The 49,412-nt window shown below is 62.9% G+C and carries 53 protein-coding genes (1 of these 53 running past the window's edge); 16 read left to right on the top strand and 37 right to left on the bottom strand.

All coding sequences use genetic code 11. The features are described from left to right. Positions 1 to 243: 243 nt before the first annotated feature. Positions 244 to 750, bottom strand: coding sequence for an OsmC family protein (locus NKH01_RS21980; protein ID WP_023719841.1), 507 nt, complete (start codon positions 748 to 750; stop codon positions 244 to 246). A gap of 343 nt (positions 751 to 1,093) precedes the next feature. Here NKH01_RS21980 and NKH01_RS21975 point away from each other — a divergent pair, with 343 nt between their 5' ends. Further along, complete coding sequence (locus tag NKH01_RS21975) at positions 1,094 to 1,984, top strand: DMT family transporter (RefSeq protein ID WP_353022348.1); 891 nt, start codon at positions 1,094 to 1,096, stop codon at positions 1,982 to 1,984. A 199-nt stretch (positions 1,985 to 2,183) separates the two neighbouring features. Here the strand turns inward: NKH01_RS21975 and NKH01_RS21970 are convergent, their stop codons facing one another. Continuing rightward, entirely contained in the window at positions 2,184 to 3,038 is an 855-nt protein-coding gene (locus tag NKH01_RS21970) for a LysR substrate-binding domain-containing protein (RefSeq protein WP_353022346.1), read from the bottom strand. A gap of 114 nt (positions 3,039 to 3,152) precedes the next feature. Between NKH01_RS21970 and NKH01_RS21965 the strand changes: the two genes are divergently transcribed. Together NKH01_RS21965 and NKH01_RS21960 are read left to right on the top strand one after the other, a co-directional pair. Then, positions 3,153 to 3,560, top strand: a complete 408-nt coding sequence (locus tag NKH01_RS21965) for a tautomerase family protein (RefSeq protein WP_352481829.1) — start codon at positions 3,153 to 3,155, stop codon at positions 3,558 to 3,560. 149 nt (positions 3,561 to 3,709) lie between these two features. Beyond that, positions 3,710 to 5,932, top strand: a complete 2,223-nt coding sequence (locus NKH01_RS21960; RefSeq protein WP_353022344.1) for an AMP-binding protein — start codon at positions 3,710 to 3,712, stop codon at positions 5,930 to 5,932. A 24-nt stretch (positions 5,933 to 5,956) separates the two neighbouring features. On the opposite strand, the gene NKH01_RS21955 is transcribed toward NKH01_RS21960, so the two are convergent. The 3 genes from NKH01_RS21955 to NKH01_RS21945 all read right to left on the bottom strand — a co-directional run bounded on the left by NKH01_RS21955 (position 5,957) and on the right by NKH01_RS21945 (position 7,912). Next, the gene (locus NKH01_RS21955) at positions 5,957 to 6,220 is read right to left on the bottom strand and encodes a hypothetical protein (protein ID WP_023719845.1); all 264 of its coding nucleotides are present in this window, start codon (positions 6,218 to 6,220) and stop codon (positions 5,957 to 5,959) included. Positions 6,221 to 6,394: 174 nt separating this feature from the next. Beyond that, complete coding sequence (locus NKH01_RS21950) at positions 6,395 to 7,210, bottom strand: CDP-alcohol phosphatidyltransferase family protein (protein ID WP_023719846.1); 816 nt, start codon at positions 7,208 to 7,210, stop codon at positions 6,395 to 6,397. A 3-nt stretch (positions 7,211 to 7,213) separates the two neighbouring features. Continuing rightward, positions 7,214 to 7,912: a phosphatidylserine decarboxylase gene (locus NKH01_RS21945; RefSeq protein WP_023719847.1), complete on the bottom strand. Its 699-nt coding sequence runs from the start codon at positions 7,910 to 7,912 to the stop codon at positions 7,214 to 7,216. A 265-nt stretch (positions 7,913 to 8,177) separates the two neighbouring features. Between NKH01_RS21945 and NKH01_RS21940 the strand changes: the two genes are divergently transcribed. Beyond that, on the top strand, positions 8,178 to 9,044 hold the full coding sequence (locus NKH01_RS21940) for an SMP-30/gluconolactonase/LRE family protein (protein WP_352481832.1): 867 nt from the start codon (positions 8,178 to 8,180) through the stop codon (positions 9,042 to 9,044). A gap of 5 nt (positions 9,045 to 9,049) precedes the next feature. Here the strand turns inward: NKH01_RS21940 and NKH01_RS21935 are convergent, their stop codons facing one another. From NKH01_RS21935 to NKH01_RS21920, 4 genes are all read right to left on the bottom strand, one after another. Beyond that, a complete protein-coding gene (locus tag NKH01_RS21935) occupies positions 9,050 to 9,397 on the bottom strand; it encodes a hypothetical protein (protein WP_023719849.1) in 348 nt (115 codons plus the stop codon). Positions 9,398 to 9,485: 88 nt separating this feature from the next. Beyond that, on the bottom strand, positions 9,486 to 11,372 hold the full coding sequence (locus NKH01_RS21930) for an ABCB family ABC transporter ATP-binding protein/permease (RefSeq protein ID WP_353022340.1): 1,887 nt from the start codon (positions 11,370 to 11,372) through the stop codon (positions 9,486 to 9,488). 21 nt (positions 11,373 to 11,393) lie between these two features. Beyond that, the gene (locus tag NKH01_RS21925) at positions 11,394 to 11,783 is read right to left on the bottom strand and encodes an ArsR/SmtB family transcription factor (protein ID WP_353022338.1); all 390 of its coding nucleotides are present in this window, start codon (positions 11,781 to 11,783) and stop codon (positions 11,394 to 11,396) included. Positions 11,784 to 11,843: 60 nt separating this feature from the next. Next, on the bottom strand, positions 11,844 to 13,322 hold the full coding sequence (locus tag NKH01_RS21920; protein ID WP_353022336.1) for a LysM peptidoglycan-binding domain-containing protein: 1,479 nt from the start codon (positions 13,320 to 13,322) through the stop codon (positions 11,844 to 11,846). Between the two features lie 114 nt (positions 13,323 to 13,436). On the opposite strand from NKH01_RS21920, the gene NKH01_RS21915 reads away from it, so the two are divergent. After that, positions 13,437 to 14,048: an LOG family protein gene (locus NKH01_RS21915; protein WP_023719853.1), complete on the top strand. Its 612-nt coding sequence runs from the start codon at positions 13,437 to 13,439 to the stop codon at positions 14,046 to 14,048. Positions 14,049 to 14,111: 63 nt separating this feature from the next. Here the strand turns inward: NKH01_RS21915 and NKH01_RS21910 are convergent, their stop codons facing one another. Next, positions 14,112 to 15,029: a LysR family transcriptional regulator gene (locus NKH01_RS21910; RefSeq protein ID WP_352481839.1), complete on the bottom strand. Its 918-nt coding sequence runs from the start codon at positions 15,027 to 15,029 to the stop codon at positions 14,112 to 14,114. A gap of 118 nt (positions 15,030 to 15,147) precedes the next feature. Between NKH01_RS21910 and NKH01_RS21905 the strand changes: the two genes are divergently transcribed. Continuing rightward, positions 15,148 to 15,438 carry a muconolactone Delta-isomerase family protein gene (locus NKH01_RS21905; protein ID WP_023719855.1) on the top strand — a complete coding sequence of 97 codons (291 nt, stop codon included), beginning with the start codon at positions 15,148 to 15,150 and terminating at the stop codon, positions 15,436 to 15,438. A gap of 54 nt (positions 15,439 to 15,492) precedes the next feature. On the opposite strand, the gene rarD is transcribed toward NKH01_RS21905, so the two are convergent. The 8 genes from rarD to cysS form a co-directional block, all read right to left on the bottom strand. Next, positions 15,493 to 16,425 (bottom strand): EamA family transporter RarD, encoded by a 933-nt coding sequence (gene rarD, locus NKH01_RS21900; RefSeq protein ID WP_353022334.1) that lies wholly within the window; start codon positions 16,423 to 16,425, stop codon positions 15,493 to 15,495. A 127-nt stretch (positions 16,426 to 16,552) separates the two neighbouring features. Further along, positions 16,553 to 17,092, bottom strand: a complete 540-nt coding sequence (locus NKH01_RS21895) for a hypothetical protein (RefSeq protein WP_353022332.1) — start codon at positions 17,090 to 17,092, stop codon at positions 16,553 to 16,555. A 4-nt stretch (positions 17,093 to 17,096) separates the two neighbouring features. Continuing rightward, positions 17,097 to 18,719, bottom strand: coding sequence for a citramalate synthase (cimA, locus tag NKH01_RS21890; protein ID WP_353022330.1), 1,623 nt, complete (start codon positions 18,717 to 18,719; stop codon positions 17,097 to 17,099). Continuing rightward, positions 18,716 to 19,672, bottom strand: coding sequence for a prolyl aminopeptidase (gene pip, locus NKH01_RS21885; protein ID WP_353022328.1), 957 nt, complete (start codon positions 19,670 to 19,672; stop codon positions 18,716 to 18,718). The genes cimA and pip overlap by 4 nt, the downstream gene beginning before the upstream one ends. After that, complete coding sequence (locus tag NKH01_RS21880) at positions 19,669 to 20,145, bottom strand: GFA family protein (RefSeq protein WP_023719860.1); 477 nt, start codon at positions 20,143 to 20,145, stop codon at positions 19,669 to 19,671. The genes pip and NKH01_RS21880 overlap by 4 nt, the downstream gene beginning before the upstream one ends. Continuing rightward, entirely contained in the window at positions 20,142 to 20,633 is a 492-nt protein-coding gene (locus tag NKH01_RS21875; RefSeq protein WP_353022326.1) for a GFA family protein, read from the bottom strand. The genes NKH01_RS21880 and NKH01_RS21875 overlap by 4 nt, the downstream gene beginning before the upstream one ends. A gap of 6 nt (positions 20,634 to 20,639) precedes the next feature. Next, the gene (locus NKH01_RS21870; protein ID WP_352856679.1) at positions 20,640 to 21,026 is read right to left on the bottom strand and encodes a VOC family protein; all 387 of its coding nucleotides are present in this window, start codon (positions 21,024 to 21,026) and stop codon (positions 20,640 to 20,642) included. Beyond that, positions 21,023 to 22,492 (bottom strand): cysteine--tRNA ligase, encoded by a 1,470-nt coding sequence (cysS, locus tag NKH01_RS21865; RefSeq protein ID WP_023719862.1) that lies wholly within the window; start codon positions 22,490 to 22,492, stop codon positions 21,023 to 21,025. The genes NKH01_RS21870 and cysS overlap by 4 nt, the downstream gene beginning before the upstream one ends. A gap of 419 nt (positions 22,493 to 22,911) precedes the next feature. Here cysS and NKH01_RS21860 point away from each other — a divergent pair, with 419 nt between their 5' ends. After that, positions 22,912 to 23,061 (top strand): hypothetical protein, encoded by a 150-nt coding sequence (locus tag NKH01_RS21860; protein WP_023677745.1) that lies wholly within the window; start codon positions 22,912 to 22,914, stop codon positions 23,059 to 23,061. 57 nt (positions 23,062 to 23,118) lie between these two features. Here the strand turns inward: NKH01_RS21860 and NKH01_RS21855 are convergent, their stop codons facing one another. Continuing rightward, positions 23,119 to 23,880: an SOS response-associated peptidase gene (locus tag NKH01_RS21855; protein ID WP_353022323.1), complete on the bottom strand. Its 762-nt coding sequence runs from the start codon at positions 23,878 to 23,880 to the stop codon at positions 23,119 to 23,121. A gap of 123 nt (positions 23,881 to 24,003) precedes the next feature. Here NKH01_RS21855 and NKH01_RS21850 point away from each other — a divergent pair, with 123 nt between their 5' ends. The 4 genes from NKH01_RS21850 (at position 24,004) to NKH01_RS21835 (ending at position 26,385) form a co-directional block, all read left to right on the top strand. Continuing rightward, the gene (locus tag NKH01_RS21850) at positions 24,004 to 24,429 is read left to right on the top strand and encodes an NUDIX hydrolase (RefSeq protein WP_352481843.1); all 426 of its coding nucleotides are present in this window, start codon (positions 24,004 to 24,006) and stop codon (positions 24,427 to 24,429) included. A 48-nt stretch (positions 24,430 to 24,477) separates the two neighbouring features. Next, positions 24,478 to 24,855, top strand: a complete 378-nt coding sequence (locus tag NKH01_RS21845) for a TIGR02301 family protein (RefSeq protein ID WP_023719865.1) — start codon at positions 24,478 to 24,480, stop codon at positions 24,853 to 24,855. 374 nt (positions 24,856 to 25,229) lie between these two features. Further along, positions 25,230 to 25,487: a hypothetical protein gene (locus NKH01_RS21840; protein ID WP_023677749.1), complete on the top strand. Its 258-nt coding sequence runs from the start codon at positions 25,230 to 25,232 to the stop codon at positions 25,485 to 25,487. Positions 25,488 to 25,581: 94 nt separating this feature from the next. Continuing rightward, the gene (locus tag NKH01_RS21835; protein ID WP_023719867.1) at positions 25,582 to 26,385 is read left to right on the top strand and encodes a hypothetical protein; all 804 of its coding nucleotides are present in this window, start codon (positions 25,582 to 25,584) and stop codon (positions 26,383 to 26,385) included. A gap of 34 nt (positions 26,386 to 26,419) precedes the next feature. Here the strand turns inward: NKH01_RS21835 and NKH01_RS21830 are convergent, their stop codons facing one another. After that, on the bottom strand, positions 26,420 to 27,751 hold the full coding sequence (locus tag NKH01_RS21830) for a dihydroorotase (protein ID WP_353022320.1): 1,332 nt from the start codon (positions 27,749 to 27,751) through the stop codon (positions 26,420 to 26,422). Between the two features lie 83 nt (positions 27,752 to 27,834). Between NKH01_RS21830 and ygfZ the strand changes: the two genes are divergently transcribed. The 3 genes from ygfZ (at position 27,835) to NKH01_RS21815 (ending at position 31,530) form a co-directional block, all read left to right on the top strand. Then, positions 27,835 to 28,695 (top strand): CAF17-like 4Fe-4S cluster assembly/insertion protein YgfZ, encoded by an 861-nt coding sequence (gene ygfZ / locus NKH01_RS21825; RefSeq protein ID WP_352856238.1) that lies wholly within the window; start codon positions 27,835 to 27,837, stop codon positions 28,693 to 28,695. Further along, entirely contained in the window at positions 28,695 to 29,327 is a 633-nt protein-coding gene (locus NKH01_RS21820; RefSeq protein ID WP_023719870.1) for a YfbR-like 5'-deoxynucleotidase, read from the top strand. Before ygfZ ends, NKH01_RS21820 begins: the two co-directional genes overlap by 1 nt. A gap of 64 nt (positions 29,328 to 29,391) precedes the next feature. Then, on the top strand, positions 29,392 to 31,530 hold the full coding sequence (locus NKH01_RS21815; protein ID WP_353022318.1) for a putative bifunctional diguanylate cyclase/phosphodiesterase: 2,139 nt from the start codon (positions 29,392 to 29,394) through the stop codon (positions 31,528 to 31,530). Between the two features lie 91 nt (positions 31,531 to 31,621). Here the strand turns inward: NKH01_RS21815 and NKH01_RS21810 are convergent, their stop codons facing one another. From NKH01_RS21810 to NKH01_RS21765, 10 genes are all read right to left on the bottom strand, one after another. Further along, complete coding sequence (locus NKH01_RS21810) at positions 31,622 to 31,846, bottom strand: DUF3303 domain-containing protein (protein ID WP_502912670.1); 225 nt, start codon at positions 31,844 to 31,846, stop codon at positions 31,622 to 31,624. A 69-nt stretch (positions 31,847 to 31,915) separates the two neighbouring features. After that, on the bottom strand, positions 31,916 to 33,379 hold the full coding sequence (locus NKH01_RS21805; protein ID WP_023719872.1) for a RimK family ATP-grasp domain-containing protein: 1,464 nt from the start codon (positions 33,377 to 33,379) through the stop codon (positions 31,916 to 31,918). Next, on the bottom strand, positions 33,376 to 34,482 hold the full coding sequence (locus tag NKH01_RS21800; RefSeq protein WP_352856232.1) for a peptidase C39 family protein: 1,107 nt from the start codon (positions 34,480 to 34,482) through the stop codon (positions 33,376 to 33,378). Before NKH01_RS21800 ends, NKH01_RS21805 begins: the two co-directional genes overlap by 4 nt. A gap of 208 nt (positions 34,483 to 34,690) precedes the next feature. Continuing rightward, positions 34,691 to 35,485 (bottom strand): anti-sigma factor family protein, encoded by a 795-nt coding sequence (locus tag NKH01_RS21795; RefSeq protein ID WP_353022316.1) that lies wholly within the window; start codon positions 35,483 to 35,485, stop codon positions 34,691 to 34,693. Continuing rightward, positions 35,482 to 36,000 carry a sigma-70 family RNA polymerase sigma factor gene (locus NKH01_RS21790; protein ID WP_352856230.1) on the bottom strand — a complete coding sequence of 173 codons (519 nt, stop codon included), beginning with the start codon at positions 35,998 to 36,000 and terminating at the stop codon, positions 35,482 to 35,484. The genes NKH01_RS21795 and NKH01_RS21790 overlap by 4 nt, the downstream gene beginning before the upstream one ends. A gap of 153 nt (positions 36,001 to 36,153) precedes the next feature. Beyond that, positions 36,154 to 38,877: a DUF2339 domain-containing protein gene (locus NKH01_RS21785; RefSeq protein WP_353022314.1), complete on the bottom strand. Its 2,724-nt coding sequence runs from the start codon at positions 38,875 to 38,877 to the stop codon at positions 36,154 to 36,156. An 84-nt stretch (positions 38,878 to 38,961) separates the two neighbouring features. Then, complete coding sequence (locus NKH01_RS21780) at positions 38,962 to 39,138, bottom strand: PaaI family thioesterase (RefSeq protein WP_023719877.1); 177 nt, start codon at positions 39,136 to 39,138, stop codon at positions 38,962 to 38,964. Between the two features lie 52 nt (positions 39,139 to 39,190). After that, the gene (gene recO, locus NKH01_RS21775; protein ID WP_023719878.1) at positions 39,191 to 39,967 is read right to left on the bottom strand and encodes a DNA repair protein RecO; all 777 of its coding nucleotides are present in this window, start codon (positions 39,965 to 39,967) and stop codon (positions 39,191 to 39,193) included. A gap of 117 nt (positions 39,968 to 40,084) precedes the next feature. Continuing rightward, positions 40,085 to 41,173, bottom strand: coding sequence for a porin (locus NKH01_RS21770; protein WP_353022311.1), 1,089 nt, complete (start codon positions 41,171 to 41,173; stop codon positions 40,085 to 40,087). A gap of 362 nt (positions 41,174 to 41,535) precedes the next feature. Further along, the gene (locus NKH01_RS21765; RefSeq protein ID WP_352494848.1) at positions 41,536 to 42,240 is read right to left on the bottom strand and encodes an antitoxin Xre/MbcA/ParS-like domain-containing protein; all 705 of its coding nucleotides are present in this window, start codon (positions 42,238 to 42,240) and stop codon (positions 41,536 to 41,538) included. 349 nt (positions 42,241 to 42,589) lie between these two features. Here NKH01_RS21765 and NKH01_RS21760 point away from each other — a divergent pair, with 349 nt between their 5' ends. Together NKH01_RS21760 and NKH01_RS21755 are read left to right on the top strand one after the other, a co-directional pair. Then, entirely contained in the window at positions 42,590 to 43,393 is an 804-nt protein-coding gene (locus tag NKH01_RS21760) for a CPBP family intramembrane glutamic endopeptidase (RefSeq protein WP_352481856.1), read from the top strand. Between the two features lie 107 nt (positions 43,394 to 43,500). Continuing rightward, the gene (locus tag NKH01_RS21755; protein ID WP_353022309.1) at positions 43,501 to 44,997 is read left to right on the top strand and encodes a winged helix-turn-helix domain-containing tetratricopeptide repeat protein; all 1,497 of its coding nucleotides are present in this window, start codon (positions 43,501 to 43,503) and stop codon (positions 44,995 to 44,997) included. 48 nt (positions 44,998 to 45,045) lie between these two features. On the opposite strand, the gene era is transcribed toward NKH01_RS21755, so the two are convergent. From era to pyrE, 7 genes are all read right to left on the bottom strand, one after another. Further along, positions 45,046 to 45,972 carry a GTPase Era gene (era, locus tag NKH01_RS21750; protein WP_353022308.1) on the bottom strand — a complete coding sequence of 309 codons (927 nt, stop codon included), beginning with the start codon at positions 45,970 to 45,972 and terminating at the stop codon, positions 45,046 to 45,048. Further along, positions 45,969 to 46,694 carry a ribonuclease III gene (gene rnc / locus NKH01_RS21745; protein ID WP_031194250.1) on the bottom strand — a complete coding sequence of 242 codons (726 nt, stop codon included), beginning with the start codon at positions 46,692 to 46,694 and terminating at the stop codon, positions 45,969 to 45,971. Before rnc ends, era begins: the two co-directional genes overlap by 4 nt. 4 nt (positions 46,695 to 46,698) lie before the next feature. After that, positions 46,699 to 47,448 (bottom strand): signal peptidase I, encoded by a 750-nt coding sequence (gene lepB, locus NKH01_RS21740; protein WP_023719884.1) that lies wholly within the window; start codon positions 47,446 to 47,448, stop codon positions 46,699 to 46,701. 77 nt (positions 47,449 to 47,525) lie between these two features. Beyond that, positions 47,526 to 47,939 carry a holo-ACP synthase gene (gene acpS / locus NKH01_RS21735; protein WP_023719885.1) on the bottom strand — a complete coding sequence of 138 codons (414 nt, stop codon included), beginning with the start codon at positions 47,937 to 47,939 and terminating at the stop codon, positions 47,526 to 47,528. Next, positions 47,936 to 48,517 carry a DUF2062 domain-containing protein gene (locus tag NKH01_RS21730; protein ID WP_023719886.1) on the bottom strand — a complete coding sequence of 194 codons (582 nt, stop codon included), beginning with the start codon at positions 48,515 to 48,517 and terminating at the stop codon, positions 47,936 to 47,938. Before NKH01_RS21730 ends, acpS begins: the two co-directional genes overlap by 4 nt. Before the next feature lie 234 nt (positions 48,518 to 48,751). Next, positions 48,752 to 49,132: a VOC family protein gene (locus tag NKH01_RS21725; RefSeq protein ID WP_353022306.1), complete on the bottom strand. Its 381-nt coding sequence runs from the start codon at positions 49,130 to 49,132 to the stop codon at positions 48,752 to 48,754. 13 nt (positions 49,133 to 49,145) lie between these two features. Continuing rightward, positions 49,146 to 49,412, bottom strand: the end of a protein-coding gene (pyrE, locus tag NKH01_RS21720; protein WP_353022304.1) for an orotate phosphoribosyltransferase. Its footprint extends 312 nt past the window's final position; only the last 267 of its 579 coding nucleotides appear in the window; its start codon lies off the right edge, out of view — the gene reads right to left on this strand; its stop codon occupies positions 49,146 to 49,148.

The following is a 49,412-nucleotide window of genomic DNA, read 5'->3' as shown; positions in this document are numbered from 1 at the left end:
AAGACGTCAAATCCCCCGCAAACAAGCGAACAACCGCCGCAACCCCGCCGCCGCAAGCTTTTGCTCATGACTGCGCAACAGGTCCACAAGGGGAGATGCCAAGTTTTTGCAAAGCCGGCAGGCCAGAGTGGGTCGCCACGCGTGGAGCGCCAGCCTCCATCTGCCGCAGCAGGCCGAGCCCCGTCGGACCAACCCCCTCTGCCCTGCCGTGCATCTCCCCCTCAAGGGGAGAGATTGGCAGCATCAGCGTCGTGCGCTTACCGTCAGCTCCGGCTTCTGGCTGATGGTCTGCAACACGACGCAGTAGCGCTCGGTCAACTTGATCAGCGCATCGATGCGCTCCTGCGGCTCGTCGGTGTCGAGGCCGAATGTCAGCCGGATGGCGCGGAAGCCAACCGGCGCATCCCTCGCCACGCCAAGCGTGCCGCGAAAGTCGAGATCGCCTTCGGCTTCCACCGTGGCGGCCCCAAGCTTGAATTCCAGCGCCGTGGCCACCGCCTTCAGCGTGACGCCGGCGCAAGCCACCAGCGCCTCCAGCAGCATGTCGCCGGAGCAGAGTTCGAGCCCGGTGCCGCCGGTCGCCGGATGCAGCCCGGCAATGGCGATCGCCCTGCCTGTCTCGACCTTGCAGGCGATCGATTGGTCGTCGATCGAGCCTTTGGCGCGGAGAGTAATCAGCGCGCGCGAGGCGTCGTCGCGATAGGCCTCCTTCAGCGGCGCCTGCATGGCCTTCAATGCGATCGCGTCCATTTCATTTCGCTCCCATAGTTGCCTGGCTTCGCTGCTTAACGGCGGTGTCGGCTGCCCCAAACGCAAGTCCCCGCTGGCGTAGCGCTTGGCAGGGCTTCGCCCCGTATAGCCTGACGATACGGGGAGCATCCAACGCCTTCACACCCACTCTCGCAACACATTCGTAAGGCCGCCGGACATATGGCCGATATCGCCATCCTGGAAATCCGCGAAAGGGCTTCGCCGGCAGCCTGTTCACCGGGGCTGCCGGTCTGCTGTTTCGATGCATGACGCCTCGATCAAGCTGACACTATGGTGTCAGGACGGGGCAGCGTAAGCTGGTGAGATGACGGAATCGCTGGATATGCCAGGCACAGTGGAAAGCGCCCGCGAACGCACCCTCGGCATCATCCTGGTTTCGGCATCGGCGGCCGTCTTCGGCCTCACCGGCGTGCTGACCAAATCGATCCATTCCGACCCGCTGACGATTACCTGCTGGCGCGGCTTCGTCGGCTCGATCCTGATCAGCCTCTGTGTGCTATGGCGTCGCCAGCGCTCCGGCGGTCGCGGCAGCCTGCGGCTCGGCTGGCGCGGCTGGCTGCTGGCGATTGAGGGCGCGCTCGCCAGCATCGCCTTCATCTCGGCGTTCAAGTTCACCTTTGTCGCCAATGTCGCCATCATCTACGCCACCGCCCCTTTCGTCACCGCGCTGCTGGCCCTCCTGTTGGTCCGCGAACCGTTCCGGCTGCAGACGCTTGCTGCCGCTGCCGTGTCACTATGCGGGGTGGCGATCATGGTCTGGTCGGGCTTCGGCACCGGCCATCTGTTCGGGGACGGGCTGGCGCTGCTGATGACGATCGGCAGCGCCCTCTACATGATCATGGTGCGCACCTTCCGCGATACGCCGGTGGTGTGGGCGGGTGCGGTGTCGGCATTCCTTTTGTTCGTGCTCGGCTGGTTCGTCACCGATCCGCTGGCCGTGTCGGCCAGGGACGCATTGCTTCTAGCCACCTTCGGCTCCTCGTTCGCGCTTGCCTCGATCCTGTGGACGGAGGGCGCCCGGCTCATTCCGGCGGCCGAGTCCGGACTGCTGGGTTCGGCCGAAGTGCCATTCGCGATCCTGTTCGCCTTCCTGTTCCTGGCGGAAATCCCGCCGGCAGCCAGCATGGTCGGCGGCGCAATCGTGCTTTGCGCCGTGTTCGCTCACGCCGGCCGCGACTGGCTGATGGCCAGGCAGCGCGCAGCGGATGCATGACCAAAATCCTCGCCACGCCCGAGGGCGAGTTGGTGGTCCGATCACGAGAAATCCGTGCCTGAAAATAAATTTGAAACGTCATGGAACCATCATCGGGCTCAGGCATTATGGCTGCGACGGGCCACCCCCAAGTCCCCCCAAACCCCTCGGCCCGTCCTACTCAGAAGCCGACCGCAAGGTCGGCTTTTTCTTTGCTGACTCAACTGGCCAAGCCTAGGTTGCCGCTGAACAACGCGGCCAGATCCTGCGCCGGCCGGTCGGCATCCTCACGCAAGCGGATGGCGAATTCGGCGACCGGCACCGGCGGCAGATCAAGATCGCGCGGCGCCTCGACGATGCCGGAATGAGCGAAGCGCGCCGTCCTCAACGTCAAAGCGATGCCAGCGTGTACCGCCGTACGCAGGCCGGCAAGGCTGGCACTGCCGGCAGCAATGCGATAGCGGCGGCCGGCCGCAACCAGTGCACTGGTCGCTGCATCGCGAAACCCGCAATGGGGATCGAGCAGCGCCAAGGGCAATTCCTCTTGGCGGGTGGCCAAGCCGTTTTGTGAGCAAAGCCAGATCATTGGCTCTTTGAGCACGCCGACTTCGTCCCGCGTCGGCGCCTGTCGCATGGCAATGGCCAGATCAAGGGTGCCGGCTTGCAAAGCCTGCGCCAGTTCGGCGGAGCGGCCGACGCGCAATTCGATCCTGACGCGCGGATGGCTGACAGCGAAGGCCCTGAGAAGCTGCGGCAAGCCGCTGTCGGCGAAATCCTGCGTCGTGCCGATGGCGACGCGCCCATCGGCATGCGCCCCTTTGAGGGCCAGCCACGCCTCGCGGTGCGCAGCAAGAATGCGCCGCGCGTGGCCGACCAGATCCTCGCCCGCCGGCGTCAGGCCACGCCCTCGCCCCTGCGGCACCAGCAGCGGTTCGCCGACTACATCCTCCAGCCGCTGCATCTGCGCGGTCACCGCCGACGGCGAGCGGCCGACGATCGACGCAGCCTGCGCCAGCGAGCCGCTATCGACGAAAGCGAGGAAAGTTTTGAGGAGGTCGGGATCGAGCGCCTGCATAGTTCGACAATATCAAAGTATTTATCAAAAACAATTCGATTTTTCTGACGCAAGGACGATGGCATGATTTTCTCGACGGCGAAGAGACACCGCTTGAAACCGAGGAGAAGAAACATGCCGATCATCAATGTCAGCGTTACCGGCAAGCCCGATGCCGCTTTGTCCGCCGCTATTGCCAAGGAGGTGACCGAACTGACGGCCACGCATCTGCGCAAGGACGCGACGATCACAGCTGTCGCGATTTCCTATCTCGACCCCGAGCACTGGTTCGCCGGCGGCAAGTCGCTGGCCCAGCACGGCGCCAACACGGCTTGGCTCGACATCAAGGTCGTCGACGGCACCAACACCAAGCTCGAACTGGAGGCCTATCTCCAGGCAATTTTTGCCGCATTCGGCCGGCTGCTAGGCAAGATCCATGAGGAAAGCTATGCCCTCGTGCACGAAGTGCCAGCGGCCGCGTATGGCTTTGGCGGCAAGACGCAGGAATTCCGCTTCATAAGCGGGAGGATGAAGGCGGCGTAGCTGCGATTTGTGGAGAAGGCAGCCGAGCCCACTGATAGCAGGAGAGACGGAAAAATGAAGCCGCATTGACGTTGATCCAACTTCGGCTAGGTTCTCACCCGAAGCGGCCACTGAAGAGCCGCGACGTGAGATTGTTGGGAGATGCGGCGATGATCCTGACACTGGCGCTGCTTGCGGGTCTTGTCACGGCCTGGCTGCTGATCGGCGTGGTGGAGAAGTTCCGCCTCGGCCTGCGCTTGAGCCAGGCGCTGCTCTACGTGCCGTTCAAGCTCGCCTACCGCATCAACGACGAGCGCATCAAGATTGCCCGCAAGTCGGCGGCCCCGATCATCTACGTCGTCTGGCATCAGTCGCGCCTCGAGCCGGCGCTGATGCTGTCGCTGCTGCCGGAGGACACGCTGCACATCCTCGACCCGGCTTCGGCCAGATCGCCTTGGCTGGAACCATGGCGCGAGCTTGGCCGCACCATCGCCTTCAACGCCGAGCATGTCTTCGTCAGCCGCAGACTGGTGCGGGTGCTGAAGGGCAAGGGCCGGCTCGCCGTTTACCTGCCGAATGCGGTCGAGCCCGACGTCAAGTCGTTTCGGTTGTTCCGCGCCATCACCCGTATCGCCATGCAGGCCGACGCTCGCATCGTGCCGATCTTCGTTGCCGGCGCGCGCAGCCTGCCGGCGTCGCTGACGCCGGCAGACAAGGCGCCGCGCCACTGGTTCCCGCAGCTGTCGATCAGCGCGCTGGAGCCGATGACCATCGCCGAGCTGGTGGCGCGGAACCCCAATCAGGCCTCCAATACCAATGCGCTGTTCGATCGCTTCGCCGAGGCCAGGCTTTTTGGCAGTGATCTCGACCGAGGGCTGTTCCTTGCCATGCGTGACGCCGCCGACCGTGTCGGCGCTTCGCACCCAATTATCGAAGACATCATCGGCGGTGCGCTGAGCTACCGGAAAATGTTTATCGGTGCCAGGGTTTTGGGCCGCCGCTTCGAGGCAATGACAGCGCCGAGCGAAGCGGTTGGGCTGCTCCTGCCCAACGCCAATGGCCTCGTGCTGGCGTTCGTCGGTGTTTTGTCGGCTGGGCGAGTGGCAGCAATGATCAACTATACCGCCGGCCCAGCGAGCGTCACCGCCGCCATCCGCACGGCGGTGATCCGCACCGTGGTCTCCTCACGCGCCTTTGTCGAAAAGGCCAACCTCGCCGACATAGTCGAGGCGGTGGAAAAGGGCGGAGCGAAACTGCTGTGGCTGGAGGATGTTCGCGCAAGCGTGACCGTGCTGGACAAGCTCGCTGCCGCCTTGCTGTGGCGCTGGCCGTTGCAGCGCCAGAATGCAGCCAAGCCGGCCGTGATTCTGTTCACCTCCGGCTCGGAAGGCACACCCAAGGCAGTTGTGCTGTCGCACCGGAACCTTCTTGCCAATGCCATGCAGGCCGAAGCCCGCATCACCATCTCGCCGGTCGACATCCTGCTCAACGTGCTGCCGGTGTTCCACTCGTTCGGCCTGACCGGTGGCACCATCCTGCCGCTGGTCACCGGCGTAAAACTGTTCCTCTACCCCTCACCGCTCCACTACAAGCTTATTCCGGAGGTGGCGCGCAAGGTCCGGCCAACGGTGATGTTCGGCACCGACACGTTCCTCGCCAACTATGCCCGCACCGCCAAGGACGGCGATTTTTCCAGCCTGCGCTTTGTCGTCGCCGGTGCCGAGGCGGTGAAGCCGGAGACGCGCCGGGTTTATCGCGAACGCTTCCAGGCCGAGATCATCGAAGGTTTTGGCTTGACCGAGGCCGCACCGGTGGTCGCCGTCAACACCGCCATCCACGGTCGCGACGGCACGGTCGGGCGGCTGCTGCCGGCCATGCGCATGAAACTCGAACCGGTCGAAGGCATCAGCGACGCCGGCCGGCTGTGGCTCGACGGGCCGAACCTGATGATGGGCTACATGACCGCCGATAGGCCGGGCGAGCTACAGCCGCTCGAAGGCTGGCACGACACCGGCGATATCGTCTCGGTCGATCGCGAAGGCTTCATCACCATTCGCGGCCGCGCCAAGCGCTTCGCCAAGATCGCCGGCGAGATGGTATCGCTTGGTGCGGTCGAGATGCTGGTGCAGTCGCTGTGGCCGGAAGAGCATCACGCCGTGGTGGCGGTGCCGGACAGACGGCGCGGCGAGCACCTCGTCCTGGTCACCACCGCCGACAGTGCCAATCCCGACGAATTGCGCGAATTCGGCAAGAAGGCCGGGGCGGCCGAACTGATGGTGCCGAACGACATCGTCAAGGTCGAGGAAATCCCGGTGCTGGGCTCGGGCAAGACCGACTATGTCTCGACAAGAAAGCTGGCGCTCGAGAGGCTGGGACTGAGCGCTGCCGCCTGAGGTTTTCCAGGCCTTTTCAAAACTCTAGAGGACCACTACCGATAACAGCAGAATGACGCCGACGGCCATCATCAGCAGGCCCGGCCAATTCTGTGACAAGCCGAGAAAACGGAGCCCGCGCCGCCGCGGCTCCAGAGTCGGACCTGGTGTTGCGAGATTGGGCCTCGGGCTATCGGGCGCGGTGGAGACAGCGGCCGGCTCACTGAGCCGCCCGCGCATGATGGCTGCAACCGCCATATATACGAGGCCGGCGACAGTCAGTAATGCGCCAATGAGGATGACAGCCATTTCTCGTATTCCGATGGTTCTGGGCCCGAAGCGGCAGCTTGCGCGACGTTGACGATCACGAGCAGTCGCTCAAACGGACCTACCGACACAAACGGTCAGGCGCCCAGCAAGTTCCGAAAACGTGGTTTTGAAGGGCGTTCCACAGCGCCGCGTGCGAAATTGGCACCAAATCTGTCAGCCAATGTCCGAGGACGGCACCTTCTCGCCTTCGCGCTTGGCGCGTCTCGAATAGGCGCGCACGCTGAATGGCAAAAACAGCAAATAGCCGGCAACCGAGGCCGTCAGCGTATACCAGGGATAGGTCATCAAAAGCAGGACGTAGAGGACGACTGCGAGGATGATCGGCAGCACTCTGTCGCCCGGTATCCTGACGCTCTTGCCGGAATAGACGGGCAGTCTGCTGACCAGCAGGAACGCCACCAATATTGTAAAGCCGGTGGCAATGAAGGCCGCCAGGCGGCTGGGTTCAAGCCCAAGCCTGAGGAAGAACAGATAGAGCGGCAGCATCACCAACACCGCACCCGCCGGCGCCGGCACGCCAACGAAATATTCGGTTTGCCACTGCGGACGGTCGAGCTCTTCGTCGAGCACGTTGAAGCGGGCAAGCCTCATCCCACAGGCGATGGTGAACAGCAGCGCCGCGATCCAGCCCGGCGAACCTGCCCTGTCGAGCAGAAAGGCATAAAGCACTAGCGCCGGTGCCACGCCGAAATTGACGATATCGGCCAGCGAATCCATCTGGGCGCCGAATTTGGAGGTCGCCTTCAGCATTCGCGCCAGGCGGCCGTCGATACCATCGAGGAAGGCGGCGAGCAGTACCATCACCACCGCCGGCTCGAAGCGGCCTTCGAAGCCGAAGCGGATGCCGGACAGGCCGGCGCAGATGGCAAGCACGGTGACCAGATTGGGCAGCACCATGCGCATCGGGATTTCACGGATGCGCGGGCCGCCGCCGCCATGCGCCTCGAATTTCTTGAACGGCGGGGCCACCGGTCAGGAGATCCGCACGAGCGGCGTTGCGGCAACGCCGCCGAATTCCGCCAGCACCGTCTCACCGCCTACCGCCGTCTGGCCGACGGCAACGCGCGGCGTCGCCGTCGAGGGCAGGAATACGTCCACGCGCGAGCCAAAGCGGATCAGCCCGAAGCGCTCGCCGGTGCCGATGGCGCCGCCGGTCTCGGCCCAGCAGACGATCCGCCGCGCCACCAGGCCGGCGATCTGCACCGCAGCCACCGTGCCGTTGGGGCTCTCTATGACCAGCCCGTTGCGTTCGTTCTCGGTGCTTGCCTTGTCGAGTTCGGCGTTGAGGAATTTTCCTGGCCGATGCTCGATCCTGGAAATGCGGCCACGCACCGGGGCGCGGTTCACGTGGCAGGAAAAGACATTCATGAATACCGAGATGCGGGTCATTTCGCCGCCGCCGAGGCCAAGCTCGCGCGGCGGCACGGCCGGGCCGACGGCCGAGACGATGCCGTCCGCCGGGCTGACAACCAGCCGGTCGTCGATCGGCGTGACACGCTCGGGATCGCGGAAGAAATAAGCGCACCACGCGGTCAGAATGAGACCGATCCAGAACAGGGTCGAGGAGAAATAGCCAAGAAAAAGCGTCGCCGCGCCGAACGCAGCGATAAAGGGATAACCCTCGCGATGGATCGGAACGAACGCATTTTTGATCGTGTCAACGAGGCTCATGGGATGAGGGCAACCTTGGTTCCAAGTCCGGCCTCAATAGCGGAAACACCCCTTCGCCGCAACGCGACAATCAGGCGGTCGGGTGTTAGCGGTCGTGCCGCCTCAGGGGCGTCCTTGGCAGCATCCGGACTGCCGAAGTGGTCAACCGGAAATATGTTGATTGCGATTGTCGGCACGAAGCCCCCACGCCCGTCCTTGGCAAGACAGCGCCTCTCATCGGCCTTTCGGCCGTGACGATTTGCGCAAACCCGGAGGTTCTCGGCCCATGCAGAAATCAGCAGCCAGGCAAGCGCAAGTGGTGATGAACGGTCTGGCCTTTGGCGAGTCGCCTCGCTGGCACGATGGCCGGCTGTGGTTCTGCAACTGGGGCACAGGCCAGATCATCGCCATTGACGCCCTAGGCAACAGCGAGATCGCGCTGATCGTGCCGGCCACCCTGCCCTACTCCATCGACTGGCTGCCGGACGGGCGGCTGCTTGTCGTGTCCGGCCGCGAAGGGCTGATCCTCAGGCAGGAGGCTGACGGGACATTAGTCACCCATGCCGATCTGAGACATCTGTCGAAGAGTCCATGGAACGAGATCGTCGTCGACGGGCGCGGCAACATCTACGTCAATGGTGGTGGGCCGGCTCCGGCTTCCGGCCAGCATTTCGGCCCCGGCACCATCGTGCTGGTTGCACCTGACGGCTCGGCTCGGCAGGTGGCTGAGAATCTCGCCTTCGCCAATGGCATGGCAGTGACGCCCGACAACAAGACGCTTGTCGTTGCCGAATCCCACGCCAACCGGCTGACCGCCTTCGACATCGCTGCCGATGGCCACCTTTCCAATCGGAGAGTCTGGGCCAATCTTGGCAACGGTTTTCCCGACGGCATCTGCCTCGATGCCGAAGGTGCCGCCTGGTACGCCGACGTTCCGAACAGGCATTGCGTGCGGGTGCGCGAGGGCGGCACAATGCTCGAAAGCGTCGATGTCGATCGCGGCTGTTTTGCCTGCATGCTCGGCGGCAGCGAGGGAAAAACGCTGTTCATCGTGGCCGCCGAATGGCGCGGCTTCGAACATATGATCAGCGATGCCCGTACCGGCCAGGTGCTCAGCATCGAGGCTACCGCGCCGGGAGCAGGCTGGCCATAGAGAGCTTACACCGCGGGAATCCGCTGGTAATTAGCGATATCGGCCCTGACGCCAAGTCGCGCAATGGTCTCCTGAGGATTGAAGCCGATGCGCTCATGCGCGGCCTTGATGATCGGCACGACCTTATCGACAGCGGCCTGCCCTTCCCATTCGACAATGGTCACGAGGTTGAACTCCCCTGGCCCCGAGAATTGCTCGAGCAGGAAATCCTGGACGAACCCTTGCTGCTGGCGCAGCAATTCATGCGTCATCCGGACCTTGGCAAGAATCTCCTCGCGAGCGTTGGCCGGAACGACAAACTTGTCCACCCGGAATACGCTGCCGCCACTAACTGCCTGATTTATCCCATTCATATCGATTGTCTCCGTTTTTGAACGACGCATCTTGCTGCGATCCAAAACGGCCTACGATCTCAACTTAAGTTGAGGTCAAGCACGAATTTCAGCTCACCTCCGAGGTGCGGCGGCGGACGACGACGCCGAACTCGTCGCTTTCGCGGGCAATGCGCAGCCGCTCCTCGGCCTCGCTTGCCTCGCGCTGCCGGTCCCACATCGATGCATAAAGGCCGCGCTTGGCCATCAAGGCGGCATGGGTGCCGCGCTCGGCGATCTGGCCGTCCTGCAGGACGATGATCTCGTCGGCCGAAATCACTGTAGACAGTCGATGGGCGATGACGAGGGTGGTGCGGCCCTGGCTGACCAGGTCCAGTGCCGCCTGGATCTCCTGCTCGGTGTGGCTGTCCAGCGCCGAGGTCGCCTCGTCGAGCATCAGGATCGGCGGTGCCTTCAAGATGGTGCGGGCAATCGCCACCCGCTGCTTCTCGCCGCCGGACAGTTTCAGCCCGCGCTCGCCCACCATTGAGCGATAGCCGTCGGGCAGCCGCTCGATGAACGGTCCGATCTGGGCCAGTTCTGCCGCCTTGCGCACATCCTCCTCGCTGGCGCCGATGCGGCCGTAGCGGATGTTGTAGGCGATGGTGTCGTTAAACAGCACCGTGTCCTGCGGCACCATGCCGATGGCGGCGCGCAAGCTCTCCTGCTTGACGTCGCGAATGTCCTGGCCGTCGATCAGAATCTTGCCGCGCTGAATGTCGTAGAAACGAAACAAAAGCCGCGAAATGGTCGACTTTCCGGCTCCGGAGGGGCCGACGATGGCCACCGTCTTGCCGGCCGGCACCTCGAAGCTGATGCCCTTCAGGATCTTGCGGTTGGGGTCGTAGGAAAAATGCACGTCACGGAACTCGACCTTGCCGGCATCGACGACCAGTGGCTTGGCGCCCGGCCGATCGACGATCTCGCGCTTGACGTCGAGCAGATCGAACATGTTTTCGATGTCGGTCAGGCCCTGGCGAATTTCGCGGTAGATCATGCCGATGAAATTCAGCGGCACCGAAAGCTGCATGAGCATGGCGTTGACGAAGACGAAATCGCCGACGCTCTGCGTGCCTGCCTTCACCTCGAGCGCCGACAGCACCATGACGACGGTCATGCCGATGCCGAAGATCACGCCTTGGCCGAAGTTCAGCCAGCCAAGCGAGGTCCAGGTCCTGGTCGCCGCCACCTCATAGCGCGCCGTGGAACGGTCGAAGCGCTCGGCCTCCATGGCTTCGTTGTTGAAATATTTGACTGTTTCGTAGTTAAGCAGCGAATCGATCGCCTTCGTGCTGGCTTCATTATCGCTGTCGTTCATCTCTCGGCGGATCGAAATACGCCAATCGCTCGCCCTGACGGTGAACCAGACATAGAGCCAGACCGTGACCGCGATCACCAGCACGTAAAGCCAGCCATAGGTGACGGCGAAGATGCCGGCGGTGAGCGCGAATTCGACAATCGTCGGCGCCGTCGCCAGCATGGTGAAGCGGACGATCGTCTCGATGCCCTTGGTGCCGCGCTCGATGACACGCGACAGGCCGCCGGTGCGCCGTTCGAGGTGGAAGCGCAGTGACAATTCATGCATGTGTACGAAGGTGCGGAAGGCGAGCCGGCGCACGGCATGCTGGCCGACCCGTGCAAACAGGGCGTCGCGCAACTGGTTGAAGCCGAGCTGCACCAGCCGCACGGCATTGTAGGCGACGACCAGCATGACCGGCGCCAGCAGGAAGGCCGGCAGCGGCGGCGGAGATTTGGCGTCGCCGGCCAGTGCGTCGGTCGCCCATTTGAAGAAATAGGGTCCGGCCACCAGGGTCAGCTTGGCGGCAACCAGCAGCACGGTTGCCCACACCACCCGCGCCCTCAGGTCGGCGCGGTCGGCCGGCCACATATAGGGCCAGAGATTGCGCAACGTTCTGAAGGTCGAGCCGGAATCGGCGGAAACGGTTTTCTCGGCCATTCTTGTTTACCTTTTTATATCTTAGGGGCCGGAGCAGCAGGAATCGACCAGCGCGGCCAGCGACGCGGAAACATCGGCGAGCGCAGCACGGTCGAGCTCATAGCGCGAGCGCTGGCGGTCAGGCTCGAAGCGGATAAGCCCGGCTTCGACCAGAATCTTCAAATGCTGGGAAACGGTGGACTGCGCCAGGTCGAGATGCTCGACGACCTCGCGACAGCAGCAGGAACGGCTGGCGGAAAGGTGTTTGAGAATTTCGATCCGCGCCGGATGCGAAAGGGCCGCGAGCCGGACAGCGACAGCGCGGCTATCCGGCGTACAGTTGGCCGGCGTGCAGTTGGCCGGCGTGCAGTTGGCCGGCGCGCGTTCATCTGCCGCGCGGCGTCGGTCCGTTACGAGGGGGGATTCGGTCATCGTCCATCGGCGATAAACGATGACTGGCCCTGCCGCAAGCTATCCTGATGGGCAGAACGGCTACTCGGTCTTGACTGGTGCCGTCGTCATCTGGTCGCCCATTGCCTTGAGATCGGCGGGCTCGCCTTCTTTCGATTTCTCCGGCACCTTGAACACCTGCCCCGGCCAGATGCGGTTCGGATTGCTGATCTGGTCCTGGTTGGCGAGATAGATGGTCGAGTAGCGCATGCCCTGGCCATAGACCCGCCGCGAAATCCGCCACAGCGTGTCATGGCGGCGGATAATGACTGCGCCATCGGCATGTTCGAGCTTAGGGGCCACGGTCTCGGGAGTGTCGCCCGGAGGCGTCGCGACGGCCATTTTGGCCGGGGCCTCGGTGGCAGGGGTGGGGGCCGCAGGGGGCGTCGGCGCGGCTTCGGTCGCTGGAACATTCGGCTCGGCTGGTTTTATCTCCGCAGGCTTTGGCGCGGCCGGCGCGACGGCAGCAACCGCCTCGCCCGGCTCGCGTTCGAACGGCACGGCGGCACGAGCCACCACCGTCACGCCGTCGGCGTCGAGTGCGTCGACATGGATGGTGTAGGTGCCGACCGGGATGTCGCGTGTCGCTTCGACCAGGAAGTGGCGGTCGGGCGAGGTCTTCGCGTCGCCGAGCAGGATATCGTTGGCATAGGCGCGTACCTTGCGGCCGGGATCGGCGAGGCCGGCAACGAAAATCTTGTTGCCGTCGATTTCGACGGCTTCGACGACAATCTTGGGCTCTGCCGCGGGAGCAACAGGCGCTGCCGGTGTGGCGGGCGCTGCCGGAGCCGGCGCGGCTTCAACAGCGGCCGGCGCGGCAGGCGCTGCTGGAACATCAGCCGCCGGAGCGATCGGCGCCGGCGCTGCGGCAGGCGGCAATTCGGTGCCGGTGGCGGGTCGCTGAACGGCCGCCTGTTCGCCGGTTGGCGGCGAGGCGTCAGATTTTGCCTCAGGGGCAGGAACAGTGAGCAGTTCGGACGGCTTGCCCGGCTCCTCGACCATTGCCAGCACTTGACCGGTGGAATTCTGGGGAATCGAAACGACGGCGGTCTGCGCCGAGGCGGTCACGACATTGTCGGCCGTAGAGCGAAGCGTGATCGTATAGTCGCCGGGCTTCAGCGGATCGTCGAGAATAATGGCAAAGGCGCCGTCGGGACCGGCGATCGTCGAGCCGAGCACAGTCGAACCGTTGAGAATCTCGACCTTGGCGTTGGGCGCTGCATTGCCGGCGACGACGATCGAGCCGTTGCTTTCGACGCGCACGATGTCGAAGGTCGGCACGATCGCACCTGCAGCGGCCGGCGCGGCGGGCGTCGCCGCATCGGTGGACGCGGCGGGCGCAGACGGCAGCCGCCCCTCGGTTGCCGGAGCGACCGGTTTCGAAGCCGGCGGCGCCGCGACCTCCGCAGGCGGGGTGGAATTGAGATACGGGTCGAGTGCGCCCGATACATAGGCGGTTCCCGCCGCAGCGACGGAGCCGCCAGCCGCGAACAAAAACGCCTTCAATGGATTAATTGCCATGCTTCCCTGCCCCTTAGCCACCTAATTTCGGTCTAGCCTGTTTTGCCAAAGCCGACAAGAAAAAGCCCGCTCCGGGGCTTGACCATGCCAATAGTCCCTATCACCAATCATAACATGAACACGATTCGATCTGTCTGCGTCTATTGCGGCTCGTCCCCGGGCCGAGATGAAACCTATATCAAGGCCGGACACCTGCTTGGCCGCTCGATCGCCAAGTCCGGCCTGCGTCTGATTTATGGCGGCGGCACTAAAGGTATCATGGGTGCCGTCGCTGAAGGGGCATTAAAGGCCGGCGGCAAGGTAACGGGCATAATTCCACGTTTTCTGATCAACCGGGAGGCGACCGAAACCGCGCTTGACCGGCTCGACGAGCTCGTCATCACCGACAACATGCACGAGCGCAAACACAGGATGTTCGAGAAATCCGACGCCTTTGTGGCGTTGCCCGGCGGCATCGGCACCGTCGAGGAGATCGTCGAGATCATGACTTGGGCGCAGCTCGGACATCATCGCAAGCCGATCGTCTTCGGCAACGTCGGAGGGTTCTGGGATCCGATGCTGGCGCTGCTCGACCACATGGCAACGGAAGGCTTCATCCACACCGCGCAGCGGGTCAAGCCGCTAGTGGTCGAGGACCCGGAAGCGATCGTAGCCGCCATCATGGTGGCGGGATCCTCCGTCGATGCACCGACGGAGGGCGTGCAGTCGGTGATTGATAAAATGTAGAGTGAGTAGGGAGTAGGGAGTAGGGATAGACACGCGCGCCGGTTCGGAAGGTGTTGTACCTTACTATTCACTATTCACTATTAACTCCTTCATTAACTCCTTCCCTACTGCCTTCCTTAAGTCCGCGATGACCGCCCGCTTGTCCTGACGTCGCCAGGCGAGATGGATCGAGACGGTGCGTTCGAACCACGGCAGATCGCGAAACACGATCTGAGGCGGCGCGGCACTCCGCAGGCTGGCCTGCACCGTCGCCAGCCCAAGCCCGGCGCTGACCAAGCCCAACGACGTCAACGGATCGGTCGTCTCATAGGCTATGTCGGGCAGGAAACCGGCCTTCGCACAGGCGGCGAGAAATTGGCTGCGGTTGGTGTCGTCAGGCTGGCGCACCACCGTGATCCAGGTGCGTCCGTCCAGTTGCTGCGGCAGTATCTCCGCGATTTCGGCCAATGGATCGCTTTCCGGCATCGCCAGAACCAGAGGCTCGCGCATGATGAGCAAGGCGGCGATGTCGGGATCGTCGGCAGAAGGAGGCGTGTAGACGAGGCCCAGATCGAGCGATCGTTCGCGCAGCGCTTCGATCTGCGCGGCGGAACGCTGGCCCTTCAGTTGAAGATGAAATTCGGGCCGGTCGCGGCGAAACTGGCGCAGCATCCGAGCGACAAGCCCGGCATGGACCGCACCTTCGACATAGCCGATGGCGAGACGGCCGACCGTACCGCTGGCGAGATTGCGGCCGAGCTCCTCCAGCCGTCTTGCATGGGCCAGCAGCGCACGCGCCTCGGTAAGAAAGGCGCGGCCTTCGGGATTGAGATGAACACGCTGCCTCGCCCTCTCGAATAATGTGATGCCCAGTTGCTGCTCCAGCTGCATGATCTGGCGGCTGAGCGGCGACTGCGAGATGTGGAGCAATTCGGCGGCACGCCCGACATTGCCGGTTTCGGCCACCGTGATGAAATAGCGGAGCTGGCGCAGGTCGAACATTGTTGCTCCGATGCTCAAGTCCCGTGAGGTCTCAACTTTAGCCTAATCAGTCTTGGACTGTCTGGCCAGCCGAAGCGAATATTTTCGCCATTCCAACGGCCAACATCAGGAGATTCCGATGCAGTTCTTTGCCCTTCTTGTGCGCAACACCGAAAAGTTCACCGACGCCGATTTCGCGCCTCTGCTGCCCGGCGAGGCCGAGCAGCGCCGCACGCTCTATGCCGAAGGCGCCGTGCGTCAGGTGTGGAATCGAGGCGACATTCCCGGCAGCGGCATGATGTTCGAGGCCGGCAGCGATGCCGACGTGCGCAGCCATCTCGCAACCTTGCCGCTGGTCAAGGCCGGCATGATGGACATTGCCGCCGTCGTGCCGCTGCAGCCCTATCCAGGCTTCGGGCCGAAGCGCTGAGCGACCGTGAAAGAGGCGGCTGCCGGCATTAGGCCCGCCAGCCGCCTTTCTTCGTTACGCGGATCGAGCGGATGCGGCGACGGTCTTGCGCGCCGAAGAAAACATCGACCAGGAGTACATCGCCAGCGCCGCCCAGATCAGGCCGAAGGCGATGGCCTGAACGCTGCCGAAGGGTTCGCCGAAAATCAGCACCGCGATCAAAAAGACGATTGTCGGCGCGATATATTGCATGATGCCGATGGTGGAGAGGCGCAGCAGCCTGGCGCCGAACGCAAACAACAGCAGCGGCACGGCGGTGACCGGTCCGCAGCCGACCAGCAAGGCGGTGTCGTTCAAGGAGCTGGAGACGAAATGATCCTGTCCTGTGGCGATCAGGAAGACGATGTAGCCGAGCGCCGGCACCGACAGTAGCAGCACTTCGAGCAGGAAGCCCTGGCTTGGACCAATTGGCAGCGTCTTGCGGAAGAAGCCATAGGCGGCAAAGGAAAAGGCCAGCACCAGCGACACCCAGGGCAGCTTGCCAGCGTCGATGGTTAGCACCGCGACGGCGATTGCCGCGAGCACCACCGCCGCGATCTGCAGGCGGTCGAGCCGTTCGCCGAGCAGCAGCGCGCCGACAACGACGCTGACCAGCGGGTTGATGTAATAGCCAAGCGCGGTCTCGATCGTGCGGTCGACCGCGATCGCCCAGACATAGATGCCCCAGTTGACCGAGATCAGCGCCGCCGTCAGCAGCGCCATCGAAATGATGCGCGGCGAACGAACGGCCGCTTTGAAATCGGCAGTGCGGCCCGCCCAGACCAGGACGGCGGCCGCGATCGGCACCGACCAGACGATGCGGTGGGCGATGACTTCGGCCAGCGGCAGATGCGCGACAGCCTTCATGTAGAAGGGCAGCAGCCCCCAAAGCAGGTAGGCGCCGAGCGCCAGCAAGAAGCCGCGACGAGCTTTGGTATCGGGCTCGATTTGAAGTGCTTGGGTAGCCATTGCCCAAGGCTATGCGCCAGCGGCCCCGGCAAGACCATCGCAAAGTTCTGATGGATCAATGGAGTCTCGCTGATGGTTCAAGAACCCGGAGTTTTCACCAGTTCATTGAAATGCGCGAAGGCCGCAGTCATTTGGTCTCGCCGGGCGCAGGCACCAATTCGATGAATTCCGCTCCAACGGTGTCGTGACGAAAGCCCGTCACGCATCCTGCCACCTCGATCGGAATATCTGCGATAAAGTCTATGGCGGCAGCACCTGCGTCCTCGCGATCCTGATCTGCGAAGCGCTCGCGGCGGATCTCCTCGAAACAGGATAGAAGGTTTCCTGTCGCTTCCAGGTTGCGCGCACCGTCTGCGCTGGTGTGTCGTATGCTCCAGACTTCGTGCCCGTCGCGCCACTGTTCGGCCCATTGCAGCATGACCGTATCGATATTGTGAACGACGACAATGTCCCTGCCCGTCGAAAGGTTAGCCAGGCGCTTCTCGTCCACCAGGTCCATGTTCACGTCGTTAAAAATGACGACAGACCAATTTTGACCAACCGTCACGCCATTGTAGTCAAAATCAAAAACCTCGTCCGATTGTCCGCTCTGAGCCAGACCGAAAGCCAGCGCTGCCTTCGCGAGTGGCAGACCATTGAATGCGACCCAGCTTATCGTGAAGCCCATCTCCTCACTCCGCCGCGATCAGCCCGGCCATGTCGCGGTTCTTCATCAGCTTGTAGACGATCGAATCCATCAGCGCCTGGAACGAAGCATCGATGATGTTTTCGGAGACGCCGACCGTCCACCAGCGCGCACCGGTGCCGTCATGCGATTCGATCAGCACGCGGGTGATCGCCTCGGTGCCGCCATTGAGGATACGCACCTTGAAGTCGGCCAGCTCGAGATCGGCGATCTCGCTCTGGAATTTGCCGAGATCCTTGCGCAGCGCAATGTCGAGCGCGTTGACTGGGCCATGGCCTTCGGCGACCGACATCTTCTCCTCGCCCTCGACCAGCACTTTCACAATCGCCTCCGAGACCGTCTTCAGCTGGCCGTTGGCGTCGAAGCGGCGCTCGACCATGCAGCGGAATGAAGTGACGCGGAAGAATTCCGGCAGGCCATGCAGCATCTTGCGCGCCAGAAGCTCGAAGCTGGCGTCGGCGCCTTCGTAAGCGTAGCCCTCCGCCTCACGCTCCTTGACCACAGCGATCAGCGCGTCGAGGCGATGGTCGTCCCGGGGCATGTCGATGCCGCGCCGTTTCAGCTCGGCCATGAAATTCGCCTTGCCGCCTTGGTCCGAAACCATGACGCGGCGGCGGTTGCCGACAGTCTCTGGCGGCACATGCTCGTAGGTCGCCGGCTCCTTGGCCAGCGCCGAGGCATGGATGCCGGCCTTGGTAGCGAATGCGGAGGCGCCGACATAGGGGGCCTGCGCTTCCGGCGCACGGTTCAGCAACTCGTCGAAGGCGCGGGACAAGCGCGATATACCGGTCAACGCCTCCGCTGAAATGCCTGTTGCAAAGCGGCCGGCAAAGGCAGGCTTCAACGACAATGTCGGCACGATCGAGATCAGATTGGCGTTGCCGCAGCGCTCGCCTATGCCATTCAGCGTGCCCTGGATATGGCGCACGCCGGCCTCCACGGCGGCAAGCGAATTCGCCACCGCCTGGCCGGTGTCGTCATGGGCGTGGATGCCGAGATGGTCGCCCGGTATGCCGGCCGCGATCACCTTTTCGACGATGGCGCGCACCTCGGAGGGCTGCGTGCCGCCATTGGTGTCGCATAGAACCACCCAGCGCGCGCCGGCATCGTAGGCCGTCCTGGCGCAGGCCAGCGCATAATCGGGGTTGGCCTTGAAGCCATCGAAGAAATGCTCGCAGTCGACCATCGCCTCCTTGCCGGCACTGAGCGCCGCCTCGACCGAGGCCTTGATCGCCTCGAGGTTCTCCTCATTGGTGCAGCCGAGCGCGACGCGGACATGGTAGTCCCAGCTCTTGGCGACGAAGCAGATGGCATCCGACTTCGACTGGACCAGCGCGGTGAGGCCGGGGTCGTTCGAGGCCGACACTCCTGCCCGCTTGGTCATGCCGAAGGCGACGAACTTGGCATCGGCCGTGCGACGCTCGGCGAAAAAGGCGGTGTCGGTTGGATTGGCGCCAGGGTAACCGCCCTCGACGTAGTCGATGCCGAACTCGTCGAGCAGCTTGGCGATGGCGATCTTGTCCTCGACGGAAAAGTCGATACCCGGCGTCTGCTGACCATCGCGCAGCGTCGTGTCGAACAGATAAAGGCGCTCGCGAGCCATCGTCATTTCCCGGCAAACATGTCCGTTGCGCGGATCAGCCTGTCGAGGATGCCCGGCTCCGAATAGGCGTGGCCGGCACCTTCGATCAGATGGAAATCCGCTTTCGGCCACGCCTTGTGCAGCGCCCAGGCATAGCGCGCCGGGCACGGCATGTCGTAGCGGCCGTGAACGATGCTACCCGGTATATCCTTAAGCTTCCATGCATCACGCAGCAGCTGTCCCTCTTCCAGCCAGCCGGCATGGACGAAATAGTGGTTCTCGATGCGGGCGAAGGCCAGGGCATAATCATCCTGGCCGAAGGGACCGCTGGTTTCCGGTTCCGGCAGCAAAGTGATCGTCTCGCCCTCCCACAGGCTCCAGGCGCGAGCGGCCTCGACCTGCGCCACAGGATCGCTACCGACCAGCCGTTTGCGGTAGGCGGCCATCATGTCGCCGCGCTCAGCCTCCGGAATGGGCGCCAAAAACCGCTCCCATTTGTCGGGGAACATCTCCGAGACGCCGAACTGGTAGTACCATTCGAGTTCGGCGCGGGTCAGCGTGTAGATGCCGCGCACGACCAGTTCGCTGACCCGCTCGGGGTGTGTCTCGGCATAGGCCAGCGCCAGCGTCGAACCCCACGAGCCGCCGAACACCAGCCATTTGTCGAAGCCGCACATGTCGCGCAGCCGCTCTATGTCGGCGACCAGATGCCAGGTGGTGTTGGCTTCGAGCGAGGCATTGGGCGTCGATTTTCCACAGCCACGCTGGTCGAACAGGATGACATCGTACAGCGTCGGATCGAACAGCCGCCGGTGCTTTGGCGAAATGGTGCCGCCCGGTCCGCCATGCAGGAATACCGCCGGCTTGGCACCGCGGGTGCCGGAGCGCTCCCAATAGACCTGATGGCCATCGCCAACGTCTAGCATGCCGGACTCGAAAGCCTCGATCTCGGGATAGAGGGTGCGGAATTCGCTGCTCATAGTTTCAGGCCCTGGTGCGGCCAGTTGGCCGTCTCGTGATCGGGATGCTGGAAGGAGATGATTGACTCCTGTCGCGCGTAGAAATCCGGATCGTCGTGGATTGGCGCGTCGAAGATCGTCTCCACCCAAGGCAGCCTGGCGGCGTAGTTGACCTGGATCTGCGGCGCCAGATCGGAACGGTCGTCGAAGGCGCCGATGGCGATCTCGAGCGCGCCGGGCTGGCGGTAGGTCAGCGGCGTGCCGCAGCGGGCGCAGAAGCCGCGATCGATGTTGACCGACGACTGAAAGTAACTCGGCTCCTCGCGCAGCCATTCGACGCCGTCGCTCGGCACTGTCACAAGCGCGCCGAAAAACGAGCCGAACTGTTTCTGGCACATGCGGCAATGACAGATCGAGGGGCGGCCGAGCGCGCCGTGGATGCGGAAGCGCACGGCGCCGCACTGGCAGCCGCCGGTACGAACGGTTTCGGTCATGATCTTTCCTCCGGCGGCCATTGTTCGGTGTCATGGTCGGGATGTTGGTAGGAGACGAGGTCGGCGAGATAGGAGGCAGACGAGACGTCGGCCATCGTTTCCTCACCGGGCAATTCGTGGACATGATCCACATAGGGGAGCTTGGCTTCGACACCCCATTGGATCGTCGGCGCGATCTCCTCGGGGTGGTCGAATGCGGCGATGGCGAGCGCCACGCCGTCGGTCGCTTCGAAGGTCAGCGGCGTGCCGCATTCGGCGCAGAAACCGCGCAACGCCGCATTGGACGAGCGTAAGCGTTTGGGCTCGCCGCGCGTCCAGTCGAGTCCTGCGCCGCGCACCGAGACCAGCGGCAGGTAAAAATTGCCGCTCGCCTTCTGGCACATGCGGCAATGGCAGACGGAGGCATCGCCGAGCGCGCCTTCGACGCGGAAGCGCACTGCGCCGCACTGGCAGCCGCCCGTATACACCGGTCTGTTGTCAAGGCTCATCGCATTTTACTCCGGAGCATGGCAGACCGCCTCGACATTGTTGCCGTCGGGATCGAAGACGAAGGCGCCATAATAGTTCGGATGATAGTGCGGGCGCAGGCCCGGCCCGCCATTGTCCTTGCCGCCGGCGGCGATTGCCGCCGCGTGAAAGGCATCGACCTCGGCACGGCTGCGCGCCGTGAAAGCGACGTGTTGATGATCCTTCGGCTTGTCCTTGCCGGCATGCAGCCAAAACACTGGCCGGTCGCGGCCGTAGCCGCCGACCTTGGCGCCGCCGGTATATTCCTGCGGCACCATGTAGAGCAGCGAGGCACCAAGCGGCGCCATCGCCCTGTCGTAAAAAGCTTTCGACACGTCGAAATCCAAAACGGTGATGCCGAGATGATCGATCATCTTTTTACCTCCCAGGTGGTGATGCGTTCGCCGGTGACAGGGTCCTTGCCGTCCTTCAACTGGATGCCTTGCGCCAGCAACTCGTCGCGGATGCGGTCGGCCTCGGCCCAGTTCTTGGCGGCGATCAGCGCGAGGCGTTTGGCGATCGCTTTGGCAATGGCGTCTTCATCCACCTTGGCTGTTGCGACGTCGAAGCCGAGGAACAGCAGCGATGCCTTCAGCAAAGTGGCAGCATCGTTGTCTTCGGCGGCTGCGTTGCTGCTACCAGCGTCGAAATCAACAGCATCGCCAGCCAACTGGGTCAGCAACTGGAATGCGGGATAGGTGGCGAGGTCATCCGACAGCACTTCGATCACATCCGCCGGCACCGATTTTGCCGTTGGCGGCGCCAGATCGGCCGCTCGCTTCCATTTGCGCAGCGTATTCTCCGCCTCTTCCAGCTTGCGTACGGAAAAGTCGATCGGCTCGCGATAATGCGTCATCAGCATCGCCAGCCTGAGCACCTCGCCCGGCCATTTGCGGCCGCCAAAAGTCTCCGTCTCCAGCAGTTCGGTGATCGAATAGAAATTGCCCAGGCTCTTGGACATCTTCTGGCCCTCGACCTGCAGGAAACCGTTGTGCATCCACACCTTGGCCATCGTTTCGGTGCCGTGGGCGCAACGTGACTGGGCGATCTCGTTCTCGTGGTGTGGAAAGATCAGGTCGAGACCACCGCCATGGATGTCGAACACCTCGCCGAGATAGGCGGCCGACATCGCCGAGCACTCGATGTGCCAGCCCGGCCGACCCCTGCCCCACGGACTCTCCCAGCCCGGTTCCTCGGGCGAAGACAATTTCCACAGCACGAAATCCTGCGGGTTCTTCTTGTGCGCATCGACGGCGACGCGGGCGCCTGCCTGCTGCTCGTCGAGATTGCGCTTCGACAACTGTCCGTAGTCCGGCATGGAAGCGGTGTCGAACAGGACTTCTCCAGCCGCGACATAGGCATGGCCGCGTTCGATCAAGCGTTGAATCAAGAGGATCATGTCGACCTTGCCGTCGGGCCTAGGCTCGACGAACTCGGTGGCGCGCGGCTCGACCGTCGGTTCCAGGCAACCGAGCGCCGCCACGTCCTTGTGGAACTGATCGGCGGTCTTTTCGGTGACCCGCCTGATCGCTTCGTTCAGCGACAGCTTGCCCAAGGCAATCTCGCCGCCGAAATCGCGCAGCGCGCGAGCGTTGATCTTGTCGTCGACGTCGGTGATGTTGCGGACGTAAGTGACATGCGCTTGCCCGTAGAGATGGCGCAGCAAACGGAACAGCACGTCGAAGACGATCACCGGCCGCGCATTGCCGATATGGGCGAAGTCGTAGACCGTCGGGCCGCAGACATACATGCGCACGTTGCGCGGATCGATCGGGAAGAAATCCTCCTTGCTCCGCGTTAGCGTGTTGTAGAGGCGCAGGCTCTTCGATGCGTCAGACATACGTGCGTTCCGGTGCGTTACTTTGTTTGAGCATGATCTTTTGGGATCGTGCTCTGGATGGAGTCGGTCACGCCGAGGCGCAAAATCGAGCTCCAGCCTGCTGGCCGGGGCGTTTGTCCAATCTGGGAGGAGATGAGGCGAAAACGTCCAGGACCAGCGCGAGGCTAGTCGATAATGCAAATGCCACAAATGGCGAAAGACGTTTTCATGGCCGGCTTTATCGCCTTGCCCGGTGTTGCCGTCAAGTCGCTACCTTCGCCAAAAATATCGTTGGCTCACAGGAAATGAGCCACTGAAACATTTTATTAAACAGATCGGCACTGTCATGAAACATTCGCCGGCTAGATCAGCAAGCGTCACGATTTGGTCGGATTCGGCCAGCAAACGCAGACACGAAGACGTTACCAGGGAAGAGAATAATGCCTAAGCAAGAATCCAACCGCGCCAAGCAACCGGCGCTCGCCAGCCATTACCGGGCGATCGGCCCGGCAGCAATCGTCGCAGCTCTTCTGCACACCGCGAAGAAGAAGAAGCCGGCACAGAAGATCGTGTCGCCACGCGCTGCCTGAGAATGCCGTCGGGTGAAGATTGAGGCGCTCACGGTGTCCTGGAAATAGTAGCTTTCGCTAAAATAATGTCATTTGACTGTCGTTCGCGCCGGACTTCTGGCGCTTGACCTTCTCGGGCTCAGGCTCGACGACGCCCTTCTCCTGAATCTCCGGCCCGGTATTGGCGACCTTGTTGACGAGGTCGGAAACCGGGATCGCTTCGAAGAAATCGGGCCGGGTGGGTCTCAGCAGATCGGCCACATCACGCGGCTCGAGCGTGCGGCAATCCAGCCAGCGCGCGAAATCCTCGGGATGGATCACCACCGGCATGCAGTCGTGGATATGGGCAGTATCGGCATTGGCGTGGGCGGTCAGAATGGCGCCGGTGTCCATTTCCGAGCCACCCGGCTCGGCATACGTCTCAATCAGCCCGGCGAAGGCGACAAGCCCTCCATGCTTTGGCCGCACCCAATAGGGCTGCCCTCTTCTGCCAGCGGTTTGGTGCCATTCGTAGAATCCCGAAGCCGGTACCAGGGCGCGGCGATGGCGCATGGCAGCGCGAAACGACGGCTTTTCCGAAGCCCCCTCAGAACGCGCGTTGAACAGCAGCGGGAAGTTACGCGTATCCTTGACCCAGGCCGGGATCAGGCCCCAGCGCACCAGCATCGAGCGGCGGTCGGGCAGGTTCGAGCCCGGCGCCTGCGGCAATCCGGCGAGCGCCATCAGCACCGGCTGCGTCGGCGCGATATTGTAGCGGGGCGGAAACTCCTCCAACTCCGCCAGACCGAGAAGGGCGGCGGTCTGGTCCGGAGTGGCGGTCAAGGCAAAGCGTCCGCACATGAATTCAGCTCTCGAATGGGTGACATGTGAAAGTGACCATGGAACCTGCCTTTCGCAACCGCTAAAGCTGTTCGCCGACGGCCGGTCCACAACGGGCTATGCCAATCGAGCGATCGGGAACCCATGGAAGCACGTAAGATCATTCCGGCAGTCTCGGTCTGCGTCGTGCGCGAGAACACGGTGCTGCTGGTCAAGCGGGCCAGACCGCCCTCGCAGGGCCTTTATGCCTTTCCCGGTGGCAAGGTCGAAGCCGGCGAGACGCTGGAACAGGCAGCAAGGCGCGAATTGCTGGAAGAGACCGGATTGCAGGCGCGCAACTACCGGCCGCTGCGGGAAATCCACATCGACGGCAGCGGCGACGGGCATCCGGTCGACTACCGGCTGACGGTGTTTGGGGCCAACTATGCCGGCGGCGAGGCGGTGGCCAGTGACGACGCCGAAACCGCCGCCTTCTATACACTGGCCGAAATGACAGCGATGCAGCTTGCCGATGCAGTGTTTGATATCGCCGACGACCTGCTGGCCACCAGCAAGGGCGGCGCGAACTGAGCTTGAGAATCGCCTTGCAGGCAACAAATTGTTTCAGCACAAGGGCTCATGAACCGCACATCACCGTTTCTCGCCGCCTGCCTCGCCGTTAGTGTGGTTGTCGGCTTGCGTCCTGCCATTGCCGCCGAGGCGCCGTTCGAGCCCGGGCTGTTGCGGCTGGCGGAGGTGCTCGGCTCGTTGCATTTCCTGCGCAATCTATGCGGCGAGAAGGGCGACCGGTGGCGGGCCGAGATGGAAAAACTGATCGCATCAGAAAATCCGAACCCTGAGCGGCGCGCCCGCTTCATCGCCAGCTTCAACCGCGGCTACCGATCCTTCGGCGGCAGTTATACGCAATGCACCGCCTCGGCGACGGAAGCCATCAGCCGCTACATGAAGGAAGGCGAGACGCTGTCTCGCGACATCGCCTCGCGCTACGGGAACTGACGGCGGCAGCTGCCGTTCCGGCAAAGCGGAATCAAGCGTCGGCGCTGTTGGCGGCGGACGCGTTCGACACTTCTCCGCTTGCCTCGGGTGAGGTCTTGGTGCAAACCTGATGTTGCACTTTTGCAACTATGTTAACGAAACGTTAGCGCGCAGATGTGAAATTAACTCAAACTGAAGGTTTCCGTCCCCTTGGCCGGCCTAATCGGCTAAGTTTGAAACGGATCGGACGCAGGTTTGCTTAATGCGACGGGTTTTGTAGAAAACGACCAAAAAAATGTCGCATTTACAAGTACTTACTTCGCCTGCGTGTAAAAGGGACAACTCAAGCTTGATCCCTATCCAACGGATCACCGCTTGAAAGGGTGGACATCGCAATGGAACATGGCGTCAACGACATCGACGCGCTGGTCAGGGAAGAAAAGCGCCTGACCGCCGTGGAAAGCCACAGCGAAGCCTGGGCGGAAGGATTGTCGGCGGGGATCGAGCCGGAAATCATCGCCGAGGCAGCCCTCGAAACGGCATTCGGCGAGATGCTGCGAACCAATGGCGAGACCTCGGCGCTTGCCCTGCTCGATCGCATGCGCGAAAAGGTGATTGCCGGGGCCTTCGAGCCCGAAAGGCTGCGGCACTGACCCCGGTTCTTTGACGACGGCGTCGCCGGACATCATGTCCGGGCACATCATGTCCGGGCACATGAGTGGGCCTGGAACCAGGGAGTAGCAGGCGGTGAATTTTTCGATATCAGGCAAGCCGCGCGGCCTGGTCCTCAGCATTTGGCTTATCGCCTCCTGCGCCACGATTCCCCTTGCACTGTTTCTTGCGAGCAGTCCCGCTCACGCCCTCAGCGAGATCAAGCGCGAAGACCTGCCTTCGCCGGTCACGCCGCCGCCCGACGGCGACATGTCGCCGCCCGGAAGTACCGTGCCGATGCCCGGCCCGCTCGGCACGACGCCACCTGCAGCCAGCCAGCCGACTCCGTCCGACGAGCCAAGGCAAACCGAACCGAAAGGGCCAGCGGACGACGGCGGCATGGCCAATCCGCATGTCGATCCGGACGCGCCTGTGCCCGAAGTCGTTTACGACCTTGCCAAGTTGCCGGAACCGGTCAGGCGCATGCACGATCTGATCGTCGAGGCGTGCAAAAGCGGCGACATCGAAAGACTGCGGCCGCTGATCGGCACGGGCGACATGATGACCCAATTGTCGCTGGGCGACATGGAGGGCGACCCGATCGCCTTCCTGAAAGGGCTTTCGGGCGACACGGAAGGCCAGGAAATCCTCGCCATCCTGGAAGAGGTGCTCAATGCCGGCTATGTCCATGTCGATGCAGGCACGCCGCAGGATCTCTACGTCTGGCCGTATTTTTTCGCCCTGCCGTTGGACAAGCTCGATGCCAGGCAGCGGGTCGAGTTATTCAAGATCGTCACTGCCAGCGACTATGACAACATGAAGCAGTTCGGCGCCTACATCTTCTACCGCGTCGGCATCACGCCGACCGGGCAATGGACGTTCTTCGTCGCTGGGGATTGAGTGGTCAGGCCTGGCCCTTATTGAGGCAGGGAGCTTAGCCCGCCAACGCCTCGGAAAACTCCACCGCCCTGCCTTGGCCTGGCGTGGCAATCTCGCCTTCCCACATCACGCGCCGGCCCCGAACGATAGTGCCGACCGGCCAGCCGGTCACCTGCCTGCCGTCATAAGGCGTCCAACCGGCCTTGGAGCCTTGCTGGGCGTTGGCGATGATCTCGCGGCGCTTCAGGTCGACGATGGTCAGATCGGCATCGTAGCCGGCGGCAATACGGCCTTTCCTGGCGATGCCGAAAATGCGCTGTGGGCCATGGCTGGTCAGGTCGACAAAGCGCTGCAACGTCAGCCGGCCGGCGTTGACATGATCCAGCATGATCGGCACCAAAGTCTGCACGCCGGTCATGCCTGACGGCGACGCCGGATAAGGTTTTGCCTTCTCGGCCAGCGTGTGCGGCGCATGGTCGGAGCCGAGGACATCGACAACGCCTTGCGCAATGCCCTGCCAGACCCCCTCGCGATGGCGCGCGGCGCGCACCGGCGGGTTCATCTGGATCAGCGTGCCTAACTGCGCATAGTCATCTGCGCTCAGCGTCAGATGATGCGGCGTCGCCTCGCAAGTCGCGACATCCTTGTGCTGTTCGAGGAAGCCTATCTCTTCGGCGGTCGAGATGTGCAGCACATGGATCCGGGCACGGACCTGGCGCGCGATGCGCACCAGGCGCTCGGTGCAGCGCAATGCGGCGATCTCGTCGCGCCACACCGGATGTGAGGACGGATCGCCCTCGATGCGCTCGCCGAGCCGCTCGCGCAGCCGGAACTCGTCCTCGGAGTGAAAGGCGGCGCGGCGGCGTGTGTTCCTCAGGATCGAGGCAACGCCTTCGTCGTCCTCGACCAGCAGGTCGCCGGTGGACGAGCCCATGAACACTTTTATGCCGGCCGCACCCGGCAGCCGCTCGAGATCGCCAGCGTCTTTTGCATTGTCGCGGGTCCCGCCGACCCAGAAGGCAAAGTCGCAATGCATGCGGCCGGTGGCACGCCGCACCTTGTCGGCAAGAGTCGCCTCGCTGGTGGTCAGCGGATTGGTGTTCGGCATCTCGAAGACGGCGGTGACGCCGCCAAGCACCGCTGCCCGCGAGCCCGTCTCCAAATCTTCCTTGTGCTCCAGTCCCGGCTCGCGGAAATGCACCTGGCTATCGACGACGCCCGGCAGGATATGCAGTCCGCGGCAGTCGATTGTCTCGCCGGCCGACGCCTGGCGGAGATCGCCGATGGCAGCGACGCGCCCACCATTGATGCCGACGTCGCGAAAACCCTCGCCGTCGTGGTTGACCACGGTGCCGCCTGTCAGGATGAGATCGTAGATGGGGGCCATGCGGATCAGGTCTCTTGCGGGGGAAGTGCCAGCGGCTTACGTAATGGCCGACAGTTTTGCAAGATCAGGCTCGTTTTCCCACCATGCCCTTTGCGTCGCTCAGAGATCGCGCACTCGTTTCCGTGTCCGGACCGGATGCCGAGCACTTTTTGCAAAACATCCTGACTACCGACCTCGACGTGCTCGGCAGCAGCGAAGCAAAACCCGGCGCCCTGCTGACGCCGCAAGGCAAGATCCTTTTCGACTTCCTGATCTCGCGCGCCGGCGAAAATGCTTTCCGCCTCGAATGCCGTGCCGAGACCGCTGACGATTTCATGCGCCGGCTGACGCTCTACAAGTTGCGCGCCAAAGTCGAAATTGCCCAGCTGGATCAGCCGGTTGTGACCGTCCTATGGGAAAGCGATTCAACTGCCTCGCAAGTTGAATCAGCACCGTTTGCGGATGCACGGTTCGTCGATACTATCGTTAAGCGCTTCTACGATGGCACTGCCGAAGGAGGCGACCTTGCCGCATGGCAAGCCTTTCGCATCGCCCATGGCATTGCTGAAAGCGGCAGCGACTATGAGCTCGGCGATGCGTTTCCGCATGACGTGCTGCTCGACGAGATCGGCGGCGTCGGCTTCAAGAAGGGCTGCTATGTCGGCCAGGAGGTTGTCTCGCGCATGCAGCATCGCGGCACTGCCAGACGCCGGGTGTTGATCGTCTCGGCCGAACGCTCCCTGCCCGCCTCGGGCGCAGAGTTGACCGTGGAGGGGCGGCCGGTCGGCACGCTTGGCTCGACCGCCGGCACGACAGGCCTCGCCATTGCCCGCATCGACCGGGTCAAGGCAGCGTTCGACGCCGGCCTGCCGATCCTGGCTGACGATGTCGCCGTGTCGCTCACCATCCCGCCCTGGGCGAAATTCAGCTTTCCGCAGGAAGCCGTCGGCGCGGAGGAGGCCTGATGGCGGCCGATCGCGCCGGGGCGCCGCCGCGCGCCTGGCAGCGCATGCTGTCCGGGCGACGGCTCGATCTCCTCGACCCCTCGCCGCTCGACATCGAGATCTCGGATATCGCTCACGGCCTTGCCCGCGTCGCGCGCTGGAACGGCCAGACCAGAGGCGAGCACGCCTTTTCGGTCGCCCAGCATTCGCTGCTCGTCGAAACGCTTGTCGGCGAGCTGATGCCGGATGCCGACGCCGATGCGCGGTTGGCGGCGCTGCTGCACGACGCGCCGGAATATGTCATCGGCGACATGATCTCGCCGTTCAAGTCCGTGATGGGCGGCAGCTACAGGGACTGCGAGATCAGGCTGCAGCGCGCCATCCATCTGCGCTTTTCGCTGCCAGCGGAACTCGACGCGGGACTGCGCAAGGAGATCAAGCGAGCGGATCAGATCGCCGCTTATTTCGAAGCGACGCTGCTTGCGGGTTTTTCAACGGCAGAGGCGACGGAGTTCTTCGGCCGGCCGCGCGGCTTCAATGCCGAGCGCTTCGATGTCACGCCGCGCTCGGTGACCTGGGCGCAGAATGCCTTTCTCAAACGGTTTGCGGCGATCGAGAAGTCGCGACGGCAGACTGCCGTTCCAGCCGGCTGAAAACGGTAAATTAACCGGCAAGGACAAGAGTGCCGTGGTTAACCACGGTCCATAGGCGCGCTACATGCCCGTTGCCGGTATCAAGGCAGGTTCGTCCGTCCGCCGACGACGGGTCAAAGGCGTTGGTCTGCCGCAACGGATTGAAGACGAACTGCGCGAACAGAACGAGCGTTTTTCGGCAGCGGTCGAGAACATGTCGCATGGCCTGTGCATGTTCGATGCCGATGAACGGATGATCATCTGCAATAGGAACTACATCAGTATCTTTCGCCTCGACGCCGATGTGGTACGGCCCGGCATCCGGTTTTTCGACATCCTCCAGCACAGCGTGGACATCGGCATCGCCTCGCAAAGCGCTGAGCAACTCTATGCCATTCGCAAGCCCTATATCGACCAGGCAAAACCTTCCACCTATGAGGAAACGCTTGCAGACGGGCGTATCGTCAACATTTCGCACCGGCCGCTGGCGTCGGGCGGTTGGGTATCGATCTACGAGGATATCACCGAGCAACGGCGCGCCGAGCAGGAGTTGAAGGAGCAGCACCGCCGTTTCGACGCGGCACTTGCCAACATGTCGCAAGGACTTTTGATGTACGACGCGGACGGCAAGCTGATCGTGCGCAACGAACGTTTTCTGGAACTTTACCATGTCAGGCCGGCCGACCTCCCGCTTGGCATGAGCCACCGTGATGCCTTTAAGCGGCTGCTGGAACTGGGCATTTACACAAAGCTCGACCCCGACAGCGAAATTTCGCAAATCGAAGCCTGCCTGCGGGCGGGCAAAACACACGTAACGCATCGCCATCTTGCCGATGGCAGAACGCTGCTGGTTGCACGCCGGCCGATGAGCGGCGGCGGCTGGGTCGCGACATTCGACGACGTGACCGAGCGCAGGCGCGTGGAAGAGCGCATGACCCACCTTGCGCATCACGACACACTGACCAACCTGCCCAATCGCTCGATGCTTCGCGAACGGCTCGACCAAGCCCTTAGCGAGACGAAAGACGGATCGCTGGCGATATTCTCGCTCGACCTCGATCACTTCAAGGCGGTCAACGATACTTGGGGCCACCCTTCCGGCGACTGGCTGCTGAAATGCGTGGCCGAACGGCTGCAACGGTGCCTGCGCAATGAAACGGACGTTGTCGCTCGCTTCGGCGGCGACGAATTCGTCATAATCCAGTTCAATCTCAAAAGCCCGGGCGATGCGGAAAAACTGGCCAAACGCATCGTCGAGATCATCGGAAAGCCGTTTCGCGACAAGCGACACGACATGCGCGTCGGCATCAGTGTTGGCATCGCGCTGTTTCCGAATGACGGCAAGGACACCGACACTTTGCTGAAAAACGCCGATATGGCGCTCTATCGGGCAAAGAGCGAAGGGCGCAACCTCTACCGTTTCTTCGAACCAGCCATGGATGCGATGGTGCGCGCGCGCCGGGCGCTCGAAATCGATCTCAGGGCGGCGCTGTCGCGCCGGGAATTCGAGCTGGATTTCCAGCCGATCATGAACATCGCCTCCGGCGAAATCGTCGGTGCCGAAGCCTTGATGCGCTGGCGTTCGCCAGTGCGCGGCCTGGTGCGTCCGGACGACTTCATTCCGGCCGCCGAGGAGACCGGGCTGATCGTGCCGCTTGGAGAATGGGCGCTGCGGAAAGCCTGCACGACCGCGGCAGGCTGGGCGCCTTTGCGCATCGCAGTCAATGTCTCCGCCGTGCAGATCAAAAGCGGCACCTTTGCCCGCAGCATCATCTCGGCGCTGGCGTTCTCGGGCGTGCCGGCCAACCGGCTTGAACTGGAAATCACCGAAACGGTGCTGATGGACGAGAGCGATCTGGTGCTCAAGACACTGAGGCAGCTGCGCGATCTGGGTGTGCGCATAGCGCTGGACGATTTCGGCACCGGCTATTCCTCGCTCGGCTACCTCAGGCGCTTTCCCGTCGACAAGATCAAGATCGATCGCTCTTTCACCCGTGACATCGACAGTCGCGATACCGCGGCGATCGTGCGCACCATCATCGGGCTTGGCGCACAGCTGGGCATCACCGTCACCGCCGAGGGTGTCGAGACCGAAGCGCAGCTTGAATTCCTGCAAAAGGAGGGCTGCGTCGAGGCCCAGGGCTATTTGATCGGCGTGCCATCGAAAGCGTCGGACATCAACCGGCTGCTGAAGTCGAACGCGACGATCAGGCAATCCGGCTAAGTGCGACAGCCGGGCGAGCCAGTCATCGGCTCAGCCTGGACATCTGCTATCAATACAATGTCTGGATATACCTCGTCGAAGCGCGCGCAGGTCAGAGATGTCCGCTCAACGCCTCCACCATATCCTTGTTCGTCGCCACGGGAACGATCTCGAATTCGACCAGATCCGCCCATTCGATGACCCACCGCTGCAGGAGTGTGACGTCATCGGCCTCCACCAGCAGGAAGCAGCGGCTCATATCCGCTGCGATCCAGCTGTGGTGCACGAGCAGCGCGTCCGGCTTCAGGCGGCCCTGGTCGCGGAAACGGCGGTAGATCTCCTTACGGTCGCAGCCGCGAAAATCCTCGGTACGAAGAACAGCATCTTTTTCCCCTCAATTCGGATGTCATCGGCCCGGCCGGTCCAATCGCTCCAGGAACCACTGCGTCAGCCGCACCCAGACCTCGTCTTTTTCGCCGGAGTCTTCCCAGCCGTGGTCGAGGTTGGGGTTATCGTTGACCTCGATGACGAAGACGCCGTCCCTGGTCTCCTTGAGGTCGACCCCGTAGAGGCCGTCGCCGATGCAGCGCGCCGCGCTCACCGCCGTCTCGACGACATGGGCCGGCGCTTCCTTCAGGGTGAAGGTCTTGATGCCGCCCTGGTCGGGCTTGCCGTTGGCCTTATGATTGACGATCTGCCAATGCTTCTTGGCCATCAGATAATGGACGGCAAACAAGGGTTGGCCGCCGAGGACACCGACGCGCCAATCATATTCCGTCGGAATGAATTTTTGCGCGATCAGGAGGTCGGAATCCTCCAGCCATTCGGTTGCGAGCGTCTTTAACTCTTCGAAGGTGCCGCATTTCTTGACGCCGCGCGAAAACGAGGAGTCCGGGATCTTCAGCACCAGGGGGAAGCCCAGCGTCTGCGCCGCAACTTCCAGATCCGAGATGCCGGCTATCATCACCGTCGGCGGCACCGGTACCTTGTTGTAGGTCATCAGCTCGTTGAGATAGACCTTGTTGGTGCAGCGGATCATCGACAGCGGATCGTCGATGACCGGCATGCCTTCCTGCTGGGCGCGGCGGGCAAAGCGGTAGGTGTGGTTGGAGATCGAGGTGGTCTCGCGGATGAACAGCGCGTCGTAATTGGCAAGTTTGGCCAGATCGCGCTTGGTGATCGGCTCGATTTCGACGCCCATCTTTTCAGCGATCTTGGCCCAGTGGCGCAGCGACGAAATCTCCGACGGCGGCAGTTCCTCATGCGGATCGACCAGCGTGGCGAAAGTGTAGCGCGCCGGCGTGCGGCCCTTGGTGTCGCGCCACTCGCGGTTGGTGTAGGTCTCCAGGCACTGGAGAAAGTGCGTTTCCTCGTCCTCGGTCATCCTGGCCAGGGGATGGAAGCCGATCTTGCGGATCGAGGCCCATTCGGCGCTGTCCCTGATGTGGACCTCGAGCGCCGGGGCACGAAACCAGTCGAACAGCAGCTTGGCAAAGCGGTCCCAGATCCTGGACGGTCCTATGCCGAAGAAGATGCAGACCTTCTGCGGGAAAGCGCCGCCCAAATCCTTGCGGCACTTGTTGAGTGCGAGTTCGAGTTCCGGCAACGCGTGCTCATAGAGCTTGCGCTCCGACAGGTCGATCATCGTTTCGACCGTCGGGATGACCTTATGGCCGCGCGAACCGGCGAGCAGCGAGGCGTAATAGCCGCGGCTCTGGTAGCCGTAATTGTTCGACAGGTTGATGACCTTCGGCCGCTGCCCGCGAAACAGTGCCGGATGGGCAAGGTAGTCGCGATTGGTGATGATCTTGTGCGGCGTCGCCACTTGGTCGAGATCGTTCTGCCGGCCGGTAAGGATGACCCAGGTCATTGGCTGTCGCGCTTTCCGAGAGTGATGGCGGCGCGCAATCCGTCGCGGCCGAATTGCGCCATGTTCATGAAGATGCCGTAAGGCACGGGAATGTTGGCAGCATCGAGGATCGTCTCCTGCCGCTCGTCCTCGACCCAGGGGTCGTGGATCAGGATATGATCGCCGTCGTCACCGATGGCCAACACCCAGTGCGGAACCTTTTTGCCGAACATCAGGAAGCCGCTGATCAGGACCAGTACCAGTTTTCCCTCTGCGATCGCGGTGCGAATGTCGTCAAGCCCGAATGAACGGTAATTCACCGGGATGCCGTAAAGTTCCGCGCGGCGGCGAAAGTCGACCTGCGCCAGCTCCATCACCCGGCGCTTGTCTTCGCTGCGCACCGACTGCAGGAAAAGCGCGCCATAGAAGGACACATAGATCTCAGCAGCAAGCCCGCTCTCATAGCCGGCGACGGCCAGCCCGAACGGCTCGCAGCCGCCGGGGCCGGACATCATGAAAACGGTGGTCGCCTCACGCCACAGCCGGATTTCCATCACCGGGTCCGGCACGAAGCCGGGGCCGAAGTAAGCCATCGCCATCATCAGGCAGCATGGTCCGCAAGTGAATTCGCAAGTCTGCTGATAAAACGGCACTTCGGTGGCGACCGGAATGTCGCCACGCAAGGTCTTTTCATAGCGCAGCGCCGTGGCGCCATCCTCGTAATAGTCCGGTTCGCGGCCGATCTTGCGGTAGCCGCTCCGCTCGTAGATCTGGATCGCGCGCGGGTTGTCCTCGCGGACTTCCAAACGAAGCATCATGCGGCCGTGCTCGAAAGCAGCGGCCTCGGCCTCTTCCAGCAGAAGGCGGCCAACGCCACGGCCGCCGAAAAATGGACCGACGGCGATCGAATAGAGCCGCGCGACGCCGCTGCCCTTGCGAAACAGCACGACTGCATAGCCGGCGACGCGGCCATCGCTTTCGCCAACCAGCAGTTCGGCGGTGTCGCGTTCGATCAGTTGGCGAAAGGAACGGCGAGAAATGCGGTCGCTCGAGAAAACAGCTTTTTCGATGGCGGCGAGGTCATCGACGTCGGACGCGCGGGCCTTGCGAATCTCGGCAGGCATGCGGGCTCAGAAAACCTCGATTGGGTTGTGGAAACGACCCTAGTCTAAACATCGGTCACACCAGCCGAAGTGCCAGCATTAAGCAAGCGCTATCGCACCTCGATTAGGGCCGAATTGTGACAGTTTTGACGGCAGGCAGGTCGCGCAAAGGCTTTGAGCGACCTCCGTGTTTCGGCATCGGCGCGGCTCCGGAAAAATGAGATCCTGCTCAGCTTTGCAAGGCCGCCAGAAGCTGGCCATAGGCGCTCTTGGCCACCGCGGCCAGCCGCTCGCGCGGCAGCGAGCCGACGACGGCGCAGCCATAACCCTTGTCCAGCCAGTAGACAGCCGCAGGACCATCTTCTTCCGACCCATAGGTGCCCTTGGCCTTGGCACCCGATTCGGCGGTGACGAAGAGCGAAATGCGCGCGCCCTTGTCGTCCTCGTAAAGCAGCATCGCGGCCTTGCCCTGGCCGGCAGGCAGCAGCCGGCCACCGACCAGTTGGAATCCCTGCGCTGCCAGATCCGGCGCGACGAGCTTCAAACCCACCTGGTTCGACAACCAGCTCTGCAAATGATCCTTGTCGCTTGCCGGCACTTCCACCGCATGCCGCTTTTCGGCGGCATAGATGACGTGGGCGGCGATCGCTTCTTCGGCAAGCTGGTCCTCGGCCGTATTTTCCAGGCCGAGGCCGCCGATGCCGGCAAGATAGCCGCCAGCACCGCCAATCACCAGCATGGCGGCAGCGGCGACCGCAAGCCACCAACGCGAGCGCGACGGCGCCGCTCTGACCACCGACGCCTCGCCAAGCACCACCTTGTTCAGCCGCACCGGTACGGGTTCGTCCAGCACGCCGTTAAAGGCTGCGCGCAATGCTGCCCGGTCGGCGGCGTAGCGTGCACTCTTGGCCTTCATCTCGGCATTGGCCTCGAGCCATGCCTCATAGGCCGTTCGCTCGTCGCCCGGCAACTCGCCATCGAGAGCCATGTGGATGTCGCGTTCGGAGAAATCGCGCCGGCTCATTTCTCGACGATCCTTATCGAGCGGCGGCGCGCGGTATCATCCAGCAGCGCTCGCAGTTCCTCACGCCCGCGCGCGATGCGCGACATCAAAGTGCCGGCGGGGACTCCAAGGATGTTGGCTGCTTCGGCATAGGAAAACCCTTCGATGGCGACCATCACAAGTGCCGCGCGCCGGTCCGGGCTGATCGCCTGCAGCGCGTCGACGATCTCGCGCGAGGCGATGCTCTCGACCTGCTCGGCGGGTGCTGCCTGCGCCTCGCTCGCCTCGAGCCGCAGCATCGCCGCCTCGCCGCGCCGGTTCACCTTGCGCATCTGGTCGATGAACAAATGATGCATGATCGTAAACAGCCACCTCCTGGGGCTTTCTCCTGTCTGCCAATTGTCGAGCCGCACAAGCGCCCGCTCGAGACAATCCTGGACGAGATCGTCGGCGGAATCGCGGTCGCGCAACAGCGAGCGTGCATAGCGGCGCAAACGCGGTATTTCACCAAGGATTGCTGCCTTCTTTTCGTCCATGACCGCTGGTTCTGGAGCCCCTGTCCGTGGTGATTGAACGCGCCTTTGCGGCGCGGCGCAAGCGGCCAGCGCGAAGCGGTCCGCCGCCCCGGTCACCCAAGCAACTGAATAACGCTGCCGATGCCAGCTTTATTCCCGGCCAAATTGAAATCGTCAGCTATTGCTCGTCTCGAGCTTTTCTTTCGCCGCCCTAGTCAGCAGCCGCTGATAAAACAAGCCGATGCCGATGAGCACCGCGCCGAGGCCGATGAAGGACAGCGCCCGCAACACGCCTTCCAGCTCCGACATATCGAAGACGAAGACCTTGAGCACGGCGACCGCGATCAGCGCCGCAGACGCTATGCGCAGCACCTGCGACTTCAGCCAGACACCGGCGGTGAGCAGCACCACGCCGATGGCCAACCAGAGCGCCGAATAGGTATAGGTCTCGACCTGGCCGAGGCCGCTCCACAGGCCGATGAACTCGCCCTTGAACAGCCTCCTGACCGACAGCGTGGCATAGACGAAGGCGAGCACCGCCGCCACAACCGCAAGCATGGCCGCATACCATTTCGGCCGCTTGTCGCGGGTATAGAGCGCCAGTGCGCCTGTCGCGACTGCCGGCAACAGATAGGCGAGGAACAGAAGGTTGAACACCGGAATGCCGCCGGTCGATTCATCCGTCAGCAGCGGGTTCAGCACCACAAAATGCCGGATGACGATGAAGGCGACCGAGAGCACCCCGGCAGCCATCGAGCCGTAACGCAGCACAGAGCTTGGCGAGCGCATGTCGATGGCGACCAGGATTGCACCGGCGCCGATGGCGATCAGCGTATAAATCGCCTGTTCGGCAAGTGTCATCGAGCCGCTGTCGATGACGCCACCATGCATGGCATGACGCACCAGCATGGCAACGGCGAGCAGAGCAAACAGCGCGGCGCCGGCCTCCATGGCGAGGCGCGGCCGGCCATTGGTTGTGCGGGCGAGTTGCCAGGCGGCAAAGCCGAAGGCGAGCGCCGGCACGCCATATCCGAGCAGCAGCCAGTTGAACACGGGTGTTTTCGACAGGAACTCGGCACCGACGATGGTCGGGTCGAAGGCGGCACGGCCGAGCACTGCGATCACCGCACCGACCGAAATCCAGCCAAGCACCGGATAGCTACGCCAGCGCGTCGCCAGTGCCGGCACAACGGCGGCTGCTCCGAGCAGGACGGTTGTCCAGCCGGAGCCAAAGGCCATGTGCAGCATCAGCAGGCCGGCGATCGCCGCGCCGGCGAGCGCGAAGGAGACGGCAGCGCCGCCGGTCAGCGGCGGCGCTTCGCCGCGCGCTATCCATTCGCCGCCGGCGACGAAGATCCCGACCAAAACGGCCGCTGCGGCCGCATAAGCAAGGTCACGGTCGAGATTGCCGAAGGTGAACCAGAGCGCCAGCAGGATGACCAGTGGCGCGACAGCGCTCCAGGCCGCCCATGTGGCGGCGCGCAGCCAGCCAGGAGCCGCAAAACGGCGCGCTGCCCAAAAGCCGGCGCCGATGAAGACCAGGCCCAGCGCGATGCCGATCCTGAGCATCAAGGCATCAGACGCCACAACCGGCACGCCATCGACACCGAGAGCGCCGCCCGAAAAATCGGCGGCGACCGTGGTCGGCGGAATGATGCCGAGATAGACCAGCACCGTCGCCAGCCCGGCGGCGTGCAGCAGTGCAAGCGCTCGCGGCCGGTAGAGCGCTATCGCCACCAGGGCTACGATAAGGGCTGCTCCCTGCAAGGCATCGCCGGCGGCGGCAAAGACCGGATCGACGAACAGGGCCAGCGCTGAAAGAGCGACGAAGAACCCCGGCGCGATCGACGGCCAGTCGAAGCCGGTGTCGGCGACCGCTTCGCTGCGACGGCCAAGCCAGACGAAGGCGAGCACGGCCAGTGTCACCGCGTCGATAAAGAGGATGACGGAAAGGTTCGTCCCCGGCGCTTCGGTCATGTAGAAGATGGTCCAGATGCCCGTGGCGACGAAGGCTGCGGCCATCAAGAGCCTCCAGTCGCGGATACGGGCAATGACGCCGGTGGCGGCGAGCACGATCGCCAGATAGCCAAACAGCGCCCACGGATTGGGCGCCTGCGAGGCGACGAGTAGCGGCGTCACCATGGCGCCGAGCAGGCCGACGCCGGCCAGCGCCTGACCGTGGACCAGGCTTGCCGCGATCGTCGCCACCCCGATGGCGCCGAGCAGCGTGAAAGCGAGCGCCGGGCCGATGAAACCGTAAATGCTGTACGCGGCGTAGACGGTGCCGAACAGGATGAAAGCGCCGGCCGCCGTCAGGATCGCCGGGATATAGGCACCGGCGGCACCTTGCACCGGGACCTTGAAGCCGGTGCGCCGGATGAACTCGCCGCCGCCGACCAGCGCCAGCCCAAGTGCCGCCGCCATGAAAAGCCGCACGCCTGGCCCGAAAATGCCGGCCTCGATCGTGTAGCGGATCAGGAACAGGCCGCCCAGCGCCAGCGCGATGCCGCCGACCCAGACCGCCCAGCGGGTACCGAGCGCCGTTTCGACGTCGGATTGGCGGGCGGCTTTCGCCGCTGCCGCCGGTTGCGCCGGCTCCGGTGCGGACGGCGCCGCGGTATCGGCTTCTGCCTCTGCAGCTGATGCGACCGCTGCGGTCTCGGCCCCTGGCGATGCGGCCATGTCGGCTGCCGCCGCCGGCGGGATTGCGCCATCCGCCGGTTTGCTGTCGTTTGCAGCCGGTTCCTTGGCTTGCGGCGGCAGGACAGGCGCGCCCGAAAGCACGAGGCTGCGCAACGCGCCAAGCTCGCGCTCGATCAGGCCGATACGGCTCTGCTGGCGTGAAATGATGACGAACAGCGCGATGATGGCGACGAGGCCAATCAGGCTTTCAAACATGGCGGTTCCCCCAAACCAGGCCAGTCGTCACTGACATTCAATGTTCAGTGACATTCAAATGCGGCGGCCAGACGGCCGGTCCATTCAACGTGCCGCCAGATTGGCCGCCGGAAAGATCGAGCACGTTTCGGTGCCGAAAGCCAGCAGCTTGCCGTTGGCATCCTTCAGCGCCGCTTCCGAAACCGCCAGCGTGCGGCCCTTGTGCACCACTTTGCCCTCGCACACCACCTCGCCGGTCCCTGGTGTGATCGGCCGCGTCAAATAATGTCGAGGCCAAGCGGCGAAACCCGGCCGGGGTAGAGTTCCACTTCGCTCACCTGATGGCTTCGCCGACGGCGGTTTCCCCGGCGATTGCCTTGCCGCCCGCATAATGCTTGCGCAAGGCGGCGAGGAAGCCGGCGCGGGCGCCGGGTGGTTCGATACCGCGCGGCTCGTAGACATGGCGGGTCAAAAAGAAGCCGGTCAGCCGGAAGGCGTCGTCGATCGCCGCCGGATCGGCGCGTAGGCCCGAACCGCGCTGCAGGAAGGCAGGCAGCGCCAGCATCTTGTCGCGCCACGGCGCGCCCGCCGCCCGCGACACGGCGCGGCCGGATTTCGGCGAGACGTAGGCAAGGTCCTGCCTGGTGCCGGTCGCCGCACACTGGCTGAGATCGAGGCCGAAACCGAGTTCGTCGAGAACCAGCAGCTCGAAGCGGGCCACCAGCTCGCCGGCGGCATCGGCATCGTCGAGATGGGCGATCATGACCGCGAGCGTCTCATAGAGACCGCGATGGGCATCGCGCTCGGGCAGAAGACGCAAATGCGCGGCCATTGTCTGCAAGCCGTAAACGGCAACGGCGCTGTCCATCAGCCGGGCGGCGTTCATTTCGATGGCCTCGGCCTGGAAGGTGCCGAGATGTTCGTCGAGCCGCGCCCGCCACAACAGGTCGACGCGGTTGCCGGGCTGCAAGACCGGCTGCTGCTTGCGCGAACGGCCGCCGCGCACGAGACCGAGATGGCGGCCATGCGCACGTGTCATCACCTCGAGAATGGCGCTGGTTTCGCCATGCTTGCGGGTGCCGAGAATGATTCCCTCGTCGCGCCATTCCATGACCAGAGCTTGTCACCGGTTCGATGGCGAAATCAAGATGAGCGACTTATCCGCCGCCAAACCAAAACGGCCCGTAGCGTATCGCTACGGGCCGTTTTTGCGAGATCGTCGTTTTGATCAGAACGAGCGCTGGAAGCGGAAGATGCCGCCGATTGCGTCGGCATCGTCGGCATCGAAATTGTCGTAATAATCGACTTCGGCGGTGATCGTGTAACCAGGAACGATGGTGTAGGCGACGTTGGCCGCAACGGCGAAGTCTTTGTCGTCGGTATAGGAGACCTGGGCGTTCAAAGAGGTCTTCTTGTTGACGGCATAGCTGCCGCCGCCCCAGACGGCAAAGTTGCCAGTCCACGGCTTGTAGAAGTTCTTTGTGACGTTGTCGTCGCTGCCGTAGCCCGCCATCACGAACAGGGTCAGGTCAGTAATCGGCTTGACGTCGAGGCGAGCTTTGCCGGCCCATTCTTCCGACGTGCTGTTATAGGCGCCGACGGCGGTGATCGCACCCCAGTCACCCTTGTATTTCACGCCGCCGACGACAAACGGAACGTAGCTGTCGATCGACTGGTCAGCGCCGGAGCCTGTTTCGACCGAGGCGACTGCCGTAAAGCCGTTACCGCCGTCGAAATAGTAACTGATCAGGTTGGTGTCCTTGGTGCCGTACGGGATGATGGTGTCCTGGACGACGTTGCCGGCGTAGCCGATGAACGAATCATAGACAGTTTCATCCTTGCCGACGCGGAAACCTCCAAGCTGGATCCAGGCGAAGTTCAGGGTAACCGCCTTGTTGTCCTGCACGCTGAAATCAACACCGCTCACGGTGTGTTTGGTATTGCCGAAGTTGAAACGGGTCTCGGTGTAGGTCTTCAACGTGCCGAGCTCGGTTTCCTGGCCGGTCCACGTCTTCAAATTGAAGCGGGCATTCTTGTTCCAGGTCTGCTGTTCGTCACCGTCCATAAGGTCGTGTGTCGTCGTGCCGTCGAAAACGCGGCCACCGTCACCGAAGCTGGCGTCGTAACGGACATAGCCGCCGATCCGCAGGCAGGTCTCGGTGCCGGGAATGTAAAAGTAGCCGGCGCCGTAGACGTCGCAAATCTTGACGTATTCGGCGGGTTCCGGCTCGGCGACCACAACAGCGTCGGCGGCGTGCGCGCCGGAGACCGCGACGAATGCCGCGGCTGAGCCGAGAAGAAGGCTCTTGATATTCATTTTCTGACCTCTCCAGTCAAAGTTAAAAATGGCTTTGAATCCGTGGTTGAACGGCTGAACGCCTCACCCACGTCGAAAAAGGCGCGCACCGCACCCCCTCTTCAGGCGGCGAACATACTCATCCGCATTCCAGTCTCAATGACGATTCCAAAAATAATCAATGTTTGCATAACAGAAGAAATCCATGTTGCACAAATATCACTTCATATTTTCTTCACGTTTGCTCCCGGCACAAACGAGACATTGTCACAATTGTACGAAACTATACTTATTCCATTAGCCGGCAAACCGGTCATAGTCCGGTTAATATTCCTTTTACGTGTTATTTTTTGGGAATAGACTTCTAACGTTGGCGGCGAAAATCAAGCCAACTTCGCCATCGCTGCGTTCTGTGCGGCAAGAACGACTTCCGCCACCAGATCCTGTTTGAGCATTTCAATGGGAATACGTCCGGCAAGGCCGGGCGCGGGGCCGACCAGCCACGACCAGGCACGCCGCGGATCGGGCATCGCGGATAACACTTCGTTGATACCCGGAGCCGGCCTGCCGTCGACGAACTGCGCCAGAGGAAATACATGTTTGCGGCCACCGGTGCGCAACGCAACGACCGTGCCGCTCCGCTGCCAGCGATGCAGGGTCGAGCGCGATATGCCGAGATTTTCCTGCAGGAAGGTCGACCCGGCGACCCGACCGGCCCAGTCCTCGACCCGCATCGCGTCGAGGTCGCCCGTTCCGGCCAGGGGTTGGATGTCTGCCCCTTGGCCTTCGTGCGCCGTCGACAGAGGCGTCCGGGTACGGCGTTCCGTCGCTTCGGCCGCCAATATCCGCACGAACCGCGACGCCATGCCGGGCAATCTTTCCTGCATGGTGTCGATCGCCCTGATGTCGGTCGGCGCAAGCAGGGCGACGGCGGCGGCAACGGCCCCGGCGACCCTGCCCGCTGCGACGACCGCATCGCTGTTCGTCACCTTGCCTTGCCGCGCCAGCACGCGCTCGATCTCAACAGCGACGGCGTTTGCAAACTCGATCTGACGGATGGGGTCGATGCGATTCCAAGTCCCGGTCATGTCCTAATCTGGCTGTTTGCCCGCCTGTTCCGGTTTGCTCGGAAGCGGGTCTTTCGCACAGCCTATAGGCAGGGTGTATGACGGAGAGACGACAAACGGGAACCACGCACGGTCGCAGTGTCGGCAGGTGCTCCAGCCGATCTAACTGACCGATTTTGCATGAAATATCGGAAATTTCTCAGAACCCGCTCAGGATTTCGGGTCGCGCCGGTGCCAATAAGAAACGGGTCGACCGACGTGGTCCAAGCATAGCCTTCCCGGAATGATTCGGCCGGCTGTTCAAGATGCAAGTCGACCGATTGGGCAGCCCGGCGACCTCTCATTGTGATCTGCCCGTGAGAGGACCGACATGACTTCTTTCCTGCACCTGGTGCGACAGCATCAGTTGGCTGCCTTCTTTTCGTTGGCGCTTGCCCTGAGCTGGTTTGCCTTCATCCCGTTCTACCTGTCGAATGGCGATACCATTCCCTGGTTTACCTTCGGCCCGATGGTCTCCGGATTCGTTGTCGCAGCCCTTTCCGGAGGCTGGGCTTCGGTCAAGGCCATTCTCGCTTCCGTGGTGAAGTGGCGGGTATCTCCGCTGTGGTATCTGGTGGCATTCGGCCTGCCATTCGGCACGCAGCTTGCCTCGATCCTGGTCAATCCGCTGTTCGGCTCGGCGACGCCGGTCTGGAGCAACATTCCTGCTGTCACTGAGATACTGCCGATCATCGCGCTGTATGCGGTCTTCAGCGGCCCGCTTGGCGAAGAGCCGGGATGGCGCGGCTTTGCGACACCGCGTCTGCTAGCCAGCCATTCGGCGCTGGCCGGAAGCCTGATCCTCGGCGCGATCTGGGCAATCTGGCATTTTCCGCTCGGCCTGGTCGGCGATCTCAGCGTCTACGGCACGATCAACGTCGTGCTGGCGGCAGTGGTGTTCACCTGGCTCTATCAGAACACCGGCAGTGTGCTTCTCGCCATTCTCATGCATGTCACTCATCAGAACAGCGTACGCTTCCTGGGCAAGGTGTTCATCGACGCCGACTATGTCCAGCAGCAATGGATCGGTGTTGCGATCTGGGCGGTGGCTGCGATCGCCATCGTTGCCCTCTACGGCACCGAGAGCTTCGTCCGCAGGTCGGCAACGCAGCCCGCCCTCGCTGGCACCGTCTAATTTGCGGCGCGCAAATCCAAAGCGCCGCTTTCGGCGGCGACAGACCTTGACCCAGCCCTCCAGCCGTAGGCCAATACAGGCACGGCTTCAGGGAGCGGGCCGTTTCGATGCCGGGTTCGGCCACTGACCAGGTTTTTCAGTTTGGCGGTTTCACCCTCGATCTGGGCAAAGGTACGCTCGGCCGGGCCGAACAGCCGGCCTTCCTGCGGCCGAAAGCCTACGCATTGCTGACGCATCTCGCCCGCCATATCGGCCGTGTGGTGCCGAAGTCGGAATTGATGGACGCGGTCTGGCCGGGTGTTTTCGTCACCGAGGATTCGCTGACGCAGTCGATTCGCGAGATCCGCAAGGTGCTCGGCGAGGAAACGATACGGACCATATCGAAGCGCGGCTACATGCTGATCCCTGAAATCGAGCCGGTGCCCGAACCCGGCGCACAGCCGATCGTGGCGGTGCTCAGGTTCCGTAATGACGGCGCCGATCCGGCCGACGAAGCGATCGTCGACGGTATTGCCGAAGACATTATCAACGGCCTCGCCCGCTTCGGCACGCTGACGGTCCTGGCGCGCAATTCGAGCTTCTCGTTTGCCTCATATTCGCCCAGTGAATGGCCTGTCGTGCGTTCGCGCATCGGCGCCGATTATCTCGTCGAGGGTTCGGCGCGGCGGCAGGCAGACAGCATCGTCTGTGCGGTCAATCTCGTTGACGCAGCCAGCGCTTCCCAGCTCTGGGGGGATCGCTACCAGGCCGATTACGCCGGGCTGTCCGCCATCCAGCAGGAGATCGTCGAAAAGATCGTCGGCCGGCTGGTGGTTCGGGTGAACAATGCCGGCCTGCAACGTGCCTCGCGGCAGCCGGTAGCCAGCCTCGCCGCCCATGAACTGGTGCTGCGCGGCGTCGCTTTGCTGCGCGATCCGGCGCAAAGCGAACTGAAAGAAGCGGCAGCGTTTTTCGAAGCGGCGATCGTCAGAGACCCGGCCTATGGCCTCGCTTACACCTATCTGGCGCTGTCGCATGTGCTTAACAGCGAATTCGGACCCATCAGCGACGCCGTTCTGACGAAGGCCCGCGACCTGGCCGACCGGGGCATCGCATTGTCGCCGGACCAGGCAACGGCACACCGCATCCAGTCGCTGGTGCGGCTCAATATGCGTGAGCACGAGGCGGCCGAGCATCATTTGCGCATCGCGCTCGAGCTCAATCCGGGCGACGCGGACTGTATCGAGCAGATGGGGCATCTGTTGACAATGCGCGGCCGGCCGCTCGACGCGCTCGCCTGGCTGGCACGCGCCATCCGCATCAACCCGCTGGACCCTCATTGGTATCAGTACGATCGCGCGCTCGCGCTATACATGCTGGGCGAATACCGCACGGCTGCCGAGGCGCTGGAGCTGGCGACGCGACCGAGGCCATGGATCCGCACCCGGCTTGCCGCCTGTTACGCTCAGCTGGGCGAGATGCAGGCGGCAAGGCGCCAGGCTGCGCTGATCAGCGCCGACGGCTCCAATTTCTCGCCGCTCGACTATGCAAGAACGGGCATCCCCTTCGAAAACGCCTCCGATGCCGAACATCTTGCCGACGGCGTGTCGCTGGCACTTGGGTAATCCTGAGGCGGCGGCCAACAGGCCGCTCGGCGGATCGCCCAAACAGGCTCAGTGCGGAAATTCGAGCCCCATTTCACGGTAGCGCTCGGGATCGTCGCCCCAGTTCTCGCGCACTTTGACGAACAGGAAGAGGTGCACCTTCTGCTCGAGTATGCCTGATATTTCCATGCGCGCGGCCTGGCCGATGGCGCGGATCGTCTCGCCCTTATGACCGAGCACGATCTTCTTCTGGCTGTCGCGCTCGACATAGATGGTCTGGTCGATGCGCACCGAGCCGTCCTTCTTCTCTTCCCATTTCTCGGTCTCGATGTGGGAGGAATAGGGCAGTTCCTGATGCAGCCTGAGATAGAGCTTTTCGCGGGTGATCTCGGCCGCGAGTTGGCGCATCGGCAGGTCAGAGATCTGGTCTTCCGGGTAGTACCAAGGTCCGGCCGGCAAGGTCTCGGCGAGATAGTCGAGCAGGTCCTTGCAGCCGGACCCGGTCAGCGCCGAAACCATGAAGGTGCGCTTGAACGGCACCCTTTCGTTGGCTGCCGCCGACAATGCCAGCAACGTCTCGTGCTTGACCCGATCGACCTTGTTGAGGATCAACACCATCGGCTGCCGGACATCCTTCAGCCGCTCGAGGATGGCGTCGGCATCGCCCCGGATGCCGCGCTCGGCATCGATCAAGAGCAGCACGATATCGGCGTCCTTGGCACCGCCCCAGGCTGTGGTCACCATCGCGGTGTCCAGCCGGCGCTTCGGCTTGAATATGCCCGGCGTGTCGACGAAGACGATCTGCGCGTCGTTGTGGGTGGCAATGCCGCGCACGATGGCGCGCGTGGTCTGCACCTTGTGCGTCACGATCGATACCTTGGCGCCGACCAATTGGTTGACCAGCGTCGATTTCCCGGCATTGGGCGCGCCGATCAGCGCGACGAAGCCGGAGCGGGTAGCGGGAGCTTCTGTTGCCGGAGCTTCGGTGGCGGTCATGCGGCACTCCCTTGATTGAGCCAGACGCCTTCCCGCTGCAGAAGTGCCGCGGCTGCCGCCTGCTCTGCCTCGCGCTTGGAGCGCCCGCTGCCGGTCGCTGGCGGATAGGCGCCGACCTTGACGCTGACGGTGAACAGCGGATCGTGGTCCGGTCCCTCGCGGCTGTCGATTATGTAAACCGGCACCGCGCCTGCCGCCTGATGCGCCCATTCCTGAAGTTCGGTCTTCGCATCGCGGCGGGCGGCGTCGATGGCTTGTGAGCGCGGTTGCCAGTACCTGTGGATGAAGGCACGGGCCGCTTCCAACCCGCCGTCGAGATAGAGCACGGCGATGAGCGATTCCAGTGCGTCGGCGCGCAGATTGACGCGCTTGCGCCCATCGAGGCCGCGTACGTCCGAACCGGCGCGAATGAGTTCCGGCAGGCCGATCTCCTCGGCGATTTCCGCCAGGGCCTCGGCGTTGACCAGGGCGTTCAATCTGAGCGACAGCTCACCCTCGGCAGCGTCGGGAAATGCCGCCAGCAGCATATCGGCAACGACAAGGCCGAGAACGCGGTCGCCCAGGAATTCGAAGCGTTCGTAGTCGATGCCGGCATGACTGCCGCGAGCGCTGGCATGGGTCAGCGCCCGCTGCAGGCGTTGGTGGTCGCCAAAACTGTGGCCGGTGCGCTCCTTGAGCGCCTCGGCGAGCGCATCGGCGGTCAGCCGTTTTGTCGCCGCCATGGTCCTAATTGACGAAATGGAACAGGCGCGAGGCGCGCATCTGCGACGGCCATTTCCAGATTTCGAGCGGGCTGGCGCTGCCGCCGATCGAGAAGAAGATGAGGTTGGCGCGGCCGACCAAATTCTCTTCCGGCACGAAGCCGACGGTGAAGCGGCTGTCGGACGAGTTGTCGCGATTGTCGCCCATCATGAAATAGTGACCGGGCGGCACCTTGAACTCTTTGGTGTTGTCGCCGATCGAAGCCTGTGTCAGGTCGAGCGTGTCGTAGGTGACGCCGTTCGGCAGCGTCTCGCGATAGACATCGACCGGCCCGTTCTCCTCGGTGATGTCGTGGTTGTCGATCTGCCCGACCTTGACGCGTGGCACAGCGACGTCGTTGATGAAGAGCTGGCCATCCTTGACCTGGATCTTGTCGCCCGGCAGGCCGACGACGCGCTTGATGTAGTCGACGGAAGGGTCCGGCGGAAACTTGAACACCACCACGTCGCCGCGCTTCGGCTCGGAGCCCCAGATGCGGCCCGAAAAGATGTTCGGCCCGAACGGCAGCGAGTAGCGGGAGAAGCCGTAAGACCATTTGGTGACGAAGAGATAGTCGCCTTCGAGCAAAGTCGGCCGCATCGAACCGGACGGGATCGAGAACGGCTGGAACAGGAGCGTGCGGATGACCAGCGCAAGCAGCAGGGCCTGGACGATGACGCTGACGGTTTCACCAAGTCCGCCGGATTTCTTCTGGGTTTTTTCAGCCACGCTCATGTCGTCCTCGATTGTGCGTTGGATGGTATAGAGTCTCGGCGCGCGCTGGGCAACGTCATGCCGGTCGTCAGATGCAATCAATGTGGCGCTTCTTCGACCGGCAACGCTTCAATGATCACAAAGGCTTGAGCGAGCGGAAAATCATCGGTGATGGTGAGGTGGATCACGGCGCGGTGCCCTTCAGGCAGGATTTCGTCCAGCCGCGCTGCCGCCCCGTTGGTCAGCGCCATGGTCGGCTTGCCGCTGGCCAGGTTGACGACGCCCATGTCGCGCCAGAACACACCCTGCGCCAGACCGGTGCCCAATGCCTTGGCGCAGGCCTCCTTGGCAGCGAAACGCTTGGCATAGGAGGCCGCACGCGCCGCGCGGTTTTCGGAGCGCGCCTGTTCGATCTCGGTGTAGATGCGTTGGATGAAGCGCTGGCCATGACGTTCCAGCGACTTCTCAATGCGTCTGATGTCGATGAGGTCGCTGCCGATACCGATAATCATTCGGCAGGAACTTCCGGCCCGGTTTTTCCAGCCTTTGCGGCTCTTTCGGCCAGACGCTTGCGGCGCTGCTCGTGGAAAGTGACCATACCCCAGCGGGTAATGCCGTAAAACAGCAGGCCGAAAACCAAGCCAAGCGGTATTGCGCCAATGGTCATCGGCTTAAGCACCGGTCCCCACAACTGCGCAAAGGAAAGATTATGCAGCATGTCGCCGAGATGCGCGGGTGGGCCATGCGCCGGCAGGTGTTCATGCAGGATCAGCTTGCCGACCTCCCAGGAGGCGGCCCATAGCAGCGGAAACGTCAGGGGATTGCCGAAGACCGTGCCGAGTGCTGCCGCGACCAGATTGCCGGCGATCAGCCAGCACAGCATGGCGGCAATGATGAAGTGGAAGCCAAGCGGGAAAAAAGACGCGAATACGCCCGCCGCAACACCGGCGGCCACGGCATGCGGCGTGGCCCTAAGCCGCAGGATGCGCTTGGAAAAATACCGCAGCGAGCGCGAGAACGAGCGGCGCGGCCACAAATAAGTACGCACCCGCTCGAAAAAACCATCAGGCTTGCGCCGTCGAAAAAGCACTCTGTTCCTGTTCCTAGTTCCATCAATGGCTTCGCGCCGGCTTTTCCCAGCCGGGGCGCGACAGCCCTATGCTGCGCTTTGCGGTCACCGAAAAGGCAACTACGACTTTGATATAGCGATGTGCTAGCCGAAGAACAACGAGGCCGACGGCATCCGCTCGGTCGCCACTTGCGGCAGCCTTGGGTATCGCCATTCTGAACAGGGCATGATCGCGGCGAATTTGAGGAGCGCCACTCAGGAACGATACTCGCTGACCTCGACGAGGTTGCTGTCCGGGTCACGGAAATAGACCGACATCATCGGGCCACGGGCGCCGATACGCTCGACCGGGCCGACCTCTATGGCTACGCCGTTGGCCGCGAGGCTGGCGCATATCTCGGTGAGCGGCCGGGCGGCAACGAGACAGAAATCCCCAGAGCCGGGAGTCGGCGCCTTGGCCTTCGGCTCGAAGGTGCGCCCGACCTCATGCACATTGATCTTTTGCGTTCCAAACAGCAGCGCCGTTGGTCGGTCCGGCTCGTCGAGGCGCTTGAAGCCAAGCACGCGCTGATAGAAGGCGCAGCTATCGTCTACCGAACGAACTGTCAGCACGAAATGATCGATGCCGGTGATCACGGCGGCGGCTCCGTTAAAAATTGCGGCTGCCCGGCTTGATCGCCGGTATGGCGGCAAGCTCGGGCGGCAGCCTGTCGGCCGGATAGGCCGGAACCTCGTATTCGGCGAGCGCGATCAGCGGCACGCCGACATCGGTCTTGCCGGCCGAGCGGTCGATAATGCATGCAGCGGCAACGACTTCGGCGCCAAGGCCGCGCAGGCAGTCGATGGTCTCGCGGATCGACAGGCCGGTGGTGACGATGTCCTCGACAATGACAACGCGCGACCCCTTGGCGATTTC

The organism is Mesorhizobium sp. M1403 (genome assembly GCF_040317695.1).
Taxonomy (GTDB): Bacteria; Pseudomonadota; Alphaproteobacteria; order Rhizobiales; family Rhizobiaceae; genus Mesorhizobium.
This window is presented reverse-complemented; position numbering and strand designations above follow the sequence as displayed.

Coding starts and splice junctions, on each gene's coding strand:
- NKH01_RS21980 (WP_023719841.1), bottom strand. CDS start 750: ATGGACGCGATCGCATTGAAGGCCATGCAGGCGCCGCTGAAGGAGGCC.
- NKH01_RS21975 (WP_353022348.1), top strand. CDS start 1,094: ATGCCAGGCACAGTGGAAAGCGCCCGCGAACGCACCCTCGGCATCATC.
- NKH01_RS21970 (WP_353022346.1), bottom strand. CDS start 3,038: ATGCAGGCGCTCGATCCCGACCTCCTCAAAACTTTCCTCGCTTTCGTC.
- NKH01_RS21965 (WP_352481829.1), top strand. CDS start 3,153: ATGCCGATCATCAATGTCAGCGTTACCGGCAAGCCCGATGCCGCTTTG.
- NKH01_RS21960 (WP_353022344.1), top strand. CDS start 3,710: ATGATCCTGACACTGGCGCTGCTTGCGGGTCTTGTCACGGCCTGGCTG.
- NKH01_RS21955 (WP_023719845.1), bottom strand. CDS start 6,220: ATGGCTGTCATCCTCATTGGCGCATTACTGACTGTCGCCGGCCTCGTA.
- NKH01_RS21945 (WP_023719847.1), bottom strand. CDS start 7,912: ATGAGCCTCGTTGACACGATCAAAAATGCGTTCGTTCCGATCCATCGC.
- NKH01_RS21940 (WP_352481832.1), top strand. CDS start 8,178: ATGCAGAAATCAGCAGCCAGGCAAGCGCAAGTGGTGATGAACGGTCTG.
- NKH01_RS21935 (WP_023719849.1), bottom strand. CDS start 9,397: ATGAATGGGATAAATCAGGCAGTTAGTGGCGGCAGCGTATTCCGGGTG.
- NKH01_RS21930 (WP_353022340.1), bottom strand. CDS start 11,372: ATGGCCGAGAAAACCGTTTCCGCCGATTCCGGCTCGACCTTCAGAACG.
- NKH01_RS21925 (WP_353022338.1), bottom strand. CDS start 11,783: ATGACCGAATCCCCCCTCGTAACGGACCGACGCCGCGCGGCAGATGAA.
- NKH01_RS21920 (WP_353022336.1), bottom strand. CDS start 13,322: ATGGCAATTAATCCATTGAAGGCGTTTTTGTTCGCGGCTGGCGGCTCC.
- NKH01_RS21915 (WP_023719853.1), top strand. CDS start 13,437: ATGAACACGATTCGATCTGTCTGCGTCTATTGCGGCTCGTCCCCGGGC.
- NKH01_RS21910 (WP_352481839.1), bottom strand. CDS start 15,029: ATGTTCGACCTGCGCCAGCTCCGCTATTTCATCACGGTGGCCGAAACC.
- NKH01_RS21905 (WP_023719855.1), top strand. CDS start 15,148: ATGCAGTTCTTTGCCCTTCTTGTGCGCAACACCGAAAAGTTCACCGAC.
- rarD (WP_353022334.1), bottom strand. CDS start 16,425: ATGGCTACCCAAGCACTTCAAATCGAGCCCGATACCAAAGCTCGTCGC.
- NKH01_RS21895 (WP_353022332.1), bottom strand. CDS start 17,092: ATGGGCTTCACGATAAGCTGGGTCGCATTCAATGGTCTGCCACTCGCG.
- cimA (WP_353022330.1), bottom strand. CDS start 18,719: ATGACGATGGCTCGCGAGCGCCTTTATCTGTTCGACACGACGCTGCGC.
- pip (WP_353022328.1), bottom strand. CDS start 19,672: ATGAGCAGCGAATTCCGCACCCTCTATCCCGAGATCGAGGCTTTCGAG.
- NKH01_RS21880 (WP_023719860.1), bottom strand. CDS start 20,145: ATGACCGAAACCGTTCGTACCGGCGGCTGCCAGTGCGGCGCCGTGCGC.
- NKH01_RS21875 (WP_353022326.1), bottom strand. CDS start 20,633: ATGAGCCTTGACAACAGACCGGTGTATACGGGCGGCTGCCAGTGCGGC.
- NKH01_RS21870 (WP_352856679.1), bottom strand. CDS start 21,026: ATGATCGATCATCTCGGCATCACCGTTTTGGATTTCGACGTGTCGAAA.
- cysS (WP_023719862.1), bottom strand. CDS start 22,492: ATGTCTGACGCATCGAAGAGCCTGCGCCTCTACAACACGCTAACGCGG.
- NKH01_RS21860 (WP_023677745.1), top strand. CDS start 22,912: ATGCCTAAGCAAGAATCCAACCGCGCCAAGCAACCGGCGCTCGCCAGC.
- NKH01_RS21855 (WP_353022323.1), bottom strand. CDS start 23,880: ATGTGCGGACGCTTTGCCTTGACCGCCACTCCGGACCAGACCGCCGCC.
- NKH01_RS21850 (WP_352481843.1), top strand. CDS start 24,004: ATGGAAGCACGTAAGATCATTCCGGCAGTCTCGGTCTGCGTCGTGCGC.
- NKH01_RS21845 (WP_023719865.1), top strand. CDS start 24,478: ATGAACCGCACATCACCGTTTCTCGCCGCCTGCCTCGCCGTTAGTGTG.
- NKH01_RS21840 (WP_023677749.1), top strand. CDS start 25,230: ATGGAACATGGCGTCAACGACATCGACGCGCTGGTCAGGGAAGAAAAG.
- NKH01_RS21830 (WP_353022320.1), bottom strand. CDS start 27,751: ATGGCCCCCATCTACGATCTCATCCTGACAGGCGGCACCGTGGTCAAC.
- ygfZ (WP_352856238.1), top strand. CDS start 27,835: ATGCCCTTTGCGTCGCTCAGAGATCGCGCACTCGTTTCCGTGTCCGGA.
- NKH01_RS21820 (WP_023719870.1), top strand. CDS start 28,695: ATGGCGGCCGATCGCGCCGGGGCGCCGCCGCGCGCCTGGCAGCGCATG.
- NKH01_RS21815 (WP_353022318.1), top strand. CDS start 29,392: ATGCCCGTTGCCGGTATCAAGGCAGGTTCGTCCGTCCGCCGACGACGG.
- NKH01_RS21805 (WP_023719872.1), bottom strand. CDS start 33,379: ATGACCTGGGTCATCCTTACCGGCCGGCAGAACGATCTCGACCAAGTG.
- NKH01_RS21800 (WP_352856232.1), bottom strand. CDS start 34,482: ATGCCTGCCGAGATTCGCAAGGCCCGCGCGTCCGACGTCGATGACCTC.
- NKH01_RS21795 (WP_353022316.1), bottom strand. CDS start 35,485: ATGAGCCGGCGCGATTTCTCCGAACGCGACATCCACATGGCTCTCGAT.
- NKH01_RS21790 (WP_352856230.1), bottom strand. CDS start 36,000: ATGGACGAAAAGAAGGCAGCAATCCTTGGTGAAATACCGCGTTTGCGC.
- NKH01_RS21785 (WP_353022314.1), bottom strand. CDS start 38,877: ATGTTTGAAAGCCTGATTGGCCTCGTCGCCATCATCGCGCTGTTCGTC.
- recO (WP_023719878.1), bottom strand. CDS start 39,967: ATGGAATGGCGCGACGAGGGAATCATTCTCGGCACCCGCAAGCATGGC.
- NKH01_RS21770 (WP_353022311.1), bottom strand. CDS start 41,173: ATGAATATCAAGAGCCTTCTTCTCGGCTCAGCCGCGGCATTCGTCGCG.
- NKH01_RS21765 (WP_352494848.1), bottom strand. CDS start 42,240: ATGACCGGGACTTGGAATCGCATCGACCCCATCCGTCAGATCGAGTTT.
- NKH01_RS21760 (WP_352481856.1), top strand. CDS start 42,590: ATGACTTCTTTCCTGCACCTGGTGCGACAGCATCAGTTGGCTGCCTTC.
- NKH01_RS21755 (WP_353022309.1), top strand. CDS start 43,501: ATGCCGGGTTCGGCCACTGACCAGGTTTTTCAGTTTGGCGGTTTCACC.
- era (WP_353022308.1), bottom strand. CDS start 45,972: ATGACCGCCACCGAAGCTCCGGCAACAGAAGCTCCCGCTACCCGCTCC.
- rnc (WP_031194250.1), bottom strand. CDS start 46,694: ATGGCGGCGACAAAACGGCTGACCGCCGATGCGCTCGCCGAGGCGCTC.
- lepB (WP_023719884.1), bottom strand. CDS start 47,448: ATGAGCGTGGCTGAAAAAACCCAGAAGAAATCCGGCGGACTTGGTGAA.
- acpS (WP_023719885.1), bottom strand. CDS start 47,939: ATGATTATCGGTATCGGCAGCGACCTCATCGACATCAGACGCATTGAG.